56 protein-coding genes and 1 tRNA gene (1 of these 57 running past the window's edge) are annotated in these 56,726 nt (G+C 68.7%); 30 read left to right on the forward strand and 27 right to left on the reverse strand.

All coding sequences use genetic code 11. From position 1 onward, the window contains the following. Window positions 1–565: 565 nt before the first annotated feature. A complete protein-coding gene (locus ABZ463_RS32430; RefSeq protein ID WP_362781894.1) occupies window positions 566–1,009 on the forward strand; it encodes a hypothetical protein in 444 nt (147 codons plus the stop codon). A 509-nt stretch (window positions 1,010–1,518) separates the two neighbouring features. Here the strand turns inward: ABZ463_RS32430 and ABZ463_RS32435 are convergent. Further along, the gene (locus ABZ463_RS32435; RefSeq protein WP_362781897.1) at window positions 1,519–2,358 is read right to left on the reverse strand and encodes an integrase; all 840 of its coding nucleotides are present in this window, start codon (window positions 2,356–2,358) and stop codon (window positions 1,519–1,521) included. Beyond that, on the reverse strand, window positions 2,358–3,191 hold the full coding sequence (locus tag ABZ463_RS32440) for a sigma factor-like helix-turn-helix DNA-binding protein (protein WP_362781900.1): 834 nt from the start codon (window positions 3,189–3,191) through the stop codon (window positions 2,358–2,360). The genes ABZ463_RS32435 and ABZ463_RS32440 overlap by 1 nt, the downstream gene beginning before the upstream one ends. Before the next feature lie 228 nt (window positions 3,192–3,419). On the opposite strand from ABZ463_RS32440, the gene ABZ463_RS32445 reads away from it, so the two are divergent. The 9 genes from ABZ463_RS32445 (at window position 3,420) to ABZ463_RS32485 (ending at window position 9,033) form a co-directional block, all read left to right on the forward strand. Continuing rightward, window positions 3,420–3,797 (forward strand): hypothetical protein, encoded by a 378-nt coding sequence (locus tag ABZ463_RS32445; protein ID WP_362781903.1) that lies wholly within the window; start codon window positions 3,420–3,422, stop codon window positions 3,795–3,797. Then, a complete protein-coding gene (locus ABZ463_RS32450) occupies window positions 3,794–4,117 on the forward strand; it encodes a hypothetical protein (protein ID WP_362781906.1) in 324 nt (107 codons plus the stop codon). Before ABZ463_RS32445 ends, ABZ463_RS32450 begins: the two co-directional genes overlap by 4 nt. 32 nt (window positions 4,118–4,149) lie before the next feature. Further along, window positions 4,150–4,674, forward strand: a complete 525-nt coding sequence (locus ABZ463_RS32455; protein WP_362781909.1) for a hypothetical protein — start codon at window positions 4,150–4,152, stop codon at window positions 4,672–4,674. Between the two features lie 268 nt (window positions 4,675–4,942). Next, window positions 4,943–6,187, forward strand: coding sequence for an AAA family ATPase (locus ABZ463_RS32460; RefSeq protein WP_362781912.1), 1,245 nt, complete (start codon window positions 4,943–4,945; stop codon window positions 6,185–6,187). Between the two features lie 152 nt (window positions 6,188–6,339). Next, the gene (locus ABZ463_RS32465) at window positions 6,340–6,792 is read left to right on the forward strand and encodes a hypothetical protein (protein WP_362781915.1); all 453 of its coding nucleotides are present in this window, start codon (window positions 6,340–6,342) and stop codon (window positions 6,790–6,792) included. A gap of 4 nt (window positions 6,793–6,796) precedes the next feature. Beyond that, entirely contained in the window at window positions 6,797–7,147 is a 351-nt protein-coding gene (locus ABZ463_RS32470) for a hypothetical protein (RefSeq protein WP_362781918.1), read from the forward strand. A gap of 85 nt (window positions 7,148–7,232) precedes the next feature. Next, a complete protein-coding gene (locus ABZ463_RS32475; protein ID WP_362779483.1) occupies window positions 7,233–7,448 on the forward strand; it encodes a helix-turn-helix domain-containing protein in 216 nt (71 codons plus the stop codon). After that, window positions 7,448–7,885 (forward strand): hypothetical protein, encoded by a 438-nt coding sequence (locus ABZ463_RS32480; protein ID WP_362781921.1) that lies wholly within the window; start codon window positions 7,448–7,450, stop codon window positions 7,883–7,885. Before ABZ463_RS32475 ends, ABZ463_RS32480 begins: the two co-directional genes overlap by 1 nt. Then, the gene (locus tag ABZ463_RS32485; protein WP_362781924.1) at window positions 7,882–9,033 is read left to right on the forward strand and encodes a tyrosine-type recombinase/integrase; all 1,152 of its coding nucleotides are present in this window, start codon (window positions 7,882–7,884) and stop codon (window positions 9,031–9,033) included. The genes ABZ463_RS32480 and ABZ463_RS32485 overlap by 4 nt, the downstream gene beginning before the upstream one ends. A gap of 91 nt (window positions 9,034–9,124) precedes the next feature. On the opposite strand, the gene ABZ463_RS32490 is transcribed toward ABZ463_RS32485, so the two are convergent. The 10 genes from ABZ463_RS32490 to dnaA all read right to left on the reverse strand — a co-directional run bounded on the left by ABZ463_RS32490 (window position 9,125) and on the right by dnaA (window position 21,889). Next, window positions 9,125–9,198 (reverse strand) — tRNA-Ile (locus tag ABZ463_RS32490). Window positions 9,199–9,345: 147 nt separating this feature from the next. Beyond that, window positions 9,346–10,017 carry a DUF3566 domain-containing protein gene (locus ABZ463_RS32495; protein ID WP_362781927.1) on the reverse strand — a complete coding sequence of 224 codons (672 nt, stop codon included), beginning with the start codon at window positions 10,015–10,017 and terminating at the stop codon, window positions 9,346–9,348. A 72-nt stretch (window positions 10,018–10,089) separates the two neighbouring features. Then, window positions 10,090–12,582 (reverse strand): DNA gyrase subunit A, encoded by a 2,493-nt coding sequence (gene gyrA, locus ABZ463_RS32500; protein ID WP_362781931.1) that lies wholly within the window; start codon window positions 12,580–12,582, stop codon window positions 10,090–10,092. 42 nt (window positions 12,583–12,624) lie between these two features. Further along, a complete protein-coding gene (gene gyrB / locus ABZ463_RS32505; RefSeq protein WP_362781934.1) occupies window positions 12,625–14,571 on the reverse strand; it encodes a DNA topoisomerase (ATP-hydrolyzing) subunit B in 1,947 nt (648 codons plus the stop codon). Window positions 14,572–14,872: 301 nt separating this feature from the next. Further along, window positions 14,873–15,478: a DciA family protein gene (locus tag ABZ463_RS32510; RefSeq protein ID WP_362781937.1), complete on the reverse strand. Its 606-nt coding sequence runs from the start codon at window positions 15,476–15,478 to the stop codon at window positions 14,873–14,875. Then, on the reverse strand, window positions 15,468–16,643 hold the full coding sequence (gene recF, locus ABZ463_RS32515) for a DNA replication/repair protein RecF (RefSeq protein ID WP_352013625.1): 1,176 nt from the start codon (window positions 16,641–16,643) through the stop codon (window positions 15,468–15,470). The genes ABZ463_RS32510 and recF overlap by 11 nt, the downstream gene beginning before the upstream one ends. A 45-nt stretch (window positions 16,644–16,688) precedes the next feature. Continuing rightward, on the reverse strand, window positions 16,689–17,630 hold the full coding sequence (gene gnd, locus ABZ463_RS32520; protein ID WP_362781941.1) for a phosphogluconate dehydrogenase (NAD(+)-dependent, decarboxylating): 942 nt from the start codon (window positions 17,628–17,630) through the stop codon (window positions 16,689–16,691). A 13-nt stretch (window positions 17,631–17,643) separates the two neighbouring features. Continuing rightward, on the reverse strand, window positions 17,644–18,402 hold the full coding sequence (locus ABZ463_RS32525; RefSeq protein ID WP_362781945.1) for a 3-keto-5-aminohexanoate cleavage protein: 759 nt from the start codon (window positions 18,400–18,402) through the stop codon (window positions 17,644–17,646). Between the two features lie 10 nt (window positions 18,403–18,412). Then, on the reverse strand, window positions 18,413–19,552 hold the full coding sequence (gene dnaN / locus ABZ463_RS32530; protein WP_362781948.1) for a DNA polymerase III subunit beta: 1,140 nt from the start codon (window positions 19,550–19,552) through the stop codon (window positions 18,413–18,415). Window positions 19,553–20,125: 573 nt separating this feature from the next. Further along, window positions 20,126–21,889 carry a chromosomal replication initiator protein DnaA gene (gene dnaA, locus ABZ463_RS32535; RefSeq protein WP_362781950.1) on the reverse strand — a complete coding sequence of 588 codons (1,764 nt, stop codon included), beginning with the start codon at window positions 21,887–21,889 and terminating at the stop codon, window positions 20,126–20,128. Window positions 21,890–22,423: 534 nt separating this feature from the next. On the opposite strand from dnaA, the gene rpmH reads away from it, so the two are divergent. From rpmH to ABZ463_RS32575, 8 genes are all read left to right on the forward strand, one after another. Then, entirely contained in the window at window positions 22,424–22,561 is a 138-nt protein-coding gene (gene rpmH / locus ABZ463_RS32540) for a 50S ribosomal protein L34 (protein ID WP_171200567.1), read from the forward strand. A gap of 126 nt (window positions 22,562–22,687) precedes the next feature. Beyond that, a complete protein-coding gene (gene rnpA / locus ABZ463_RS32545) occupies window positions 22,688–23,050 on the forward strand; it encodes a ribonuclease P protein component (RefSeq protein ID WP_352013724.1) in 363 nt (120 codons plus the stop codon). Continuing rightward, window positions 23,050–23,328: a membrane protein insertion efficiency factor YidD gene (gene yidD / locus ABZ463_RS32550; RefSeq protein ID WP_352013725.1), complete on the forward strand. Its 279-nt coding sequence runs from the start codon at window positions 23,050–23,052 to the stop codon at window positions 23,326–23,328. Before rnpA ends, yidD begins: the two co-directional genes overlap by 1 nt. Window positions 23,329–23,332: 4 nt before the next feature. Next, on the forward strand, window positions 23,333–24,277 hold the full coding sequence (gene yidC / locus ABZ463_RS32555) for a membrane protein insertase YidC (protein WP_352013630.1): 945 nt from the start codon (window positions 23,333–23,335) through the stop codon (window positions 24,275–24,277). 34 nt (window positions 24,278–24,311) lie between these two features. Next, window positions 24,312–24,815 (forward strand): R3H domain-containing nucleic acid-binding protein, encoded by a 504-nt coding sequence (locus ABZ463_RS32560; protein ID WP_352013631.1) that lies wholly within the window; start codon window positions 24,312–24,314, stop codon window positions 24,813–24,815. A 158-nt stretch (window positions 24,816–24,973) separates the two neighbouring features. After that, window positions 24,974–25,684 (forward strand): 16S rRNA (guanine(527)-N(7))-methyltransferase RsmG, encoded by a 711-nt coding sequence (rsmG, locus tag ABZ463_RS32565; protein WP_362781954.1) that lies wholly within the window; start codon window positions 24,974–24,976, stop codon window positions 25,682–25,684. Window positions 25,685–25,927: 243 nt separating this feature from the next. Continuing rightward, entirely contained in the window at window positions 25,928–26,782 is an 855-nt protein-coding gene (locus tag ABZ463_RS32570) for a ParA family protein (protein WP_352013633.1), read from the forward strand. A gap of 37 nt (window positions 26,783–26,819) precedes the next feature. Then, entirely contained in the window at window positions 26,820–27,791 is a 972-nt protein-coding gene (locus tag ABZ463_RS32575) for a ParB/RepB/Spo0J family partition protein (protein WP_362781958.1), read from the forward strand. 57 nt (window positions 27,792–27,848) lie between these two features. Here the strand turns inward: ABZ463_RS32575 and ABZ463_RS32580 are convergent, their stop codons facing one another. The 3 genes from ABZ463_RS32580 to ABZ463_RS32590 form a co-directional block, all read right to left on the reverse strand. Beyond that, window positions 27,849–28,886 carry an aminotransferase class I/II-fold pyridoxal phosphate-dependent enzyme gene (locus ABZ463_RS32580; protein WP_352013635.1) on the reverse strand — a complete coding sequence of 346 codons (1,038 nt, stop codon included), beginning with the start codon at window positions 28,884–28,886 and terminating at the stop codon, window positions 27,849–27,851. A gap of 58 nt (window positions 28,887–28,944) precedes the next feature. Beyond that, complete coding sequence (locus tag ABZ463_RS32585; protein WP_352013636.1) at window positions 28,945–29,901, reverse strand: D-alanine--D-alanine ligase; 957 nt, start codon at window positions 29,899–29,901, stop codon at window positions 28,945–28,947. 283 nt (window positions 29,902–30,184) lie between these two features. Further along, the gene (locus ABZ463_RS32590) at window positions 30,185–31,417 is read right to left on the reverse strand and encodes a PLP-dependent aminotransferase family protein (RefSeq protein WP_362782134.1); all 1,233 of its coding nucleotides are present in this window, start codon (window positions 31,415–31,417) and stop codon (window positions 30,185–30,187) included. Window positions 31,418–31,712: 295 nt separating this feature from the next. Here ABZ463_RS32590 and ABZ463_RS32595 point away from each other — a divergent pair, with 295 nt between their 5' ends. Then, complete coding sequence (locus tag ABZ463_RS32595; protein ID WP_184716989.1) at window positions 31,713–32,333, forward strand: GNAT family N-acetyltransferase; 621 nt, start codon at window positions 31,713–31,715, stop codon at window positions 32,331–32,333. A 186-nt stretch (window positions 32,334–32,519) separates the two neighbouring features. Here the strand turns inward: ABZ463_RS32595 and trxA are convergent, their stop codons facing one another. From trxA to ABZ463_RS32635, 8 genes are all read right to left on the reverse strand, one after another. Continuing rightward, window positions 32,520–32,843 (reverse strand): thioredoxin, encoded by a 324-nt coding sequence (trxA, locus tag ABZ463_RS32600; RefSeq protein WP_352013637.1) that lies wholly within the window; start codon window positions 32,841–32,843, stop codon window positions 32,520–32,522. Between the two features lie 36 nt (window positions 32,844–32,879). Beyond that, window positions 32,880–33,812, reverse strand: coding sequence for a thioredoxin-disulfide reductase (gene trxB / locus ABZ463_RS32605; protein WP_352013638.1), 933 nt, complete (start codon window positions 33,810–33,812; stop codon window positions 32,880–32,882). A 143-nt stretch (window positions 33,813–33,955) separates the two neighbouring features. Beyond that, window positions 33,956–34,861: a hypothetical protein gene (locus tag ABZ463_RS32610; protein ID WP_362781964.1), complete on the reverse strand. Its 906-nt coding sequence runs from the start codon at window positions 34,859–34,861 to the stop codon at window positions 33,956–33,958. Then, window positions 34,851–35,456, reverse strand: coding sequence for an RNA polymerase sigma factor SigM (gene sigM, locus ABZ463_RS32615; RefSeq protein WP_184716997.1), 606 nt, complete (start codon window positions 35,454–35,456; stop codon window positions 34,851–34,853). Before sigM ends, ABZ463_RS32610 begins: the two co-directional genes overlap by 11 nt. 155 nt (window positions 35,457–35,611) lie before the next feature. Beyond that, on the reverse strand, window positions 35,612–37,123 hold the full coding sequence (locus ABZ463_RS32620) for a protein kinase family protein (protein WP_352013640.1): 1,512 nt from the start codon (window positions 37,121–37,123) through the stop codon (window positions 35,612–35,614). Between the two features lie 195 nt (window positions 37,124–37,318). Then, window positions 37,319–38,923 carry a murein biosynthesis integral membrane protein MurJ gene (gene murJ, locus ABZ463_RS32625; RefSeq protein WP_352013641.1) on the reverse strand — a complete coding sequence of 535 codons (1,605 nt, stop codon included), beginning with the start codon at window positions 38,921–38,923 and terminating at the stop codon, window positions 37,319–37,321. Window positions 38,924–38,981: 58 nt separating this feature from the next. After that, a complete protein-coding gene (locus tag ABZ463_RS32630) occupies window positions 38,982–41,114 on the reverse strand; it encodes a DUF6049 family protein (RefSeq protein WP_352013642.1) in 2,133 nt (710 codons plus the stop codon). A 46-nt stretch (window positions 41,115–41,160) separates the two neighbouring features. Further along, the gene (locus ABZ463_RS32635; RefSeq protein WP_362781969.1) at window positions 41,161–41,682 is read right to left on the reverse strand and encodes a YbaK/EbsC family protein; all 522 of its coding nucleotides are present in this window, start codon (window positions 41,680–41,682) and stop codon (window positions 41,161–41,163) included. A 169-nt stretch (window positions 41,683–41,851) separates the two neighbouring features. Here ABZ463_RS32635 and ABZ463_RS32640 point away from each other — a divergent pair, with 169 nt between their 5' ends. Both ABZ463_RS32640 and ABZ463_RS32645 read left to right on the forward strand, forming a co-directional pair. Continuing rightward, on the forward strand, window positions 41,852–43,249 hold the full coding sequence (locus ABZ463_RS32640; RefSeq protein WP_352013644.1) for a CCA tRNA nucleotidyltransferase: 1,398 nt from the start codon (window positions 41,852–41,854) through the stop codon (window positions 43,247–43,249). After that, window positions 43,219–44,481, forward strand: a complete 1,263-nt coding sequence (locus ABZ463_RS32645) for an adenosylmethionine--8-amino-7-oxononanoate transaminase (protein WP_362781972.1) — start codon at window positions 43,219–43,221, stop codon at window positions 44,479–44,481. The genes ABZ463_RS32640 and ABZ463_RS32645 overlap by 31 nt, the downstream gene beginning before the upstream one ends. Here the strand turns inward: ABZ463_RS32645 and ABZ463_RS32650 are convergent. Continuing rightward, a complete protein-coding gene (locus tag ABZ463_RS32650; RefSeq protein WP_362781975.1) occupies window positions 44,432–45,733 on the reverse strand; it encodes an MFS transporter in 1,302 nt (433 codons plus the stop codon). The genes ABZ463_RS32645 and ABZ463_RS32650 overlap by 50 nt on opposite strands. A 131-nt stretch (window positions 45,734–45,864) precedes the next feature. Here ABZ463_RS32650 and idi point away from each other — a divergent pair, with 131 nt between their 5' ends. Beyond that, entirely contained in the window at window positions 45,865–46,452 is a 588-nt protein-coding gene (idi, locus tag ABZ463_RS32655) for an isopentenyl-diphosphate Delta-isomerase (RefSeq protein ID WP_362781978.1), read from the forward strand. An 82-nt stretch (window positions 46,453–46,534) separates the two neighbouring features. On the opposite strand, the gene ABZ463_RS32660 is transcribed toward idi, so the two are convergent. Beyond that, on the reverse strand, window positions 46,535–47,614 hold the full coding sequence (locus tag ABZ463_RS32660; protein ID WP_352013648.1) for an inositol-3-phosphate synthase: 1,080 nt from the start codon (window positions 47,612–47,614) through the stop codon (window positions 46,535–46,537). Between the two features lie 27 nt (window positions 47,615–47,641). Continuing rightward, entirely contained in the window at window positions 47,642–48,310 is a 669-nt protein-coding gene (locus tag ABZ463_RS32665) for a PadR family transcriptional regulator (RefSeq protein WP_352013649.1), read from the reverse strand. Between the two features lie 685 nt (window positions 48,311–48,995). Here ABZ463_RS32665 and ABZ463_RS32670 point away from each other — a divergent pair. The 4 genes from ABZ463_RS32670 to ABZ463_RS32685 all read left to right on the forward strand — a co-directional run bounded on the left by ABZ463_RS32670 (window position 48,996) and on the right by ABZ463_RS32685 (window position 54,666). Further along, a complete protein-coding gene (locus tag ABZ463_RS32670; protein ID WP_362781982.1) occupies window positions 48,996–51,593 on the forward strand; it encodes a transglycosylase domain-containing protein in 2,598 nt (865 codons plus the stop codon). Window positions 51,594–51,610: 17 nt separating this feature from the next. Next, window positions 51,611–52,900 (forward strand): glycosyltransferase 87 family protein, encoded by a 1,290-nt coding sequence (locus tag ABZ463_RS32675; protein WP_362781985.1) that lies wholly within the window; start codon window positions 51,611–51,613, stop codon window positions 52,898–52,900. A 10-nt stretch (window positions 52,901–52,910) separates the two neighbouring features. Then, window positions 52,911–53,777, forward strand: coding sequence for a hypothetical protein (locus ABZ463_RS32680; RefSeq protein WP_362781987.1), 867 nt, complete (start codon window positions 52,911–52,913; stop codon window positions 53,775–53,777). A 121-nt stretch (window positions 53,778–53,898) separates the two neighbouring features. Then, the gene (locus ABZ463_RS32685) at window positions 53,899–54,666 is read left to right on the forward strand and encodes a deoxyribonuclease IV (RefSeq protein WP_362781990.1); all 768 of its coding nucleotides are present in this window, start codon (window positions 53,899–53,901) and stop codon (window positions 54,664–54,666) included. Here the strand turns inward: ABZ463_RS32685 and ABZ463_RS32690 are convergent. Further along, window positions 54,657–54,965 carry a hypothetical protein gene (locus ABZ463_RS32690; RefSeq protein ID WP_362781993.1) on the reverse strand — a complete coding sequence of 103 codons (309 nt, stop codon included), beginning with the start codon at window positions 54,963–54,965 and terminating at the stop codon, window positions 54,657–54,659. The two genes, ABZ463_RS32685 and ABZ463_RS32690, sit on opposite strands and share 10 nt — an antisense overlap. Window positions 54,966–55,182: 217 nt before the next feature. Here ABZ463_RS32690 and rpsF point away from each other — a divergent pair, with 217 nt between their 5' ends. The 4 genes from rpsF to rplI all read left to right on the forward strand — a co-directional run. Then, on the forward strand, window positions 55,183–55,473 hold the full coding sequence (gene rpsF / locus ABZ463_RS32695) for a 30S ribosomal protein S6 (protein WP_068928239.1): 291 nt from the start codon (window positions 55,183–55,185) through the stop codon (window positions 55,471–55,473). A gap of 76 nt (window positions 55,474–55,549) precedes the next feature. Then, entirely contained in the window at window positions 55,550–56,134 is a 585-nt protein-coding gene (locus ABZ463_RS32700) for a single-stranded DNA-binding protein (protein WP_352013655.1), read from the forward strand. A 109-nt stretch (window positions 56,135–56,243) separates the two neighbouring features. Next, complete coding sequence (rpsR, locus tag ABZ463_RS32705) at window positions 56,244–56,480, forward strand: 30S ribosomal protein S18 (protein ID WP_012895699.1); 237 nt, start codon at window positions 56,244–56,246, stop codon at window positions 56,478–56,480. A 14-nt stretch (window positions 56,481–56,494) separates the two neighbouring features. Continuing rightward, window positions 56,495–56,726: the 5' portion of a 50S ribosomal protein L9 gene (gene rplI / locus ABZ463_RS32710; RefSeq protein WP_352013656.1), read on the forward strand. 215 nt of this gene lie beyond the right edge of the window; the window shows 232 of its 447 coding nt (coding positions 1–232); the start codon lies at window positions 56,495–56,497; its stop codon lies beyond the right edge, outside the window.

The raw sequence follows: 56,726 nt of genomic DNA on the forward strand, positions 1-56,726 counted from the left end.
GCCTTTCACCCCCTGTTCCGCCCGGGGGGTCACGGGGGTCACACCCCCGGCCTGGCCGACGAGGGCCGTCAGGCGGGGTGTGGGAGTCCAACAGGCAGCCGAGCAAAGGCCGTGCCGGTCCCGAGGGCCGCGAAAAGAGGGGGCTCCCGGGGGGTCTAACACCCCTCCCACACCCCCGCGTTCGGGCTGTTCAGCAGGGGTGTGGGAGTCCCACGTGGGAGGGCGTTGGGGTGTTGGGGCCCAACGTGGGAGTCCAACACCCTTCTCACGCCCCTGACGCGGAGGTCTCACCGGGCGCAGCTGCCGAACAGCCGGCACCTGGAGAGAGAGTGTCAGGCCGCCGACGTCGCGGGACGAACCGGGAGACGCCTTCTTCCCGGGGCCGGTCGGGCTGGGGGTGTGTGGGCCACACAGGGGCGTCGAAGAGGGGGCCACGGGCTTCCCGGGCGGGGAATCCGGGGGGTTCGACGCCCCCGCACACCCCCACACACCCTGCTGTTTTCCCTGATCAGGCGGGTGTGTGGGCCACACGTGTGGGGGTGTGCGGGGTGTGTGGGCCACACGTGTGGCCCACACACCCCCCGAACACCACCCCGCCAGGCGCCACCGGCCCGCCCTCATAGCGGCGCTGAACCTCGACGACTCCGCGGAGAAGCAGGCAGGATCTGCCGGGGTCGCTGTTCACGCGGTCGCCCGGCTGCTGCTGATCGTGACCGCTGGGGCCGGTCTCGCCTACCGCCAGGCCGACGCCAAGGCTCCCGATCGGATCGGGCGTGAACGGTACGCCGAGCCGAGAGGCAGCGTGTTCACCAGCGCCGCGAACGCCAGGTGCGTGAACACGCCACGAAGCTGGAACAGCGGCGGGACCATGGGGCGAGGACGGCCCGTGAGCAGCAGGAACGGGCTGAACATGAGCGCCGTGAACGCAAACAGCACGAGCGCGCCGAACGTGAACACCAGGCGCACGAACAGCCGGAGCGGCAGGCCCGTGAGCGGGCTGAGGCGCTGACCCGCGAACGCCGTGAACGCCGTGACCTGAACACGGGCAGCAGCAGCATGAACGCTTTGGCGAATACCTGAACGTCCCACCCGATCACCCCAACTCCGTATGGGGATCAGCCTGTATCAGGTGATCGTGAGGATGGTACTGGACTTCGGCGCTGGGAAGACCACGCCTGCCATAGGAATGACGGTAGACAGCGTGAGTCAGGGCAGGCAGGCTATTCGTACGGCGATGAGGGAGAGATTATGAATTTCGGCGTCTCGGGCGTTGGCTTGGTCTTTATGCTGTTTGGCGCTTTCATACAGTTCCTGGTCATCTATTTCGCCGTACGCCTGGCCCTAAAGCATGACCGTGAACGTTCCGGACATGGTTGGCCGCGCGGATAGCCCTCGGAGAGCGGAGCGGCCAACACCAATGCTTAAGCGCCTTAAGCCGTGAGTGGCCGGGGCTGCAACTGCACGGCTTGAGGGAGGGCTCAACTCAGAAGGCCGTGCATGACGCATCACAGATAGCGTTCACCGTCGGATGGGGCGCGCCTGCCCAGTGACCGCGAGGAGTGCTGTGGCGTCGTCGTAGCGCTTCGTCCGGGGAAGCTGCGTTCCGTCTGCGTCGGCGTCTTCTGCCTGCCGTACCAGTGCGATGAGCCCTTCGGGGCCTTGCTTGGTGAGTACCGTCATGAGGTCCGGCCATCCGCCCAGCTCGAAGTCCACGTAGCGGGCGGCGCCGTCGCTGAGCAGGGCCGCCTGTCCTACGTCGCCGATGGGCAGCGAACCGGTAAGCGCCTGGTAGGCCGCTTCCGGCGCCGTGGCCGCGACCCAGTGACCGCCGAGGCGGTTGCGCAGCCTGCGTTGCTCGGTGACGAGCTTGAGCCGTTCGGCCTGGTGCTCCGGTGTGCCGGGGCGGAACCGGTTCATCCGGTCGCGGATCTCCGGCCCGATCTCGTCCACGCGCCGGTCGGCCAGCTGGCGGATGCCGTCCGGGCCGTCGAGCACGAGCACGGTGTCCGAGAGCACGAGGTAGTCAAGGCGCTGCTCATGCTCTCGGAGGACGACGACCGTCGAGGAGGGGCTTCCCGGATTCTGCAGGTCGCAGGTGTCGGTGTGAAGCGCGGTGACCTGGGAGATGCCCTGCGAGAGCGCGTCGGCGAGAGAGATCCCGGGGTGTGTGATGAGGAGGCCCATCACGCGCGTCCCCAGGTTCTCCACGTACCACGGCGTGCCGTGGACGCAGCCTGAGCCGAGCTCGGACGGGCCGCCGGCGCCGTCGAGCACGAGCGCGGCCCGGGTCGAGGCGAGCACGAAGTCCTCGTTGGGGCGGCTCTCACTGCCGGGAGCCGTGGCGAACGTGATGCGCATCAAGCCTCATCGTGACGGTAGAGCGGGGTCAGGAGCCTGCTGGCGGTGACCTGGTGCCCTTCGGGATCGAAGTCACACCCGACGACCGCGGAGAAGCGGCGCGTGCGCACTTCCTCGTAGAGCTTCGGAAGGTTGTTCTCGACGTAGTGGATCACGCCTTGCAGGCCCATCGCGTGGATGCCGCAGGCGTACAGGAACGTCCCGTGCTGGTCGGGCCGTGGGACTCGCGCGAGGTAGCCGATGCAGGAGTTTCCTCCCGTGTCCATCGGTGAGCGGTACACCTCGCCCGCGCGCTGGTCGACCAGGTGCCATCCCTGGTCGTCCTTGCGGAACTTGAGTGACGAGTCGGCTTCCAGCAGCTGCGCGACCAGGGGTGACAGGCGCGGCCCCAGCATCACGACGAGGTTGTCCCGGTTGAGATCGAAGATGCCGGGCGGGGGGACGTACTCCAGGGTCGATTCCAGGTCCATGCCCCGGGCGAACGTCTGGAGGCTGTTGGCGGCCTCCACGGTCTCCTGCGCCACGGCTGGCCTGCCGAACTCGGATTCCTTCTTGAGCGCCACGACGACGGTGAGCGGCCCGATGCCGAGGAATGCGCGCTCCGGTGGTGGCCCCGCCTTCGCGAGCTGGCTCACTCTGGCGCGCGTCAGTCCCAGGGCCTTCGCCACGTCGGCCTGGGTCATGCCGCGCTGGCGTAGCTCGTCGATCACCTCTCGGCGGATGCGAGCCAGCTCGGTTATCGCCGACTGGCACTCCGTCAGCAGCGCCGTAGCGCGCTGGCCACGATCTATCGGGTCTTCTACCTCAAGGAGTCGCTTCAGGTCCTCAAGCATCGAGCACACCACCCAGGGTTGTTAAGAGGGCTAGCACGACTCTAGCGATTCCCCTTGACGGTGGCGAGCAGCCGCCTTACCTTCGTTTGTGCAAGCCCCCTTAACAAGCCCGAGCGCGCCCCCTAAAGCGCCTTCTGGCAAAGGGTGATCTCTGTCCTTGCACGTGAGGACCCCGGCGGGCTGCCACCCACCGAGGTCCGGACCATCGATCAGTTGGGAGACCTCTCGATGTACGTCCACGCTACCCCGAGCGACTTCGCCTCCACACCCGTGCACGGCGCCTACCCCGCCGACGCTCCCCGGGTGCCGGTGACCCTGCGGTTGGAGCTGACGCAGGAGGAGGCCGCATCCGTACTGGCCGCCTTCAGCGTCGGCATGCGGGAGAATGACCCCCACGTCGCCCCGGCGGACGCCCCGAGCATCGCCGGGCAGATCCTCACCGACGTGGTTCTCCAGACGATCCGCGAGGCCACGCTTGTCACCCTCGACCAGGAGCAGGGCTACCCCCAGAGCGCCGGTTTCTACAACTGGTGCCGCCGCATGGTCGCCCCGGCCCCGCGCACCCAGGGCCAGCCCGCGCTGACCGGTACGGCGGTGGCCCGATGACCCCGCGCGTTGAGATGACCTACACCGAACTGGCCGTCGCCCTCTACGCCTCCGGCATGCCGACCGGCGCACACGCCATCCCCATGGAGCGGCTGGCCGCGTGGGTCGAGCAGGGAACCGCCCGCAAGGGCGGACGGGCGTCGGTGAAGTGGTACGCCTTCCAGGACTACAAGCAGAACACCACCCCCGGCGACCACAGCGCCGACCAGGCCGGACTATGGCCCGACCCCCACCGCGAGGACACCGCGCGCCACCTGGCATACACGCTCCTCCGGAGCGCCACGGCCGCCTCCGCGCTGACCGATACGGCGGTGGCCTGATGACCGCCTCTCCCGCGTCTCGCCCGCAAGACGTGAACCTGCGACTGGCCGCCCTGCTGCGGGAGGCCGGATTCTCCCGCAAGTCCTTCGCCCGCGCGTTGCGGCAGACCTCCGAGCGGATCGGCTGGCCGATCGCCTGTGACCACACCTCCGTCAGCCGGTGGATGCACGGCGTGGCCCCGCGCGCCGAGACGGCCGATCTCATCGTCATCACCCTCAGCCAGGCATTGGGCAGGAGCCTGACCGGCAAGGACGCCGGGATCAACGCCCCGGGCACACTGGCCGACGCCCCCGCCGGGCAGCGGGCCGTCTCGGTGGCGGTCGAGCGGGACCTTGAGGTGATGCGCCGCCGCCTGGAATGGCTGGTCAGCGAGACCACCCAGCTTTCCCGCACCCTCGACGCCCTGCGCAACGGCCCAAATCCCCCAGCCGACCAGACCGCACCGGGGCAGACGGCGCCGGTGCGCAGGGAGCCGGGCGCGCTGTACCGGCGGGCCGCGCACCGCCACGCCACCCGCGCCGCCTACCGGACCGGCCAGACGGGAGCGGCGCAGTGAGCACGGGCAGGCCCAATGCACGCCACCGTTCGCCCAGTACGTAGGGCCAGTAGCCCCCCTTACTCGCCCCTACTGGCCCTTACTGTCCGATTCGCCAACACCCGCCGGGGCCGCCTGTTTGCCCTGTACCCCGGCCAGTACGGCCCCGGTACACCCCGGCTCGACCTCAGCCGGTCGGTACCGGCCCCGTGTTCGACCTCCCTTTGTTCGTCCGTACGGACCGCCCGCCCTACCGGGGGTGGTCCGACCGCACAGGAGGACCGTGCTTGTGTCCCATCTGAACGGGTCCGCCAACGGGCACCCGCCCACGCTCACGGCAGGCCACACCTTCACCACCCTGACCCCGCACCCGCCGGAGACGTCTGACGTCCCCTTCCCGACCGGCCCCGACCTCGACCCCGGCGGCTTCGGCCCCGCCGGACCGGTGCCGGGGCGGCGCATCCGCCTCACCCCCGCCTCCTCGGTCCGTATCCGTGCGGTGCACTGGCTGTGGGATGAGCGGGTGCCCGCCGGGGCGCTGACCGTCATCCCGGGACGGGAGGGGATCGGCAAGTCGCTGACCCTGATCTGGCTGACCGCCCGTCTGACCCGGGGCGAGTTGCCCGGCATCCATTACGGCACACCACGGCCGGTCATCTACGCCGCGACCGAGGACTCCTGGGCGCAGACCATCGCGCCGAGGTTGCTGGCCGCCGGGGCCGACATGGAGCGTGTCTTCCAGGTCGAGGTGGAACGGCCCGGCGGGCTGGATCAGCTCACCCTGCCCCGCGACTGCGACGAACTCGCGCAGGTCATCGCGGAGATGGGGGTGGTGCTTCTGGCCGCCGACCCGCTGCTGTCGCTGATCAGCTCGACCATCAACACCCACCAGGACCGCGACCTGCGCACCGCCCTGGAACCCCTCGTCAGATTGGCCGACCAGACCGGATGCGCCGTGGTCGGCCTGGCCCACTTCAACAAGTCCGCCAGCTCGGATGCCCTGAATCTGATCACCGGGTCGCGGGCGTTCTCCGCCGTGGCGCGGGCGGTGCTGGCCATCGCCCGCGACCCCCAGGCCGACGACGGCTCCTGCGTCCTGTCCCAGGCCAAGAACAACCTCGGACGACTGGACGTGCCCTCACTGCGCTACGTCGTGCGTACCGCTGAGGTCCCCACCGACGACGAGAACGCCCCGGCAATGGTGGGGGTGCTGGACTTCACCGGCGAGTCCGACCGCAGCGTGGACGACATCCTCGCGGAGAACGCCAGCGACCCCGGCGACCGGGCCGAACGGGATGAGGCCGCCGCCTGGCTGAGCGCCTACCTGTCCGACCAGCCCAACCAGGAGAGCACCGCGACTGAGGTGTTCAAGGAGGGCAGCGCCGCCGGGTTCTCCAAGGACCAGCTCAAACGCGCCAAGACCAAAGCCCGCGTCGCCTCCCGCAAGTCCGACTTCGGCGGCGGGTGGGTCTGGGCGTTGCACACTCCTGGCCCTGCCAAGGGGGCGAAGGGCGCGAAGGGAGCGCCGTTTTGAGGCTCACGCCCTTCGCTCCCTTCACCCCGCCCGCCCGATGCCCGTACCACGCCGTGCCGTGCCGCCCCCGCCAAGAGAGCGAAGGGCGTAGGCCCCACAAACCCGCTCCCTTCGCGCTCTTCGCGCTCTTCGACCTTCAGGAGATCCCGCTCATGACGACCGCCGCTTACACGGCTCTGGCCGACCAGCTCAACGCCGCCACCACCGACGCCGCCCGCCACCAGGACCGCATCGCCCAGCACACCGGCGTGAAAGTCCGCACCATCAACCACCACCCATGGCTGCACGCCCAGATCATCACCCTGATCACCGCCCTCACCTCCGGCACCGCCCGCCTGTGCCCGCACATCAGCGCCTCACCCCGGGTCATCCACACCGCCGCCTGGGCACCCGGACACCTCACCTGCACCGCCTGCATCAGCGCCCTGCACCCCGGCGACGCCGAGGACAGCACTTGCGACCGATGCCGCCGCCCCTGCTCACCCATCTACCCCGGCATGGCCCAAACCGGGCCGATCCTGCTCGCCTACGGCCTGTGCCAGCGCTGCGCCCGCCGCACCGGCCTGGGCCAGCTCGCCCCCTTTCCTGTTCAGCGGAGGCGGTGACACCATGACCCATCCCTCGCCCGCCGCCTCTCTTGGTGTGCTCGGTGCCCGGCTGGCCGCCCTCGTCGGCGACCTCGACAGCCAGCACCGCCGCGAACAGGACGCCTATGCCCAGGGATACCGCGACGGCCACCGAACCGGCTGGCAGATCGGCTACGGCCACGCCCACCACGAAATGGCCGGCCACTGGGCACGCCTGGCCGCCCACGTCCGCCACCTCGCCCGCACCTCACCGATCGACGAGCTGGAACGGCGCCGGTGGGACGGACGCCGCGAGGACTTCGCCAACCCCCGCCCCACCGACCGCCAGAGCCGTCGCCTGGCCGCCGCCCTGACCCGACGACGAACCGCCTGACCTACGGCCCGTTCCGCCAAGCGGCCCCGGCCTTACCGACCAAAGCAGCGCCCGGGGCCGCACCTCACCAGGAGGCACACCCATCATGACCGTCTCCACGACGGACACCACTCCGAACGACCTGGAGCTGTACCGCATCACCGACGCCATGCGACTGCTCAAACTCAGCCGCACCGTCATCTACGAACAGCTGCGCACCGGACGCCTGAGATCGGTCCGCGAGGGCCGCGCCCGACGCATCCCGCCGTCCGCCATCCGCGACTACATCGCCCTGCTCGAACGAGAGGCACAGGCCGCCTGATGACCACCACCGACAACGGCCGCGACCCGTTCGACTGGCTGACCATCCCCGACATCCTGACCGACCTCGACATCCCGTTGAGCGACTGGCAGGAATGGGAGACCACCGGCCAGGCCCCATCCGGGGTCATCTTCCCCGACGGCCAGATCCGCATCAGCCGCCTGGCCTACCACCGGTGGCTGAACCAGCTCCCCTCCGTCCCGTTCTCCTTCACCGACCCCGCAGCGGTCCAGGAGGTGATCCGGCACGCCGTACGGCTGGCCGGGGACCGGGGCGTCAGCCGCGTCGAGTTGTGCGACCTGTTCGGCGACCACCTGGCCGAAAGCCTCGTGGATGAAGCCCTGAGCGCACTCGTCAAGGCCGGACGCTGCACCCCGACGACCATCACGATCGACGGCCACACCATCACCCGCTACCGCTACTGGGGACCACGATGACCAAACGACGCAGCCGCGGGGACGGCGGCCTGCACTGGGACGAACGGCGTCAGCGCTGGATCGCCACGGCCAGTCTCGGCCACGGCCCCGACGGCAAGCGCATCACCAAGCGGGGAAGCGGCAAGACCAAGACCGAGGCGAAAGCCAAGCTCAAGGAAGTACTCCGCGACTACGAGGACGGCCTGGCCATCGCCCCGGCGGATTACACCGTCGCGCATGCCGTGAACGACTGGCTCGCCTACGGGCTCAACGGTCGCGACAAGGGCACGGTGGACACCTGCACGATCCTGTCCAGGACTCACGTCATCCCGGCCCTGGGCGCGCGGAAGCTCCGCGACCTCAGCGCCGAGGACGTGGACCGCTGGCTCGCCGAGAAGGCGAAGACTCACAGCACGAGCACGCTTCAGCGTCTTCACTCGTGCCTGAACCGGGCCGTCAAGCACGCCATGGCCCGCGACAAGGTGCGGCGAAACGTCGTGGAGCTGTGCAAGGTTCCTCAGGGACGGGAAGGGCGGCCCTCGAAAGCGCTCACCCTGGTAGCGGCCGATGAGGTGCTCAAGGCTGCCGAGGGCAAGCAGTTGCACGCCTACATCGTGGTTTCCCTGCTCACCGGAGCGCGTACCGAGGAGCTTCGAGCACTCACCTGGAACCACGTAGACCTGGAAGGGCAGCCGAACGCCGTACCGGCCACGCCGCCGTATGTCGCGGTGTGGCGCTCGGTTCGCTCTGGGGGAGACACCAAGACCCGGAAGTCCCGGCGCACGCTCGCCCTGCCCAAACGCTGTGTGGACGTGCTGAGAGCCCACCAGCAGACGCAGCAGCGGGAACAGGAGAAGGCAGGGCAGCCGTGGGACGCCAACGGCCTTGTCTTCGCGTCTGCGGTCGGTACTCCGCTCGACTCCGCCAATGTCCGCCGGGCATTCCGAAGAGTCCTCAAGCACACGAGCTTGAACCCCGACGAGTGGACCCCTCGCGAGCTACGGCACAGCTTCGTGTCGCTGCTGTCAGACTCCGGTGTCCCCCTGGAGGAGATCTCTCGCCTGGTGGGCCACAGCAGCACGGCCGTCACGGAACTGGTTTACCGCAAGCAGATTCGCCCGGTTCTCCAGGGCGGCGCGGTGGCCATGGACCGCATCTTTGAGACCTGATCGGAAACGGTAGTCGCGCAGATAGACACGCAGAAAACAGAAGGGCCGCTATCCGGAGATCGGAGAGCGGCCTTTTTACTGGTCAGAAAGGTGGGGCTACCAGGACTTGAACCTGGGACCTCTTCCTTATCAGGGAAGCGCTCTAACCGACTGAGCTATAGCCCCTTGCGACATGAAGAACGGTATCGTATCCCGCTTTGGGAGGCGAATCCGTTCGGTCGAACAGGGAAAAGCTTACCCTGTCCCGACACCAGCTCGCGCCATGTCCCCGGCCCCACTCCTGGGGCGGCACCGGGGACACGACGGCGGTGGTTACTCGGCCTCGCTGAAGGTGACCTCGATGCCGCCGACCAGGTCGGAGGCGATGTTGTAGATCACCGCACCCAGAGTGGACAGAGCCGTGATCAGGACGACGTTCACGGCCCCGATCAGGGCGGTGTATCCGAGGATGCGGACCGGCTCGAACCAGGAGGCGACGTTGAAACCGTTCGCGGACGGCTTGCCGTCGGAGACGGTGAACTGGTTGACCGTCTGGATGATGCTGTCGAACACGCCGAGGCTGTTCAGCACCATGTAGAGCACCGCGACGGCGACGAACAGCACCACGAAGCAGACCAGGGAGACCACGAAGCTGAACTTCATGGCCGACCACGGCTCGACCCTGCGCAACACCAGGTGGGCCTTGCGCGGCGTACGCGGCGAGTTGTCGGAGGCCGGCTTCCTGGAGTCCTGCGACGGGGACGACAGGCCCGCAGGCGGGGGCGGGGGCGGCCCTCCCGAGGGTGACCAGGAGGAGTTTCCCTGCGGAGGGGTCGGACGGACGTGCACCGTGGTGTCGGGCACCTTGCCGTCCCCGGTGGTCGCCGTACCCGGCCTGCCCTTGCCGTCGGCCACCGGCTTGTCAGGCTCCGGGGCGGGCCTGCCACCCCCACCCGCTGACGGCTCACCCGCCTTGGCAGGATCTGCTTCGACGGCTTTATCCATTTTCTCCGACACCTGATCACGTGTTGACGAGGACGCGGGTCGCGATCCTGGCCTTGACTGGGCGCTCACGGGCTACTCACCTTCCCCGTTTTCCTCAGTCTCCAAAGAGTCAGCGTTGCGGGCGAGAGCCACGACGCTGTCTCCATCGACCAGATTCATCAGACGCACCCCCATGGTCTGGCGACCAGACTGCTTGATCTCTCCTGCGCTGGTCCTGATCACCCCACCGACGGACGTGATCGCGAAGACCTCGTCCTCCGGCCTGACCATGACCGCCCCGACCAGCTTGCCACGGGAACTGACGATCTTCGCGGTCAGGACACCCTTACCGCCTCGCCCCTGCACGGGGTACTGGTCAGCGGGTGTGCGCTTTGCATACCCACCCTCGGTGGCGACCAACACATCTTCGCCGTCGGCGATGCGGTTCATCGCCAGCAGCTCGTCACCGTCGAGGAAACGCATGCCGATCACGCCGCTGGTCGCCCGGCCCATCGGCCGCAGGGCCTCGTCGGAGGCGGTGAAGCGGATCGACTGGGCTCCGCGCGAGATCAGCAGGAGGTCGTCCTCCTCGGAGACAAGCCTGGCCGCGATCACTTCGTCATCTTCTCGCAGATTGATGGCGATGAGACCACCGGAACGCGGCGAGTCGTACTCGGAAAGGCGCGTCTTCTTCACCAGACCGCTACGGGTTGCCAGCACGAGGTACGGCGCGACCTCGTAGTCACGCAGGGCGAGCACCTCCATGACGACCTCGTCCGGCTGCATGGCCAGCAGGTTGGCCAGGTGCTGACCGCGGGCGTCCCTGCCCGAGTCGGGCAGCTCGTAGGCCTTGACCCGGTAGACCCGCCCCTTGTTCGTGAAGAACAGCAGCCAGTGGTGGGTCGTGGTGACGAAGAAGTGGTCGACGATGTCGTCCTGGCGCAGCTGCGCGCCCCGCACCCCCTTGCCGCCGCGCTTCTGCGCCCGGTAGAGGTCGGTGTTGGTGCGCTTGGCGTAGCCGCCGCGGGTGATCGTGACGACCATGTCCTCCTCGGCGAGGAGGTCCTCGATCGACATGTCGCCCTCGTAGGCGATGATCTCCGTCTTGCGCTCGTCGCCGTACTTGGCGGTGATCTCGGAGAGCTCGTCGAAGACGATGGTCCGCTGTCGCTCCGGCGAGGCCAGGATCTCCTGGTAGTCGATGATGTGCGCCATCAACGCGTCGTACTCGTCGGTGATCTGCTGGCGCTCCAGGGCGGCCAGCTTGCGCAGCTGCATGTCGAGGATGGCCTGCGCCTGGACCTGGTCGATCTCCAGCAGGGACATCAGGCCGCCCTGGGCGTCGGCCGCAGAGGGCGAACGCCGGATCAGCGCGATGACCTCGTCCATCCGGTCGAGCGCCTTGAGCAGCGCACGCAGGATGTGGGCCCGCTCCTCGGCCTTGCGCAGCAGGTAGCGGGTCCTGCGGACCACGACCTCGATCTGGTGGTCGACGTAGTGGCGGACGAACTGGTCGAGACGCAGGGTCCTGGGCACGCCGTCAACCAGCGCCAGCATGTTGGCGCCGAAGGTGGTCTGCAGCTGGGTGTGCTTGTAGAGGTTGTTCAGCACGACCTTGGCGACCGCGTCGCGCTTGAGCACGATGACCAGGCGCTGGCCGACCCGCGAGGAGCTCTCGTCACGGACGTCGGCGATGCCGCTGATGCGGCCGTCCTTGACCGACTCCGCGATGGCCAGCGCGAGGTTGTCCGGGTTGACGATGTAGGGCAGCTCGGTGACGACCAGGCACTGACGGCCCTTGGCGTCCTCCTCGACCTCGACGATCGCCCGCATGGTGATCGAGCCGCGTCCGGTGCGGTAGGTGTCGTCGATGCCCCTGCGGCCCACGATCAGGGCGCCGGTGGGGAAGTCGGGGCCCTTGACCCGGGCGATCAGCTCCTCAAGGAGTTCGTCGTCGCTCGCGTCGGGGTTCTGCAGGGCCCACTTGACGCCGTCGGCCACCTCGCGCAGGTTGTGCGGCGGGATGTTCGTCGCCATGCCGACCGCGATGCCCGCCGAGCCGTTGACCAGCAGGTTCGGGAACCGCGACGGCAGGACCAGGGGCTCCTGGGAGCGGCCGTCGTAGTTGGGCTGGAAGTCGACGGTCTCCTTGTCGATGTCACGGATCATCTCCATGGCGATCGGCGCGAGCTTGCACTCGGTGTAACGCATGGCGGCCGGCATGTCGTTGCCCGGCGATCCGAAGTTGCCCTGGCCGTCGACCAGGGTGTAGCGCAGCGCCCACGGCTGCGCGAGCCGTACGACCGTTCCGTAGATCGAGGAGTCGCCGTGCGGGTGGTAGGAACCCATCACGTCACCGACGACACGGGAGCACTTGAAGTAGCCGCGGTCGGGGCGGTAGCCGCCGTCGTACATGGCGTAGAGCACACGACGGTGCACCGGCTTGAGGCCGTCACGGACGTCGGGCAGCGCGCGGGACACGATGACGGACATCGCGTAGTCCATGTAGCTGCGCTGCATCTCCGACTGGATGTCGACGGGTTCGATGCGCTGGTGCTCCGTCGGCGGAGTGTTCACATCCGTCACTGGGATGGGTCCTTTACGAAAGAGAGGTCTGTACGGCTACCGCTACACATCGAGGAAACGGACGTCTCGCGCGTTCCTGATGATGAAGGAGCGGCGCGCCTCGACGTCCTCACCCATGAGGACGCTGAACAGCTCGTCGGCCTGGGCGGCGTCGTCGAGGGTGACCTGCAGGAGCACCCGGGTGTCGGGGTTCATCGTCGTGTCCCAGAGCTGGCCGGCGTTCATCTCGCCCAGACCCTTGAACCGCTGGATGCCGTCGTGCAGGCGCGGGTCGCGCTTGCCCCGCTGCATGCCGTCCTCGATGATCGCGTCACGCTCGCGGTCGGAGTAGGCGTAGGAGGCGTCCTCGCCCCTGCGGTCCCACTTGATCTTGTAGAGCGGCGGCTGGGAGAGGTAGACGTGCCCCGCCTCGATCAGCGGGCGCATGAAACGGAACAGCAGTGTCAGCAGCAGCGTGTTGATGTGCTGGCCGTCGACGTCGGCGTCCGCCATCAGGATGAGCTTGTGGTAGCGGAGTTTGGTGATGTCGAACTCGTCGTGGACCCCGGTGCCCATGGCGGTGATCAGCGCCTGGACCTCGGCGTTCTTCAGCACCTTGTCGATGCGGGCCTTCTCCACGTTCAGGATCTTGCCGCGGATGGGCAGGATGGCCTGGAACTTGGAGTCGCGGCCGCCCTTGGCCGAGCCGCCCGCCGAGTCACCCTCGACGATGAACAGCTCGCACTTCTCCGGGTCGCTCCACTGGCAGTCGGCCAGCTTGCCCGGCAGGCCGGAACCTGATTCGAGCAGCGACTTGCGCCGGGTGAGGTCGCGGGCCTGGCGGGCCGCGATGCGGGCGCGCGCGGCCTGCAGGGACTTGTTGATGATGTCCTTGGCCTCGCCGGGGTTGCGCTCGAACCAGTCGCGCAGGTGGTCGTTGCAGGCCTTCTGCACGAACGACTTGGCCTCGGTGTTGCCCAGCTTGGCCTTGGTCTGCCCCTCGAACTGCGGGTCGGCCAGCTTCACCGAGATGATCGCGGTCAGGCCCTCGCGGATGTCCTCACCGCTGAGGTTGTCGTCCTTGCCCTCCTTGAGGAACTTCTGCTCACGCGCGTAGCGGTTGACGATCGACGTCAACGCCGCGCGGAAGCCCTCCTCGTGGGTGCCGCCCTCCGCGGTGTTGATGGTGTTGGCGAAGGTGTAGACCGACTCGGAGTAGGAGTTGTTCCACTGCATGGCGATCTCGACGGAGATGCCCTCGCCGTGCTCCTCGAAGTCGACCACCGAGACGTGCGCGGGTTCCTTCTTGGAGTTCAGGTGCCTGACGAAGTCGGCCAGGCCGCCCTCGTAGTGGTAGACGATCTCGACGGGTTCGTCGTTGACGGCGTGGTCCGGCCGCTCGTCGCGCAGTGAGATGGTCAGGCCCTTGTTCAGGAAGGCCATCTCCTGGAAGCGCCGCGAGAGCGTCTCGAAGTTCCACGTGGTGGTCTCGAAGATGGTGTCGTCGGCCCAGAAGGTGATCGAGGTGCCGGTCTCGTCGGTCGCCTCGCCCTTCGCCAGGGGAGCGGTCGGCTTGGAGTGGGAGTAGTTCTGCCGCCAGTAGTGACCGTCGGTGCGGATCTCCACGTCCAGCGCCGTGGACAGGGCGTTCACCACCGAGACACCGACGCCGTGCAGACCGCCGGAGACGGCGTACGACTTGCTGTCGAACTTGCCTCCCGCGTGCAGCACGGTCAGGACGACCTCGACGGCGGGGCGGCCCTCCGCCTCGACGATGCCGACGGGAATGCCTCGGCCGTTGTCGACGACCCTGACGCCGTTGTCGGCGAGGAGGGTCACCTCGATCCTGTCGGCGTGCCCGGCCAGGGCCTCGTCGACGGAGTTGTCCACGACCTCGTAGACGAGGTGGTGGAGACCACGTTCACCGGTCGAGCCGATGTACATTCCCGGGCGCTTACGGACCGCCTCAAGTCCTTCGAGGACGGTGATTGAGCTAGCGTCGTAGGACAAGTGCGAAATCCTCCTGCCGCGGACACGCGGCGAACGGCCCTGTCGGCCCCGCCGTGCCCGTCACCGTCGTGAATGCCCCGATGCGCTCACCCGGGGGAAGTCGGCGCGGTGGCCGGGGTGACACGCAAGCGGACTGTGTCCGGAATTCGATTTCATTCTAGCGTCTCCGGACGTGTCGTGCGGCATTGACGGGCTCTGGAGGCCTCTGTCGCGCGTCGACCCTCTGCTTACGCATCCCCCTACAGGGAGGGGTGTAGCCGCGCCAGAAAGGCCGCTGATCCGTTTTCCGAGTTGTTGATCATCACCCATAGGTGTCGCCTGAACCACGGCTCCCCGTGACACGCAGGCCACCGCTCGGCCGCGGCCCGTTCTGCGGCCCGCGCACCCGCACGCGCCGTACGGTCCCGTCGCCGAGCTCCTCGTTCAGCCGCCTGACGAGCGTGGCCGCGAGCAGCCTGACCTGGGTCGCCCAGGCCGTGGAGTCCGCGACCACCACGACCTCTCCCTCGGCGAAGGTCTCCGGTCTGGTGTGCGCGGCCAGGTCGACGCCGACGATCTCGTGCCAGCGGCCGAACACCCCGCCGACCGCGACCGGCCGCTCCCAGCCCCGGTCCGCGAGCAGGTCGGCGATGGCGCTGCCGAAAAGCCTCGGGTCGCCGCCGTCCCTGCGCTGGCCGTACGGCTTGCGCCGGGGTTCGCGGCGGGGGAGCTGGCCGCGCTTGGCGGCGTCGGCCTTGGCCTGGGCGAGCTTCTCCCTGGCCATCGCGGCGCCCTTGGCGGCGGTCGCCTTGGCCGCCTCCTGCCCGGCCTGCCGCGCGGGTCCCTTCCCGGTCCCCGCCGTGGAACCCCCCGCGGACCCCTCCGCGGGGCCCTGGGCGCGTCCTGCGGCCGGCTCCTCAGCGGACACGGGCCACGCTTCCCTCGGTCACGTCGAAGCGGGCGCCGATCAGCTCGGCGGGCACGTCGGCGGCGACCGCGGCGGTGATCAGCACCTGCTCGGCGGGCGCCACGATCTCGGCCAGGCGGCGGCGGCGCTGGCTGTCCAGCTCGGCGAAGACGTCGTCGAGGATCAGCACCGGGTCGCCGCCGTCGCTCCTGAGCAGGTCGTAGGCGGCCAGTCTGAGCGCGAGCGCGAACGACCACGACTCGCCGTGGCTGGCGTAGCCGCGCGCGGGCAGCTCGCCGAGGCCGAGGAACAGGTCGTCGCGGTGCGGGCCGACGAGGGTGACACCGCGTTCGAGCTCGGTGGCGCGCACGTCGAGCAGGGCGGCGCGGATGCGCCCCTCAAGGTCCTCCCCGGCCGTTTCCTCCGGTCCGTCCTCGGGCAGGGTGCCGCGGTAGTCGAGGACGGCCGGGGCCGAGGTGGGGGCGAGCGAGGCGTAGGCGGAGGCGACGAGCGGGCGCAGCTCCTCGATCAGCCCGAGGCGGGCGGCGAGCAGCTCGGCGCCGAACTTCGCCAGGTGAGTGTCCCAGACCTCCAGCGTGCTCAGCGGGTCTCCCGCCCCGGCCGCGGCGAAGGCGGCGTCGCTCTCCGCCCGCCTTCCGCTCCTGCCGCGCCGTGACTGCGCGGCCACCCGCAGCAGGGCGCCGCGCTGCTTGAGCACCCGGTCGTAGTCGGCCCTGACCCCGGCGAACCGGGGGGCCCTGGCCACCAGCAGGTCGTCGAGATAGCGGCGGCGCTCACCGGGGTCGCCCTTGACCATGGCGAGGTCCTCGGGGGCGAACAGGACGGTGCGCAACATGCCGACCACGTCGCGCGGGCGGGAGACGGGCGAGCGGTTCAGCCTGGCCCGGTTGGCCCGGCCCGGATTGATCTCCAGCTCGATCAGCGCCCGCCGGTCGTCACGCACGACGACCGAGCGCACGATCGCCCGCGCCGCGCCCTGCCGTACCAGGGGGCCGTCGGTCGCCACCCGGTGGCTGGAGTGGCTCGCCACGTAGCCCAGCGCCTCGACCAGGTTGGTCTTGCCCTGGCCGTTCGGGCCGACGAACGCCGTGACGCCCGGCTCAAGGCCGAGGTCGACGGCGTCGTAGGACCGGAAGTCGGTCAGCGCGAGATGGGCGACGTGCACCTCAGGAAGACTAGCCGCCCCCGTCCTTCACCGGAGCCTCGCCGGTCAACGGTCCGTCTCGGCAGGGGGGACGACGTCGGCGCCGGGGGCGTCGGCGCCCTTGCCGGTCTGGCCCTCCTTCGAGGTGACCGCGTGCCCGCCGAACTGGTTGCGCAGCGCCGCGACGACCTTCATGGCCGGGGAGTCGTCCTGGCGGGAGGCGAACCTGGCGTACAGCGCGGCGGTGATGACCGGCAGCGGGACGGCGTGGTCGACGGCCGCCTGGACCGTCCACCTGCCCTCGCCCGAGTCCTCGGCGTAGCCCCTCAGGTCGGCCAGCTCAGGGTCGTCGTCGAGCGCGCGCACCAGCAGGTCGAGCAGCCAGGAGCGGATGACGGTGCCGTGCCGCCAGCTGGAGAAGGCCCCGGCCACGTCGGTCACGACGTCGGAGGCCTCAAGCAGCTCCCAGCCCTCGGCGAAGGCCTGCATCATGCCGTACTCGATGCCGTTGTGGACCATCTTCGCGAAGTGCCCGGCGCCGACGGCTCCCGCGTGCACGAAGCCGCCGTACTCCGGCTTGAGGGTCTCGAAGACCGGCATCAGGCGCTGAACGTCGTTGTCGGCGCCGCCGACCATGAGGGCGTAGCCGTTCTGCAGGCCCCAGACGCCGCCGCTCACCCCGCAGTCGACGAAGCCGACGCCCCGCTCGCCGAGCTGTGCGGCGTGCTTCTGGTCGTCGAGGTAGTGCGAGTTCCCGCCGTCGATCACGATGTCGCCGTCGGACAGCAGACCGCCAAGCTCCTCGACGGTGGCCTGGGTCGGCGCGCCCGCGGGCACCATGACCCACACCGCGCGCGGCGCCTGGAGCCGTTCGACCAGCTCCTTCAGGCTGGAGACGTCACTGACCGCCGGGTCACGGTCGTAACCGACGACGTCGTGACCCCCGCGGCGCAGCCGCTCGGCCATGTTGCCGCCCATCTTGCCCAGCCCGACCATGCCGATCTGCATACGAGCACCCCCTTCAGGGTTCCATCATCCACCTGTCGCCGAGTCGCGCCAGCGCGAGCCGCACCAGGTGGGCGTTTCCTTCCACAGGGCCGCCGTCGGGGCTGTGGAGGACGTCCTCAAGGCCGATACGCGTGGCCAGACCCAGCTGCCCCGCTTCGTCCACGAGTATCCACGCCGGTCCCTCCTCGCCGTGGAGCAGCCTGGGGCCGGGTACGGCCAGCTCGTCGAGACGCCCGAGCACGGCCCGCGCCCGGGAGACCGCGGTCTCCTCGGCGCCGCCGATGATCTCGACGAGCACCCGTGCGCACCCGAGACCGGTCGCGGCGAGCGCCTCGGCGTCGTCGACGGACCAGACCCCGGCCTCGACGTCCACGCCGAGCCGCCGAAGATCATGCCACAGGCCGGGGAAGCCGGGTTCCGAGAGGTTCACCGAGGCGAAGTCTGGCCGGTCCTGTGGAGAGAGCGCCGCCCACCCCCGTACGGCCTCGCGCCTGGCGCCCTCGTCGCCCCCGGTCATCCACAGGCCCGTGCTCACCCCGACGGGCAGCCCGGGGCAGGCCAGCCGTACGGCCCGCACGGCCGCGCCGATGTGGACGGCGCTGAGAGACTCCCTGCCCGCCTCGTCGCGCGGGTGCATGTGCACAGCCGTCGCACCCGCCCCACGCGCCTCACGGGCCGCCTCAGCGAGCTCCAGAGGGGTCACAGGGACCGCGGGGTGCTCGTCGGGCCGTCTGTCGCCGTTGAGACACGCCTTCAGCGTGATCCGGCTCACAGGCTGTGGATCAGCTCGACAGGCGGATGGGCATGATCAGGTAGCGGTAGTCGGGCACGCCCCCGTCGTCCACAGGCTTGCCGCCGGTGAGGATGGCGGGCTTGGTCGAGGTGGTCATCTGCAGCCTGGCCACGTCGGAGTCGATCGCGCCCAGCCCCTCAAGCAGGAACTGGTGGTTGAAGGCGATGTTGATGTCGTCGCCCTCGAAGTCGACCGGCAGCACCTCGACCGCCTGGGCCTCGTCGCCGCTGCCCGCCTCAAGGACGACCTCGCCGTTGCGGAAGGCCAGGCGCACCGGCGTGTTGCGTTCGGCGACCAGGGCCACGCGCTTGACGGCCTCGACGAAGGCGCCGGTCGCCAGGTCGGCCCTCGCGGAGAACTCGGTCGGCAGCAGCGAGCGGTACTTGGGGAACTCGGGGTCGAGCAGGCGGGTGGTCGTACGGCGGCCCGCGCTGGAGAAGCCGATCATGCCCTCGCCGGTCCCGCCGACGGAGCTCATCGCGATCTCGACCTCGGCGCCGGTGCTGCCCAGGGCCTTGGCCGCGTCGGCGAGGGTCTTGCCGGGGATCATGGCGACGGCGGAGAAGTCGGGCTGGCCCGGCTGCCACTTCAGCTCACGCACGGCCAGGCGGTAGCGGTCGGTCGCGGCGAGGGTGACGGTGTCGCCCTCGATCTCCATGCGCACGCCGGTCAGCATCGGCAGCGTGTCGTCCTTGCCCGCGGCGACGGCGACCTGGCCGACGGCGGAGGCGAACACGTCGCTGCCGACCCGGCCCGCGGCCGGCGGCATGGTCGGCAGGGAGGGGTAGTCCTCCACAGGCATGGTCAGCAGGGTGAACCGGGCACTGCCACAGGTGACGACCGCCTTGGCGCCCTCGACGACGAAGTCCACAGGCTGTGCGGGCAGCGCCCTGGTGATCTCGGCGAGCAGCTTGCCGGAGACCAGCACGACGCCGGCCTCACCGGTCTGGGGTTCGAGGGTCACCTCGGCGGACACCTCGTAGTCGAAGCCGGAGAGCTTCAGCTGCCCGCCGTCCGTCACCTCCAGGCGCATGCCGGCGAGCACCGGCACGGAAGGACGCGCCGGCAGGCTGCGTGCCGTCCAGGCGACGGCCTCGGCGAGCACGTCTCGCTCGATACGGAACATCACGGGGATCTGCCTCCTGTGTGTGAGCGCTGTCCGCTCGGTGCCTTGGGTTCAAGTGTTCACTGTCCCGCACCTGCGCTCCCCCGGAACCCTTCTGTGGGTCTTGAGTTCTCTAGTTAGAGATACAAGGGGTCATCGCATTAGGGGCGGTGGATACTGTGGAAATCCTGTGTTTCCGCAGATCAGACTAGGTTTTTTCATCCACCGGGGGTGTGGGTGGAGGGTGTGGAGAACTCGGCGGCCTGGGGAGAACCTCGCTGTACCCACAGGCCGTCCCCAGATCGAGGGGTCTTCATCCACCGGTTATCCACGAGGTTTCCCCAGGTTATCCACTGGGTAAGAGGTCGTTTTGTCCTTGTGGAAAACGCTCTTCACAGGGCGTCCCCAGGTTGTCCACGAGTTCTCCCCAAGTTGTCCCCAGGTTCTCCCCAGAGTTGTCCCCAGCTTGCTCAAACGTGTTGAAACCATCGAAACCGGCATGTTCACGGTGGAAACTCCTCCTCCATTGGTTGAGGCGGAGTCGTACATTTGATCCACAAGGTTTTCCACAGCCTGTGTATCGCGTCCGGGGAAAACTCATCCATTGCGCGACTGCTGCTTGATCCTGGTGGTCAGCTCGTTGACCTGGTTGTAGATCGAGCGGCGCTCGGCCATGAGGGAACGGATCTTCCGGTCGGCGTGCATGACCGTGGTGTGGTCGCGTCCACCGAACTGCTGGCCGATCTTGGGCAGCGACATGTCGGTCAGCTCCCTGCACAGATACATGGCGATCTGCCGGGCGGTGACCAGGACCCGCGAGCGCGACCCGCCGCACAGGTCGTCGATCGACAGGCCGAAGTAGGCCGCGGTCGAGGCCATGATCGTGGCGATCGTTATCTCGGAGCCCGCGTCCTCGGTGATCAGGTCCTTGAGCACGACCTCGGTGAGCTGCAGGTCGACCGACTGCCGGTTGAGGCTGGCGAACGCGGTGACCCTGATCAGCGCGCCCTCCAACTCGCGGATGTTGGTGGAGATCCGGCTCGCGATGTACTCCAGGACCTCGGGCGGCGCGGCCAGGCCCTCCTGGATGGCCTTCTTGCGCAGGATCGCGATGCGGGTCTCAAGCTCGGGCGGTTGCACGTCGGTGATCAGTCCCCACTCGAACCGGTTGCGCAGCCGGTCCTCCAGGGTGACCAGCTGCTTGGGGGCGCGGTCGCTGGAGATGACGATCTGCTTGTTGGCGTTGTGCAGGGTGTTGAAGGTGTGGAAGAACTCCTCCTGCGTCTGTTCCTTGCCCTCGAGGAACTGGATGTCGTCCACCAGCAGGATGTCCACAGCCCGGTAGCGTCCGCGGAAGTTGTCGGCCTTGTGGTCGCGGATGGAGTTGATGAAGTCGTTGGTGAACTCCTCCGAGCTGACGTATCTCACCCGGGCGCCGTCGTAGAGGCTCTGCGCGTAGTGGCCGATCGCGTGCAGCAGGTGCGTCTTGCCCAGTCCTGAGTCGCCGTAGATGAACAACGGGTTGTAGGCCTTGGCCGGGGCCTCGGCGACGGCGACCGCCGCGGCGTGGGCGAAGCGGTTGCTCGATCCGATGACGAAGGTCTCGAAGGTGTACTTCGGGTTGAGCCTGGCGGGTTCCCCCTGCTGCTGGGTACGGCCTCCCCGGCCGTCCCATCTGTTCTGCACGGGGCCCGCGGCCTGCGGGGGCGAGGGGCGGTCGAAGTTGTTCTGCCCGTGCCGTTCGAACCCGTCGGACTCCTGGTGCGGGGGCGTGGGCTGCGGGGTGTAGCCGCCGCGGCCGTACCCGCCCCCCTGTTCCTGCGGGGCCGGCGCCGAGGGCTCCCCCGGGAGGAACGGCTGCTGCGCTCCGTCCTCACCCTGTTGATAACCGTAGTGACCCTGTGGGCCGTGCTGTGGATATTCGGTGGACGGCGTCGGCGCAGGTCCCTGCCCCTGGAAGGGGTTCTGCAGGCCGGAAGCGTTGTGGAGCTGGGGTGTCACGGGCTGTGCATAACCCTGCTGGGGACCCCCAGGCTGGGGATAACCGTGCGCGGGCGGCTGGGGATAACCGTCTCCTCTGGAGACCCCGGGGTCGGAACCGGCCGCGCTGGGGTCGACCATGACCGCGACCCGCATGGGGCGGCCGAACTCCTGGGAGAGCGCGTGGCTGATCAGGGGGCGGAGCTTGTTCTCCAGGACGTCCCTGGCGAAGTCCGTCGGGGCGGCGAGGACCACGGTGTCGTTCATGAGGCCGAACGGGCGGGTCATGCCGAGCCAGACCCGTTGCTGGGAGGGGACGCTCGCGTTGAGGGAGTTCTCCAACGCCCGTTCCCACACCTCGCTGAGGTCCAAGTTGTCCATGCCCGGCCATCCTCCTGTCGACGCGGTCACCGCACCTGCTCACCGCGATCTGTTATCCACACCGATGGCCGCCGGGCACATCGGATTCCCCTGTTTTCCACATGTCGGAGCCCCTGCTGCCCGTCCGGGGTCGCCGCTCGGAATCCACATCGAATCCACACCGCATCCACATGCTGTGCACAGCCCCACGGCCGCCGCCAGACACGCCCGGGCAATGGTGACAAGGGGTTGGAGGGGCCGACAGTAGCCCTGTCCACAGCCTGTGTTCAAGACGTTGTCCACAGCCTAGTGGCACTGTGGGGGAGGCTGAGTGCACATCCTGTGGACGGCGAGGCGTCGGTGGAAAACGGGGCTGTGGATTCGTGGATAACCTATCGTCAGGTGTTCGCCGGTTTGACCTGGGCCTCGCCTTACCCGTAACGTACGACGGTCGGCTTGTCACGCGGAGGCTTTCGCATGCCCCGCTTCCGGCAGGCCAGCCACTGTCGAGCGTCCCCATGTGCTGGGGGCGCGTCCTGAGCCTGGAGCCCACTCGTGAGCAAGCGTACTTTCCAGCCGAACAACCGCCGTCGCGCGAAGACCCACGGTTTCCGGCTGCGCATGCGCACCCGCGCCGGTCGCGCCATCCTGGCCGCCCGTCGTCGCAAGGGCCGCGCAGCGCTCTCCGCCTGACGCGTCCGCCGTGCCCGGTTCGCCGGGCCGGGGCAGTAAGCGAACCGTCGCCCGTCGGCCGTGACGCCGGCGGGCGATAGCCGTACCTGCCCAGGGTCAAACCAAGGTCCTCTCGTGTTGCCGTCCGTGTCCCGCATGCGCCGGGGCGAGGAGTTCGCCGGCGCGGTCAGGAAGGGAAGCCGTGCAGGCCGCCCCACACTGGTCGCGCATTTCGGCATGCGCGCAGAAACGGATGAACCCCCCTTGGTGGGATTCGTCGTGAGCCGTGCGGTTGGTGGGGCGGTCACGAGGAATCGGGTCAAACGTCAGCTGAGACACCTCATGCGAGACCGTCTCGACCGTCTTCCGCGAGGTAGCCTGCTGGTTGTACGCGCCAATCCACCGGCCGCGTCCGCGCGAAGCGAGCGCCTAGCCGCCGAACTCGACGTCGCGCTGGATCGTTTACTCAGGCGGCGTGAGCCCTCCGCGGCTCACAGGGATGGGCGATGATGACGGCGCAGCACACCGCCGGGGTTTCCCCGGCCGCCAGGACCCTGATGGCTCCCATCCGGTTCTACCGGAGCTATGTGAGCCCTCTGCTGGGTCCACGCTGCCGATTCCACCCCTCGTGCAGTGCCTACGGGCTTGAGGCGGTGGCCGTCCACGGGGCCCTGCGCGGCACATGGTTGACGATCCGGAGAATCGGGCGTTGCCACCCATTCCATCCCGGAGGCTTTGACCCGGTGCCCCCACGCCGGGGCCAGTCCGACGAAACGCAAGGGAGCTAGCTCGGTGGAGCTGTCCTGGCTGAACTGGCTGTACACGGCCGTCGCCCAAGTAATCACCTGGATACACCAGGCGTATAGCAGCTTCCTCGACCCGAACAGCGGGCTGACCTGGGCGCTGACCATCATCACCCTGACGGTGCTGATGAGGCTGCTGATCTTCCCTCTCTTCCTGAAGCAGATGCGCTCCTCGAAGAAGATGCAGGAACTCGCGCCCAAGGTTCAGGAGATCCGTAAGCGCTACAAGAACGACAAGCAGCGCATGAACCAGGAGGTCATGGCGCTGTACCAGGGGCAGGGGGCCAACCCGCTCGGCGGCTGTCTGCCGGTCGTGGCCCAGTTCCCCATCTTCATCTCGATGTTCACCGTGCTGAACGCGATGGCTCACGGCGAGCTGAAGTTCGGCATGACCCAGCAGCTGGTCGACAGCGCCAGGGCCGCGCACATCTTCGGCGCGCCGCTGCCGGCGACCTTCTGGAGCAGCGACGCCCAGCTTCAGGCGTTCGGCGCCAACCCGATCCAGACGAAGATCGTCCTCGCGATCTTCGTGGCGGTCAGCTCGCTGACCACCTTCCTGACCGTCCGGCAGAGCGTGACCCGCTCGATGGCCCAGATGCCGGACAACCCGATGGCGCAGCAGCAGAAGATCCTGATGTACATCTCGCCGCTGTTCGCCATCTTCTCGCTGAACTTCCCCCTCGGTCTGATCCTCTACTGGGTCACCACCAACCTGTGGACCCTGGGCCAGCAGCACTGGTTCTACAGCCGCAACCCCGCTCCGGTGGCCGACGCCAAGGGCAACATGGTGACGCCCGAGCCCAAGCCGGGCCTGCTGGGTAAGGCCAAGAAGGCCCCCGAGCCCGAGGCGCCGCCCGCGCCCGCACCCAAGATGGTCCGCCAACAGCCCACCCGCCAGCCCCGCAGCAAGCGGACGGGCAGCAAGAAGTCCTGACGATCATCCCGACAGCACAAAGGAGTGGCCGGACGTGACCGAGGCCGAAGCCGAGAAGGAGACCGTGAAAGCGGCTCCGGATCTCGCTGCGCTGGAGCAGGAGGGCGAGATCGCGGCGGACTACGTCGAGGGTCTGCTCGACATCGCCGACATCGACGGTGACATCGACATGGACGTCGAGGGTGATCGTGCCGTGGTGTCTGTCGTGGATGTCAAGGGTGGCGATCTCGTCGGCCCGCACGGCGAGGTGCTTGAGGCGATCCAGGAGCTGACCCGTCTCGCGGTCCACCGTCAGACGGGCGAGCGCTCTCGGCTCATGCTGGACATCGCCGGCTACCGTGAGCGCCGCCGTACCGAGCTGACCGAGCTGGGCACCAAGATCGCCGCGGACGTCAAGCGCAACGGCGAGCCCAAGCCCCTGCAGCCGATGACCCCGTTCGAGCGCAAGATCGTGCACGACGCGGTGGCGGCGGCGGGCCTGCGCAGCGAGTCCGAGGGCGAGGAGCCCCGGCGCTTCGTGGTGGTCCTGCCCGCGTAACGACACGACGGAGAAAAGGGCCGCCGTCCCCGGTCACCAGGGGCGGCGGCCCTTTCTTGTGATCCGTTCCCGGCCCGTCCTTGTACGGCTCCGCGAAGCGGGCCGTTAGCCTTAGAACACCCTGCAGAAAGCCCGTCCCGAGGAAGAGTGAGCCCCGAGTGAGTGACCAGATCCCCGAGCCGCCCGAGGTCGCGCGCGAGGTGTTCACCGGCGATGCCTGGTCCATGGCGGAGACGTTCGCCGGTCTGCTGGCCGGCCCCGGGGTGGTGCGCGGACTGCTCGGTCCTCGCGAGGTGCCCCGCATCTGGGACCGGCACCTGCTCAACTGCGCCGTGGTCGCCGAGGCGGTGCCCGCGGACGTGCGCCTGGTGGACATCGGCTCCGGTGCCGGGCTGCCCGGCCTGGTGCTGGCGATCGTGCGTTCCGACATCCATGTCACCCTCCTTGAGCCTCTCCTGCGCCGGACGGTCTTCCTCCAGGAGTGCGTGGACACGCTGAAACTCGGCAACGTCGAGGTGCTGCGTGGCCGGGCCGAGGAGTTCGTCGGCAAGCGCGTGTTCGACGTGGCCTCCGCCCGGGCGGTGGCGCCGCTCGACCGGCTGCTGAAGTGGTCGCTCCCCCTGCTGCGCGAGGGCGGGGAGCTGCTCGCCCTCAAGGGCGAACGGGCAGCGGAGGAGCTGGCGGACGCCGAGGCACAATTGAGGACCAGCGGGGTGCGAACCGCCGAGCTTGTTTCGGTCGGGCACGGTAAGGTCGAGCCGCCCGCAACTCTCATCCGGGTGGTCGCCGGTCGGGCCCCCGAAGGAGTACGGCAGGGCGCTCGCCGTAAGGAGCGTGTCTCGCGGGCCAAGCGGGCGCGAGGCCAGTAGAACAGACCGAGCGAAGCGAGTGCGAGGCCAGTGAATGACCATGGAAGTGCGATTGTGAGCGCGGAAGGTGGTCTCGGCTGGCCCACGGGTCCTGTCGTCCCGCCTCGTGAACGCCTTTCCGGTCTTGGTTGGCCCGCATCGGGTTCCACCGCTGCAGTCAGGCCGGTTGAAAGGACGACGACCGTGACCCAGTCCCCCCTTAATCCCGGCGAATCGCCGTTGGTACGAGAGGCACTCAGCTCAGTGGTTTCACGTGAAACATCTACGGCCGCCCCCGGAGACACCATCGGCGCCCGGGACGGTGACTGGCCCCGGCCGCCCAAGACCCGCATCTTCACCGTCGCCAACCAGAAGGGCGGCGTCGGCAAGACCACGACATCGGTGAACCTGGCGGCGGCGCTGTCCATCCACGGCCTGCGGGTGCTCGTCGTCGACCTCGACCCGCAGGGCAACGCCTCGACCGCCCTGTCCATCGAGCACCGTGGCGACGTCCCCGACATGTACAAGGTCCTGGTCGAGGACGTGCCGCTGGCGGAGGTCGTGAAGGAGGTCCCGGAGATGCCGGGTCTCTACTGCGCCCCCGCCACGATCGACCTGGCGGGTGCCGAGATCGAGCTGGTCTCCATGGTCGCCCGTGAGGCCCGGCTGCAGCGCGCGCTCGCGGCCTACACCCAGGTCGAGTTCGACTACATCCTCATCGACTGTCCGCCCTCGCTCGGCCTGCTGACCGTCAACGCGTTGATGGCCGCCAACGAGCTGCTGATCCCCATCCAGTGCGAGTACTACGCGCTTGAGGGGCTCGGCCAGCTGCTGCGGAACGTTGACCTGGTCCGCGCCCACCTGAATCCCACGCTCGACCTTTCCACCATCCTGCTGACGATGTACGACGGCAGGACCAGGCTCGCCTCCCAGGTCGCCGACGAGGTCCGCTCCCACTTCGGGGACACGGTGCTGAAGAACGTGATCCCGAGGAGTGTCCGTGTCTCCGAGGCGCCGAGCTACGGCCAGTCGGTCATGACCTACGACCCGGGCTCCAGCGGCGCGATGGCCTACATGGACGCCGCCCGTGAGATCGCCTACCGTGGCGCCGCCGTGTGAACGCGCCGAGATCCGCAGAAACAGCAGGGGAGGGACCGTGGTAGCTAAGACGCCCAGGGGACTGGGCAAGGGGCTGGGCGCGCTCATCCCGACGGGCCCCACCGTGCTGGAGACGACGCCACCGGCCGTCACCTCGACCCTGGTCGTGGACGAGCCCACGGTCCAGCAGCCGAAGCCGGTCGCGGGCGCCTACTTCCTTGAGATCCCCGTCGAGGACATCACGCCCAACCCGCGTCAGCCCCGGGACATCTTCGACGACCAGGCGCTGGACGAGCTGGCCATCTCCATCCGGGAGGTGGGGCTGCTCCAGCCCGTCGTGGTTCGCCCGGCCGGCGAGGGACGCTACGAACTGATCATGGGGGAGCGCCGCTGGCGTGCCTCGAAGATCGCCGAACTCTCCAAGATCCCCGCGATCGTACGGAGCACCGAGGAGGACAAGCTCCTGCTGGACGCTCTCATCGAGAACCTCCAGCGCGAGCAGCTCAACCCCCTTGAGGAGGCGGCGGCCTACCGGCAGCTGCTCGACGACTTCGGCGCCACCCACGAGCAGCTGGCCACCCGTGTCGGGCGGTCCCGCTCCCACGTGTCGAACACCCTGCGGCTGCTCAACCTGCCCGCCAAGGTCCAGCTCCGGGTCTCCGCCGGGACGGTCAGCGCCGGGCACGCCCGCGCGCTGCTCTCCCTGAACGACCCCGTGGCACAGGAACGGCTCGCCGACCGGATCGTGGCGGAGCTGCTGTCGGTGCGCGAGGTCGAGGAGATCGTGGCGGTCGGCGACGTCAAGGCGGCGCCCGCCCCCACCACCCGGAAGGTGCCGAGGGCACGTCAGTCGGAGGAGCCGACGCTCCGACATCTGGCCGACCGGCTCTCCGACCGCTTCGAGACCCGGGTGAAGGTGGACTTCGGCCGTCGCAAGGGGCGCATCGTCGTGGAGTTCGCGACCATCGACGACCTTGAGCGCATCATCGCCACGATGGCTCCGGGAACCATGCAGCAGACCGAAGACTGAAACACCCGGGCGCCTGTTTCACGTGAAACAGGCGCCCGGGTGTTTCACGTGAAACCCTCAGCCCTCCAGTACGGTCTGCCGTACATCGGCCACGAAGGTGTCCACGTCCTCGGTCGAGGTGTCGAAGGCCGTCACCCAGCGCACCACGTGGGCCGCCTCCTCCCACACGTGGAAGAGATGGCGCTGCTGGAGTTCGGTGATCACCTTCTCCGGCAGGGAGGGGAAGACCGCGTTCGACTGGACCGGATAGCGGAGCGCGACACCGGGAAGGCCGGCGACGCCGTCCGCCAGCCGATGGGCCATGGCGTTGGCGTGGGAGGCGTTCCTGCGCCAGAGGTCGTCGGTGAGGAGTGCGGTCAGCTGGGCCGACACGAAGCGCATCTTCGAGGCGAGCTGCATGCCCTGCTTGCGGAGGAACAGCGCGGGAGCATCCAGCTCGGGCCTGAGGATGACGAGCGCCTCCGCCCCCATGGCGCCGTTCTTTGTGCCGCCGAAGCTGAGCAGGTCCACTCCGACGTCACCGGTGAGCGCACGCAGGGAGCAGCCGAGCTCCGCGGCGGCGTTAGACAGGCGGGCACCGTCCATGTGGAGGAAGAGTCCGTGGGCGTGGGCGAAGTCGGCCAGTTCGGCGATCTCGTCGGGGGTGTAGCAGGTGCCACACTCGGTCACCTGGGAGATGGAGATGACCCTCGGCTGGGAGTGGTGCTCGTTCCCCAGGATGGAGAGCTGGTCGCGGACGGCCTCGACGGTGAGTTTGCCGTCGTCCGTCGGGATCGGAACGAGCTTGGCGCCGAGTACCCGCTCCGCGGCGCCGCACTCGTTGGTGTTGATGTGGGCGCTGCTCGGGCACAGGACGGCGTCGTAGGAGCGCAGGACGAGCCCCAGCCCCACGACGTTGGCACCGGTGCCGTTGAACATGGCGTAGGCGCTCACCTGGGGACCGAACTCGGCGCGGAAGGCCTCCTCCATCGCCCGAGTCCAGGGATCGCCGCCGTAGGCGGGAGTGTCCGAGACGTTGGCCTCAACGATGGCGGCGATCACGTCCGGGTGCACTCCGGCGTGGTTGTCACTGGCGAAACTCTTGGGAAGACGCACGGCGTCCACCATAAGTGGAACAATCCGGCGCCGGTCCCCCGGCGCCGGACAAATCAGTTCAAGCAGAGTGCCGAGCGGCAGCCTGTTCCAGCAGGGCCTGGCAGAGGGTGCCGAGATCGTCGCCCGCCGCCTCGATCGCCATGGGCAGCAGCGAGGTCTCGGTCATGCCGGGGGCGACGTTGACCTCAAGGAAGTACGGCAGACCCGCCTCGTCGACGATGAGGTCGGTGCGGGAGACATCACGCAGGCCCAGCGCGGTGTGGGCCGTGACGGCCATCTCGGCGCAGGCCTGCGAGACCTCGGGGGACAGCCGGGCCGGGGCGAAGAACTCGGTGTGCCCGGCAGTGTAGCGGGAGGCGTAGTCGTACAGGCCCGCGTCGGGCACGATCTCCACCGGAGGCAGGGCGACCGGGCCCTCGCCGAGGTCGACCACGGAGACGGAGACCTCGACCCCTTCGATGTAGCGCTCGATCAGCGCCGTGTCGCCGTAGGCGAAGCAGCCGACCATCGCCGAGGGAAGCTCCTGCGCGGTGCGGACCATCGACGCGCCGAGCGCCGAACCACCCCGGGACGGCTTGACGAACAACGGCAGGCCGAGCCGTTCGACGATCCGGTCGAGCACCGCCGAGGCGCCCAGATCATGGAAGGTCTCCTTGGGCAACGTCACCGACTCGGGGGTGCGCAGGCCGAAGGAACGGACGACGGCCTTGGCGGTCGGCTTGTCGAAGGCCACCCGGCACGCGTCGGGATCGGCGCCCACATAGGGCACCGAGAGCAGTTCGAGCACCGAGCGGATCGCGCCGTCCTCACCCGCCCCACCGTGCAGGGTGACGAAGACCGCGTCCGGCGGATCGGCGAGTACGGCGGGCACGAGGGAGGCGTCGGTGTCACGTGTCTCCACCGGGATCCCCACCGCGCGCAGCGCCTCACTCACCCGGCGGCCCGACCGGAGGGACACCTCCCGCTCGTAGGACAGACCACCCGCGAGAACGAGCACGTGGCCCAGATCACTCATCCGAAAAAACCTCTCTTCACGGCCCACGCCGAGCCTTTGGGGTCGCTCTCATCACGCCGGGGACGATCGCCACAACGGCGCCGGAAGTCACCGTACGGCACGGCACCCGAAGTGACGTCACCCACCGGTTCTCGGATGGCGCGTGGCGGGCGTCCGGAAGCGGCCGTCGAACCAGCCCCTTCACGGAGCACCGCGCCGAGAGCCTCCACAGGCTCCACACGGCAGAAGGCGGTGTGGCGAGCGGAAGCGCCCGTCACACCGCCCAGGGAAGCCCGCTCGGACCTCAGGCCAGGTCAGGCCCCGGGGTGTCCACTCCGCCGCGTTCGATGGGCGCGTCCGGCCCGAACGTCTCGCGCGTCTGCATCTCCTGCTCGATCACCCCGGCCAGGCGGCGCACGCCCTCACGGATGCGCTCCGGCTCGGGATAGCAGTAGGACAGGCGCATGTGGCGTGTGCCGCCGCCGTCGGCGTAGAAGCCGGCGCCGGGGACGAACGCCACCCGCTCCGCCACCGCGCGGGGCAGCAGCACCTTGGAGTCCAGCCCCTCGGGAAGCGTGGCCCAGACGAAGAAGCCGCCCGCCGGGCGTGTCCAGGAGCAGCCCGCGGGCATCAGCGCCTCCAGGGCGCCGAGCATGGCGTCACGGCGCTCGCAGTACAGCTCCCTGAAGGTCTTGATCTGCTGGCGCCACGGCTGGGTCGCGAGGTACTGCCCGACGGCGAGCTGGGTGAAGGTCGAGTGCGACAGGACGGCCGACTCCATCGCCAGCACCAGCTTGTCGCGGATGGCGTGCGGCGCCAGGGCCCAGCCGACACGGAAACCGGGTGCCAGGGTCTTGGAGAAGGAACCGAGGTAGACCACCCCGTCGGGGCAGTCGGCCCGCAGCGCCCGCATGGTCGTGCCCTCGAAGCCGAGCAGGCCGTACGGGTTGTCCTCCACGATCAGCACGTCGGCCCGCTGGCAGATGTCCAGGATCTGCTGCCTGCGCGCGGTGCTGAGCGTGACCCCGGCGGGGTTGTGGAAGTTGGGGATGGTGTACAGGAACTTGATCCTGGTGCCCGCGGTCTTCAGCGCGTAGATCGTCTGGGCCAGCGACTCAGGGATGATCCCCTCGTCGTCCATGGCGATGTGGATGACCTTGGCCTGGTAGGCGGAGAAGGTGCCCAGCGCGCCCACGTAGGAGGGCCCCTCGGCCAGGATGACGTCGCCCGGGTCGATGAAGACGCGGGTGATCAGGTCGAGGGCCTGCTGCGAGCCGACGGTCACCACGACGTCGTTGGCGTTGCCCTCGATCCCCTCAAGGCGCATGACCTCGCAGATCTGCTCGCGCAGGTGCGGGTCTCCCTGGCCTGAGCCGTACTGGAGCGCGACCGGGCCCCTGCGGGCCACCAGGTCGGCGACGAGCTCGCCCACGACGTCCAGCGGAAGAGCGGTGACGTACGGCATGCCCCCCGCGAGCGAGACCACCTCGGGCCTCGACGCGACGGCGAAAAGAGCTCGAACCTCGGAGGCGACCATCCCGGTGGCTCGTGCGGCGTACCGGTCGACGTAGGCGTCGATCCGCGACCCCTGGGGCGCGATGGTCTGACCGTGATCTGACTCTTGGGGCACGGTCCACCTCCTTGGTTACGGGGAGCAACGAGTGCTCAAGTTAGAGAAACCAGCGTACGACAGTGATGGTTGTCGTCTGCGTGTGGGGACGGGAGACCCTGAAACGAAGGGCCTCACTGAGCTACGATGCCAGCTGGAGACGCCGTTTTCGCGCGTTTTCCGCCACGGCTTGCGCTCGTCTCGCCAGGATTGGGGCCAACAGGTGTCGCGTCGGCTGGCAAACGTCACTCTCGACAATCTTGACGACCTGCCGTACCGGTGCCGCCGGTGCGTGTTCTGGGAGCTTGACCCGGTGAACGGCAACCGTGCGATCGAGGCGGGTGACCCGGGGCTGGAGAAGGAGGCCTGGATCTCCTCGACCCTGCTGGAGTGGGGAAGCTGCGGGAAGATCGTCTACGTGGACGGCGTCGCGGCCGGCTTCGTGCTCTACGCGCCCCCGCACCACGTGCCCCGCTCCATCGCCTTCCCCACCTCACCGGTCAGCGCCGACGCCGTGCTGCTGATGACGGCCCACATCATCCCGGAGTTCTCCGGAGGTGGCCTGGGCCGGATGCTGGTGCAGGGAGTGGCCAAGGACCTCACCCGGCGCGGGGTGCGGGCGATCGAGGCGTTCGGCGACCTGAAGTGGGAGCAACCCGGCGCGTGCGTGATGCCCGCGGACTATCTGCTCTCGGTCGGCTTCAAGACGGTCAGGCCGCACCTGCGCTTCCCCCGGCTGCGCCTCGAACTCAAGTCCGCCGTCTCGTGGCGTGAGGACGTCGAGGTCGCCCTGGAGAGGCTGCTCGGCTCCATGTCCCCGGAAAGGGCGCTCAGGCCCGTCTGAGATGGTTTGGGCCCCTTCCAGGGCCCTCCTGGGAGACCTCACCGACCTCAAGAGTCACGAAAGCCCCCCGCGTCGCGTCGCGGGGGGCTTTCGCCGGGTGGGTGTGCCGCTCGGAAGCGGTGGTACGGCTCCGCTGTGGGGAGCGCAGCCGCAGGGGGCGTCAGTCACAGACCCTTTCGACAGGGTCTAGATGATGCCCTCAAGCTCGCGAAGCAGCATCGACTTGGGCTTCGCGCCGATGATCTGCTTCACGACCTCTCCACCCTTGTAGACGTTCAGGGTCGGAATCTGGAGTACACCGTACTGTCCGGCGATCGTCGGGTTCGCGTCCACATCGATCTTGACGATGGTCAGCTTGTCCGCGTGCTCGTTGGCGATCTCCTCCAGAATCGGGGCGACCTGGCGGCACGGGGCGCACCACTCCGCCCAGAAGTCGACGATGACGGGCTTGTCGCTCTTGAGGACCTCAGCGTCGAAGCTGGCTTCGGTCACGTTCTTGATGGCGCCCAAGGTTCCGGTACTCCCTCTTCGTGGTGGTGATCTGGATCAGCTCTCGTGCTCGGCGAGCCACCGCTCGGCGTCGAGCGCGGCGGAGGTGCCCGTGCCGGCGGCGGTGATCGCCTGGCGGTAGATGTGGTCGACGACGTCGCCGGCTGCGAAGACGCCGTCCAGGTTGGTGCGGGTGTAGGGGGAGTCGACCTTGATGTAGCCCTCGTCGTCCAGCTCGACCTGGCCCTTGACCAGCTCGGTGCGCGGGTCGTGACCGATGGCGATGAACAGGCCGGTGGCCGCCAGCTCGCTCTCCTCGCCGGTCTTGAGGTTGCGCAGGCGCACGGCGGAGACCTTGTTCTCGCCGAGGACCTCGACGACCTCGCTGTCCCAGACGAAGCGGATCTTCTCGTTGGAGAAGGCCCGGTCCTGCATGATCTTGCTGGCGCGCAGCTCGTCACGGCGGTGCACGATGGTCACCGAGTTGGCGAACCGGGTGAGGAAGGTGGCCTCCTCCATGGCGGTGTCGCCGCCGCCGACGACCACGATGTCCTGGCCGCGGAAGAAGAAGCCGTCACAGGTGGCACACCAGGAGACGCCGCGTCCGGAGAGGCGCTTCTCGTTGGGCACGCCGAGCTCACGGTAGCCGGAGCCGGTGGCCAGGATCACGGCCTTGGCGAGGTGGGTCTCGGTGGCGGTCTTGACGACCTTCGGGGTGACGGTCAGGTCGACCTCGACCACGTCGTCGGCGACCAGCTCGGCACCGAACCGCTCGGCCTGCTTGCGCAGGTTGTCCATGAGGTCGGGACCCATGATGCCGTCGGGGAAGCCCGGGAAGTTCTCCACCTCGGTCGTGTTCATCAACGCGCCGCCCGCGGTGACCGAACCTTCGAAGACCAACGGCTTGAGATCGGCCCGGGCGGAGTAAACAGCCGCGGTGTAACCGGCGGGACCCGACCCAATGATGATCACATTCCGGACTTCACTCACTGCTGCGCCTCTCCTCCGTCGTTGCCAGTGGCGTCAACAGATCCTAGGCGCCGGTGATTCCCGTATGTCACGACGGAGCCCGGCATGGACGAATCCATACCGGGCTCCATGATCGTTCGAGAGGACTTCGAGAGGTCGAGGCCCTACTTCCAGCGTGCCAGGGCGGGCTTGCGCACGTTGTCACACTGCGGGCCCGTGACGTAGACGCGCACCGTGTTCCTGGCCTTGTTGCTCCAGAAGAGCATGACGTTGGCCTCCTGGCCGTTGTAGAAGCCCTGGTCGACGGCGAACGGTGCCCTGCCGACCTTCGCGGAGACCTGCTTGACACACTCGTCGAGCTTGATGCCCTCCGACTGCTCCTGGGCCAGCACGATCTGCGCCGGGCCGATGTAGTCGAGCAGCGGCCCGCGCAGCTGCTCCTCGGTGTAGTTCCAGTTGCTGTCGGTCAGCTGGTACCCGTCGCCCTTCGGCACCACAGGCATGGCGTACGGACTGGGCTGGCTGCTTGAAGAGGGGCTCGCGGTGAGCGCGCCACTCGTCATCACGGCCGTGCCCGCGATCGCCGCCGCCACACCCGCCGCCGCGGCCGACAGCGCCCACCGGCGCCGCGGGTTCCCGCGCCGCCGTACGGGCCTGACGGTGCCGTCGTCGCCGACGACCCCCAGCCGTGGCACCAACTCGGGCACGGGCTCGGGCTCCGGTTCCGGCAGGACCGGCTCGGGCTCGGGCAGGGACGCCGCCGTCTCCCACGGCGCGTCGCGCATGATGTCGTCCCAGGCCGGTGCCTCCACCAGGCCTATTCCACCTCCACGGAAGCTCTGGGCCTCTGCGGCCAGCGCGCGGTCGATCCGGAGCGCGACTCCCATCGGCATCGCCGGAGTGGGCGTCGCCGCGAGCACCTCACGGACCGCTGCGAGGTCGGCGAGGCTTTCGCCACAGGGGTCGCAGATCGCGAGATGTTCGCGTACCTGCAGGGCCGTGGCGGCGTCGAGGAGACCCTCTGCCAACTCGGCGAGAGTCTCCAGGTCGTAGTGCGTATCACCCGTCACGAAGTTCTGCTCCCTTCGCGGATGAGACGCGAGTCAGGTCGGATCGGTTCCGCAGGTGGGAAAGAATCGGGGCAAGTTTCGCGCGTCCTCGCGCGCACCTGCTCTTCACGGTGCCGCTCGGCACCTCAAGGACCTGGGCCGCGTCCTCCACGGAGTACCCCATCATGTCCACGAGTACGAGCGCCGCCCGCTGGTCGGACGGCAGCAGCTTGAGCGCGGCGGAGACCTCCATGGAGACCTCACGCTCGGCCGTCTGGTCGAGCACCGGCGTGTCCCGCTCGGCGGCCTCGACGAGTTCGTCGTCCGCGACGGGCCGTACGGACTTCCTGCGCATCCGGTCGAGGCAGGCGTTGACCACGATGCGGTGCAGCCACGTGGTGACGGCCGCCTCGCCACGGAAGCTCTCGGCCTTCCGGTAGGCCGAGACGAAGGCGTCCTGTACGGCGTCGGCCGCCTCGTCGGGGTCACCCAGCGTGCGCAGGGCGACCGCCCACATGCGGTCCCGGTGTCGCTTGACGAGTTCACTGAAGGCGTGTGGATCCCCGGCGATGTGACGGGTCAGCAGGTCGGCGTCGGACACGGCCGGTCGCGCCATCTGCTGTCCCGCCGCTGGCGGGGGCTCTGGTGGGGAATTCACGGGAAGAGTCCTGCTTGCCGATCCGGGGATAACACCATTACGTGATAGATGGTGCCACGAAATCTCACATGATCGGCAAGAACTCGACTAAAAGCGATCAAATCACTCTGGCGCTACTTGACGGCGGTCACCTTCACGTCGAAGACGCTTCCGCGGAACATGCCCTGGTAGGGGGGCAGCTTGGTGAACCAGATCAGGACGTAGCGTCCCTTCTCCGTGGAGTCGGCGCTGTAGGTCTTCTTGCCGGTCAGTCCGGAGAACTTGTGGACCGTCTTCAGGCCGCCCAGGTCGGCCGAGTCACCGATCCGCAGCTCGACGGTGCCGCTCGGGCTCAGGTTGCCGAAGTCGACCGTCACCTGCTTGACCGGCACGCTCTGCCCCAGGTCGAGCAGGAGGCCGACCCCCTTCTTCAGGTTGCCGAAGTCGGCCGAGGTGTAGGACTCCGAGTGCCAGTCGGTCGAGGACTTGCTGTCCACCGCGTTGAGCGCGAGCTCGGGCCGCTCCTCGCCGTCCGCGCCGAACGGGTCGAAGCCGGTGACCGACTTCGGCTTGACCTCCCGGGTCTCGACGGGAACCGGCTGCGTCGGGGTGACGGTCACCCCCGCCGTCGGGGTGCCCGCGTTGCCGATGCTGCGGCCGATCGTCCAGGCGCCGACCCCGACGGCCGCCATCACCAGCAGCACGATCGCGGTCATGGCCACCTTGCCGAGCATCCCGCCGCCCTGGGCGGGCGGCGGGCGGTGCTGGACGTGCTGGATCTGCGGGGCGGGGCGCTGGGGCGAGGCGGTGTCCACACCGTCGGAGCGCGAGGCCGTGACCGGCGGCGGCGCCACCGGCATCGGCGTGGGCACCGGGACGGGCCGGGGAACGGCGCTGAGGGCCTCGGCCAGCTCGGCGGGCGTGGCGAAGGGGGGCATCCCCCGCTTGACCTCGGACAGTAACGCCCGGCAGGCGATGGCGTCGAGATAGCCGGGAACCCCCGCCGTGACCTGCCGGGGCGTGCAGAGCTGCCCGTCGTTCAGCGGCGCGGGCGGCAGCCCGAAGTCCTCCTCGCCCGCCCAGTGCCCGGTCAGTCCGGCGTACAGCAGGCGGCCGAGCCCCTCGGTGTCGGCACGGGCCGCGTCCTCGCTCGTGACGTCCATCAGCGCGGCGTCGGTGCCGAGGCCGAGCACCTTGACCGTGCTGCCCGCGGCCGTCCACACCAGGTGCTCGGGGGTGAGGCACAGATGGGCCAGACCGGCCTCGTGGGCGTGCGCCAGTGCCTCCGCCGCCTCGGCGACCAGCGCGGCGGCCCGCTCGGGCTCCAGCGGGCCCGCGGCGACCATGTCGGTGAGGGTCTCGCCGCTGACCCACTCGCTGACGACGTAGGAGCGGCCGTCGTCCTCGGTGGTCGCGTCGAAGACCTGGGTCAGCCGGGGGTCGGTCAGTCTGCTGGCGACCCGGGCGGCGGAGATGACCTGCTCCAGCCGGGGGAAGCCAGGATCGAAGGTGTACACCGCGACGGGCCTGGCGAGCACCTCGTCGATGGCCTTCCAGAGTGTCGCGCCGTCCGACTCGTGGACACGGTCCTCAAGCCGGAAGCGCTCAGCCAGCTTGGTGCCGGGTTCGACGACGGAGGAACTCATGGGCTCTCCACAAGTGAGAACACGACAGCGCCCCACCAGATTGACACATCAGGACACATCACGCGATGCCGGGTGGATACGCCCACGCCCTCCTGCTTCCATTAGCCGCATGTCGTCACACGCGTTGCACCATGTTAGTCGCGCGCAGGTTCCGCCCGTGTTCTCCTTGTCAGACGCCGGGACCAGGTTCTCGGATTACCGGCGTACCCGGCTCGCGACCATTTCAACGACCGAACTGACCTCGGGGATGCGCATCCGGTGCGCGATGGCCAAGTAGAGAACCATACCGAGGCCGCCACCGGCGGACAGCATCACGGCCGCGCTGAGCGCGTTCAGGCCGGTCAGCTCCTGGGAGACCCACAGCACACCGAGCGCCAGCAGCGCCGCGGGCAGGGCCGCGACGTACATCCGTGACAGGCCCGCGGCGACCGCGCGTCCCCCGAGACCGCCGACCCGGCGGCTGGCCAGGGTCCAGGCGACCGCGGTGCCCAGCACGTAGGTGACGGTGAAGGAGAAGCCGAGCCCCATCACGATGTACTGCGCGGGCAGGGTCAGGTAGGCCAGCAGGCTCAGCAGGCCGTTCACCGCCACGTTGCCGACGGCGACGAAGACCGGCGTCCTGGTGTCGCCGAAGGAGTAGAAGACGCGCAGCAGGAGCTGGAAGAGCGAGAACGGCACCAGCGCCAGCCCGAAGACCTGGAGCACGTTGCCGATGTAGACCGCCGAGTCGACGGTCATGTTGCCCCAGGAGAAGATCAGCACGGTCACCGCGGGGCCCAGCACCATCAGCAGCAGCCCGGCGGGCACCAGCAGCGCCGAGATCAGGCGCACACCGGAGGAGAACTCCTGCGTGACCGCGCCGTACTGCTCGTCGGCGACCGCCCTGCTCATCCTCGGCAGCATCGCCGTGATCACCGAGACCGCGATGATCCCGTAGGGGAGCTGGAAGAACTGGTAGGCGTAGGCGTAGGCGGAGTTGCCCGCGCCGGGGGCCCGCTCACCGGCGCCGGAGGCGAGCTTGGTGGTGATCAGGAAGCCGAGCTGGCTGATCCCGACGTAGGCGAACGTCCACACCGCGGTGCGGCCCATCTCGCCGAGGCCCGCCTCACGCAGGTCGAGCCTGGGCACGAACCGGAAGCCCGCCCGGTGCAGCGAGACGACCAGCACCGCGCACTGGGCCACGATGCCCGCGGTCGTGCCGAGACCGAGCAGGGCCAGGTTGGCGTCGCTGACGGTCCCGATGTTCGTGCCCGCCGTACCCAGCGTGAGGTAGTAGGTCAGGGCGACGCCGATCATCACGATGTTGTTCAGCACCGGCGCCCACATCGGGGCGCCGAACCTGTCGCGGGTGTTGAGGATCGCGCCCGCGATCGCGCCGACGCCGAAGAAGGCGATCTGCGGAAGGATGAACTGCGCGAGCCTGACCGCGACCTCGGTCTTCCTGGGGTTCCAGTCGGCGCTGTAGAGGCTGATCAGCGGCCCGGCCAGCAGCACGCCCGCCACGGCGACCAGCGTCAGCACGATGATCCCGAGCGTCATCAGCCGCTGCTCGTAGGCCCGGCCCCCGTCGGGGTCGTTGCGCTGCCGCTTGACGATCATCGGCACCACGACGCTGCTCAGGACGCCGCCGATGAGGAAGTCGAACAGGATGAGCGGGATCGTGTAGGCGACGTTGTAGGCGTCGCCGAGGGCGAGGGTGCCGATGGCCGCGGCGAGCACCGCCGTACGGACGAATCCCGTGACGCGGGAGACCATCGTGCCCGCCGCCATGACCGCGCTCGCGCGCAGCACCCTGCTCATCGTTCTTCCTCCGCCAGATCGCTCGAATCGCTCGCCAGATCGCCGGGCCGCCGGGCCGTCACGACTCGGTGCCCGCCGGAGCGCTCGCGCGCCTCGGTGGTACGGCCGCCGCCGCCCGGCGGCCTCCCCTGCGCCGCAGGACGCGCAGGACGACCGCGGCCAGCAGGACCATGAGGGCCGCCCCGACGATCACCAGGGCGATCCCGGTGTAGCCGGTCGTGCGGACCGTGATCTCGACGGGCGCGCCGTACCTGCGTCCGTCGTCCGTCATCAGCTGGACCTTGACCGTCGTCTGGCCACTGGCCAGCACCGTCATGGGGACCCTGACGGTGTCGCTCTGACCGCCCAGGATGGTCCGGTGGTCCTCGTAGGTCTCGATCTTCAGCAGTTTGGGCTGCTCCGAGGTCACCCTGAGGCGGACCGAGACCTCGCTGCCCGCCCCGGTCAGGCCGTTGCGGACGCTGATCGGCACCTCGCCGTTGGTGCCCGCGAGCGTGCGTAACGGGGACTGCTCGTTGCCGGTGATGGAGACCTGCTTGATGCGGTCGTCGACCGCCGTGTCCACCTGCTCGACGTACGGCGTCGCGGCGTCCCCCCGCTCCCGCCAGGCGGAGGAGGAGAGCCGCAGCAGCGCCAGGTCGAACACGTCGAAGTCCTGCGCCTTGGTGATCGCCGAGGTCAGGTCGGCGCGGCGGCCGACCCGCCTGACGCTCTTCATGTACGGCTTGGCCAGCTCGGCGCGCCGGTCCTGCTCGGTGTAGGTGAGGTCGGCCCGCTGCGGCGCGAGGCCCTTGCCCGGCCTGATCGAGTCGAGCCTGGCCGGAGCCAGCCACGGCAGCGAGGCGGCCGTCTTGACCAGGTCCGTCACATAGGCGGGGTCGGGGGACCAGCGCCGCTGGGGGGCGGCGATCACGGTCCGCCGGGTGGTCACCGGCTCGGCGGCGAGCATCGCGGTCTCGGCGATGAAGCGCCTGCGGCTCAGCACGGCGGCGCCGGGCACCGTGACGTCCGCGCCGAGGGCCTCGCTCAGCGTCCTGTCGGTGAGCAGGGCGGTGACCGGGCCGTTGACGGTGTTCAGGGTCGCCGAGGCGTCCGGCGTGGTCGCCGGAGGCGTCGTCGGCGGCAGGGCGGCCTCGTCGAGCAGCACGGTCTTGACGCCCTGGGCGGCGAGCAGGTCGAGGCCGTCGTAGTCGATCTTCCCGTTGGCCGGCCAGTTCAGGGTGGTGATGAGGTCACGGCCGAAGGCCCTGCTGCCGACCAGCCTGGCCGCCTCTACCGCGGTCTTCGCCGAGTCGTCGACGCCGCCGTGGGCCAGCGCCGCCACGTCGGGGTCGGCGTACGGCGTCGCCACGACCGGCTCGTTGACCAGGGCGGTGCGCAGGTCGCCGAGCCAGGCCGCCGCCGCGGTGTCGCCGGAACGGCTCTCCACCTTGTCCTTGACCTTCACCGAGTACGGCTCGCCCAGGGTCTGGGCGTCGTCGATGAGGGAGGGGTCAAGGACCCAGGTGAGGTTCTTGGCCGAGGCGGTGCTCTGGGCGAGCTTGAGCAGGTTGCCCAGGCGCTTGCCCGGAGCCATGGAGGCCGACAGGGTGTCGTCGAGGAAGACGCCGTCGACGGCCCTGCGGGGCTGGTCGACGATCGGCAGCACCATGGCCAGCCGGGTGCGGGCCACCTGGGTGCCGACGGGCATGTGGACCAGGAAGGTGCGCTGGACGGCGATCGGCTGCCCGTAGACGTCGCGCACCTCGACCATGAGCGGGTAAACCCCGAAACGGGTCAGGCTCAGTTGCTGCGGGGTGAAGGTGAAGTCCCAGGAGGCCTTGGCCCCCGGCGCGAGGCTCTCCGGCTGCAGGACGAGTTCGTCGCGCCAGGAGGTCGGCTGGGCGCCCACTCCGCCGACGTAGGCCTCCATGTCGGAACGCCGCAGGAACGGCTGGGAGGAGTAGTACATCCTGCGCCGCATGCCGGTGACCGTCTGGGTCCCGGTGTTGACGAAGGTGCCGGAGAACTTGATCTCGGTAGTCGGCTCACGGGTCACGTCCGGCGTCAGCGCGCCGATCACCAGCTGGGGCGCCTGCCGCCCGGCGGCGGTCTCAGTCGTCTGGGCACTCGCCGTACCAGGAACGGCCACGGCCGCGGGGGAGAGCAGCGTGGCGGTCAGTACGGCGAGCAGCGTGGCCTTGCGGATCACGCGCTGGCCCGGGGTCGAGTACGGCGCACGCCCGTAATGCTATGGCCTATCCGGCGAGCGGGAAGGTCACCTGCTCCCTCCGTGACCGGGATTGGGCCAGGTCGATGGTCTTCCCTGAAACAAGCGACAGAAGGTGTTCCGTTCTGATGAGCAGCGCCGTACGGCGTTCACCCGTGGGGGTGTGGACGAGGTCGCCGGCGCGGGCGAGTCGTTCGTCGACCAGCGTGGTCAGTCCGTCGGGCAGCAGCAGCGGGCAGACCAGCCCGGCCGCGTAGTCGGTCGCGGAGTTCACCGTGAAGGCGGAGGCGGGCCTGACCTTGCGGGCGCCGAGCGCGCCGCCGACGGCGCCGAGTTTGGGCGGGGAGGCGGCGGAGGCGACGACGGCGACGGGTTCTCGCCCCACGGAGGTCGTGGCCTCGAAGACGGTCACCACGACGCAGGTCGCCGGGCTCACGGCCAGCAGTTCCGGCAGCTCCTCGGCGCACGTCATCACACGGGGAAGGCGTACGATCTCATGATGAACCTGGTGTGCGAGGAGCCAGCGGTGGATCGCGAGGGCGTCCTTCATGTGTGTGCTCCTTGCCTCGACTAGCCTCGACGCACGCCCCCGACGGTCTCTTGACCGACCGTAATCTGGTGATCGCTTGAGGTGTATCCCCAGTGGGGAACATGTTCCGTAACCGAAGGACCTACCCGGCTTGTCCCTTTCAAACCTGACTGAGAAGCAGCGGCACGGTATGAGCGAACTGTTTAGAAAGATCGCCCCCGTAGCCGACGAACTCGGCGAGCTGTTCGCCGCGAAGGGATACCAGATCGCCCTCGTCGGCGGATCGGTTCGTGACGTCTTCCTCAGGAGGATAGGCAACGATCTCGACCTGACCACCGACGCGCGCCCCGAGGCCGTCCTCGACCTCGTGCGCGGCTGGGCCGACTCGGTCTGGACGGTCGGCATCGACTACGGCACGGTCGGCGCCCGCAAGGACGGCTGGCAGCTGGAGATCACCACCTACCGCAGCGAGTCCTACGACCCCGCCTCGCGCAAGCCGGAGGTGGCCTACGGTGACACGCTCGAAGGCGACCTGGCCAGGCGTGACTTCGCGGTCAACGCGATGGCGCTGCGCCTGCCCTCACGCGAGTTCGTCGACCCCCACGGCGGTCTGGACGACCTGCACGCCAAGGTGCTGCGCACGCCCGGCCCCCCGGAGCGCTCCTTCGACGACGACCCGCTGCGGATGCTCAGGGCCGCGAGGTTCGCCGCCCAGCTCGGCTTCACGGTCGATCCGGCGGCGCTGGCCGCGATGACCGCGATGGCCGAGCGCATCGAGATCGTCTCGGCCGAGCGCATCCGCGACGAGCTGGACAAGCTCATCCGCGGTGCCCACCCCCGCGAGGGGCTGACGATCCTGGTCGAGACGGGCCTGGCCGCCCACGTCCTGCCCGAGCTGCCCAAGCTCCGCCTGGAGATCGACGAGCACCACCGGCACAAGGACGTCTACGAGCACACGCTGATCGTGCTTGAGCAGGCGATCGGCCTTGAGGAGAACGGCGCGGACGGCATCCTGCGCTGGGCCGCGCTGCTGCACGACGTCGGCAAGCCGAAGACCCGCCGCCACGAGGCCGGGGGTCGGGTCTCCTTCCACCACCACGAGGTGGTCGGCGCCCAGCTCGCCAAGAAGCGCCTGACGGAGCTGAAGTTCCCCAAGGACGTGGTCTCCGACGTCTCCAAGCTGGTCGAGCTGCACCTGCGCTTCCACGGGTACGGCACCGGCGAGTGGACCGACTCGGCCGTGCGCCGCTACGTCCGCGACGCCGGGCACCTGCTCGACCGCCTGCACAAGCTGACCCGCGCCGACTGCACGACCCGCAACAGGCGCAAGGCCCAGACGCTGTCGCAGACCTACGACCAGCTTGAGGAGCGCATCGCCAGGCTGGCCGAGGAGGAGGAGCTCGGCAAGATCCGTCCCGAGCTCGACGGCAACGAGATCCAGGAGATCCTGGGCGTGCCCCCGGGGCCCGTCGTGGGACGCGCCTACAAGTTCCTGCTGGAGATGCGCCTGGACAGGGGGGTCGTCGGCAAGGAGACCGCCGCGCTCGCCCTGCGCGAGTGGGCCGAGGAGAACGGGATCTCGTCCTGAACCTCTCCTGGGAGGCCCTCGACCGTGAGCACGTGTGGCACCCCTACGCCTCGGTGCCTCCGGCCGTGCCCGTGTACACGGTCTCCAGGGCCGACGGGGTACGGCTGACGCTCGCCGACGGCAGGCGCCTGGTCGACGGCATGTCGTCCTGGTGGGCGGCCGTCCACGGCTACAACCACCCCAGGCTCAACCAGGCGCTGACCGACCAGCTCGGGGACATGGCGCACGTCATGTTCGGCGGCCTCACGCACGAGCCCGCCGTACGGCTGGCGAGCACCCTGGCGGACATGACCGGGCTGCCCCGGGTCTTCCTGGCCGACTCGGGCTCGGTCGCGGTCGAGGTCGCGATCAAGATGGCCTTCCAGTTCACCGGGAGGAGCCGCCTGCTCACGGTCAGGGGCGGCTACCACGGCGACACCTTCGGCGCGATGGCCGTCTGCGACCCGGTCAACGGCATGCACCACCTGTTCTCCGGCGCCCTGCCCGAGCACGTGTTCGCCGACCGGCCGCCCGCCGCGCTCGACGAGGACTACCTGGCCCACCTGGAGAAGACGGTCGCCGCGCACGCGGACGAGCTGGCGGCGATCATCGTGGAGCCGGTCGTGCAGGGCGCGGGCGGCATGCACTTCTACCACCCCGCCTACCTGCGCAGGCTTCGCGAGCTGGCCGACGAGTACGGCCTGCTGCTGATCGCCGACGAGATCGCCACCGGCTTCGGCAGGACGGGAGAGCTGTTCGGCTGCGACCACGCCGGGATCCGCCCCGACATCATGTGCCTGGGCAAGGCGCTGACGGGCGGCTACATGTCCCTGGCCGCGACGCTGTGCACGGAGCGGGTCGCCGAGGGCATCGGGACGCTCATGCACGGCCCGACCTTCATGGGCAACCCGCTGGCCTGCGCCGTCGCGGGCGCCAGTCTCGGCCTGCTGGCCGAACGCCCCTGGCGGCGGGAGGTCGCCCTGATCGAGGAAGGTCTGACCCGGGGACTGGCCGAAGCCGCCGGGGCACCCGGCGTCAGGCAGGTGCGGGTGCTCGGCGCGATCGGCGTCATCGAGACCCACGAGCCGATCGACGTCCGGCGCGTCCAGGACGTGGTGATGGATCACGGGGTCTGGCTGCGGCCGTTCGGGCGGTTGCTCTACACGATGCCGCCCTACTCGATCGGCGACGACCTCGGCCTGGTCACGACCGCGATGACGGCAGCGGCGTTCTCGATCGATCCGCCGAGGTGACCGCCCGGTAGACCACGGCGCCGCCGAGGTATCCGGCGGTGATGAGCCCGAGCACCAGCATGGACCTGCCGTCGGCGGGCAGCAGCGCGGCGGCGATCGCGGCGGCGATCACGTAGGTGCCGTTGAAGAGCATGTCGTAGAGGGAGAAGGCCCGGCCGAGGTAGACGTCCTCGATGTCGCTCTGCACCCGGGTGTCGGTGCAGATCTTGATGCTCTGTCCCGCCAGGCCGAGCACGAAACCGCCGACCGCGAAGCCCCACTGCTGGAACGGCGCGCACAGCGCGAACGACAGCACCCCCGCGCCGGCCAGCATGGTCGGGATCCAGGTGTCGATCTCGAAGCGCTCGGTCGCCCACGGCGTCAGCACGACGGCCAGGGCGTAGCCGACCCCCGAGGTGGCCAGCACCAGGGAGGCCACGTCCAGCGCGTTCTCCGCGCTGTGGGCGAAGTGGTTGCGCGAGAGCATCACGATCATCGCCGTGCACATGCCGTACACGAAGCGATGGGTGGCCATCGCGCCGAGCGCGGCCGCGGCGGCCCGGTGACCCGCGATGTGACGCGCGCCGTCGACCAGGCCGCCGACCACGTTGCGCAGCGCCTGGCCGGCCTGCGGCCTGTCCGCGTCGTGGACCGGGCCGAGGAGCCGCCTGTCCATGGTCCTGGCGATCAGCGCGCTCGAACCGAAGGTGACGCCGGAGATGATCAGCAGTGCCGCCGTGCTGCGGTGGTCGCCGCCGAGGAGCCGGTTCAGCAGGTAGCCGAGCCCCGCGCCGACGAAGGTCACGACGGTGCCCGAGGTGGGGGTGACCGCGTTGGCCGCCAGCAGCCGGTCGCCGGGGACGACGTGCGGCAACGAGGCGCCGAGGGCGGCCAGGAAGAAACGGTTGACGCCGAGCACGGCGAGCGCTGCGGCGTAGAAGACCCCGTCGGGGACGCCGACGAGCAGCAGCGCGGCGGCCAGGAACAGCAGTGTCGCGCGCACCATCGGCGCGACCACCAGGATCTGGCGCCGGGACCACCGGTCGATGAACACGCCGACGAAGGGACCGAGGATCGAGTACGGCAGGAACAGCACGGCCAGCCCGACGGCGACCTCCGCCGCGCTGGTGTTCTTCTCCGGGCTGAAGAAGGCGAATCCGGTCACCGCGAACTGGAAGACACCGTCGGAGAACTGGGAGGCGAGACGGGTACCGAACAGCCGCCTGAAGTCCTGGCCCCTCAGCAGTACGCGTAGGTCGGATGCGAATGACACGGGCTCAGCCTACGCGTGGCGAATCGACCACGACGTCAGGAGGAACCCGCCTTGCCGGACACTTCATCACCTTTCATGACGTAACGCTGATCAGGAAGAACGAGCTGACATGGTCACGTACCCTCGGTCGGGTGACAGCTGATGAACACGTCGTGCTCGTCGACCCTGAGGGAAACGCGATCGGCACGGCGCCCAAGGCGACGGTGCACGGTTCCGACACGCCTCTGCACCTCGCCTTCTCCAGCTACGTGTTCGACGGCCTGAGACGGGTGCTGCTCACCCGCAGGGCGTCGCACAAGATCACCTGGCCGGGGGTGTGGACGAACAGCTGCTGCGGGCACCCGCTGCCCGGCGAACCGCTGTCCGGCGCGGTGCTGCGCAGGCTCTCCCACGAGCTCGGTCTGTCCGTCACCGGTGTCGACCTGGTGGTGCCGGACTTCTCCTACCGCGCGGTCATGGACAGCGGGATCGTCGAGCGGGAGCTGTGCCCGGTCTACCGGGCCGTGGTCGACGCCGAGGCCGTCCCCAACCCCGAGGAGGTCGGGGAGACGCGCTGGATGCCGTGGCGGGAGTTCGCAGCCGGGGTGCTCAACGGTGACCTCGCGGTCTCCCCCTGGTGCCGCGAGCAGGTGCCCCACCTGGTGAAGCTCGGCGACGACCCGCTCGGCTGGCCGGTCGCCGACCCGGCGGAGCTGCCGCCCGCCGCCCGTCCCGCCTGACGGCTCGACCCGCTCGCCCGGCCGTACGGCGAGGCCCTCCGCCCGGACCGGGTGGAGGGCCTTGTCATCGGCGGGATGGGCTTCAGCGCTCGACCTCGCCACGGATGAACTTCTCCACGTACTCCCTGGCCTCGTCGTCGGAGTACTGCTCCGGCGGGGACTTCATGAAGTAGGAGGAGGCCGACAGGATGGGCCCGGCGATGCCCCGGTCAAGAGCGATCTTGGCCGCGCGGACCGCGTCGATGATGATGCCGGCGGAGTTGGGGGAGTCCCAGACCTCCAGCTTGTACTCCAGGTTCAGCGGGGTGTCGCCGAAGGACCTGCCCTCAAGGCGGACGTAGGCCCACTTGCGGTCGTCGAGCCACGGCACGTGGTCGGACGGGCCGATGTGCACGTCGGCCTTGCCCATCTCGTGCGGGATCTGCGAGGTGACCGACTGGGTCTTGGAGATCTTCTTGGACTGCAGGCGCTTGCGCTCCAGCATGTTCATGAAGTCCATGTTCCCGCCGAAGTTCAGCTGGTAGGTGCGCAGCAGCTCGACGCCGCGGTCCTCGAACAGCTTGGCCATCACCCGGTGCGTGATGGTGGCGCCGACCTGCGACTTGATGTCGTCGCCGACGATCGGCACACCGGCCTCGGTGAACTTCTCCGCCCACACGGGGTCGGAGGCGATGAAGACGGGGAGCGCGTTGACGAAGGCGACCTTGGCGTCGATGGCGCACTGGGCGTAGAAACGGTCGGCCTCCTCGGAACCGACCGGCAGGTAGGAGACGAGGACGTCGACCTTGTTGTCCTTCAGGACCTGCACGACGTCCACCGGGGCCTCGTCGGACTCCTCGATCATGTCGCGGTAGAACTCGCCGAGACCGTCGAAGGTGTGACCGCGCAGCACGGTGACGCCGAGCGGCGGCACGTCGCAGATCTTGATGGTGTTGTTCTCCGAGGCGACGATCGCCTCGGAGAGGTCGCGCCCGACCTTCTTCGCGTCCACGTCGAAGGCGGCGACGAACTCGACGTCGCCGACGTGGTAGTCACCGAACTTGACGTGCATCAGGCCCGGCACCCGGCTACCCGGGTCGGCGTCCCTGTAGTAATGCACGCCCTGCACGAGCGACGAGGCGCAGTTGCCTACACCGACAATGGCTACGCGCACCGAACCCATGGCACTCGCTCCCCTTGTTCTTAATGGTCAATTGTCTTCCGAGGCGGGGTGCCGCCCCCTGTTATCCGTGCCGGGCGCGGGCGCCCGGGAGGTCCCTTCCTGTGTGGAGCGTCGCTCCTGTTCGGACGCGGAACTCCGTCGCTCCGTGGCGATCAGCTCATTCAACCAGCGCACTTCGCGTTCGACCGACTCCAGACCGTGACGCTGGAGCTCTAGCGTGTAGCTGTCCAGCCGCTCCCGGGTCCTGGCCAGAGCCGTACGGACACCGTCGAGCCGCTCTTCGAGCCTGCTGCGGCGGCCTTCGAGAATCCGCAGCCGCACCTCTGTCTCGGTGTGCCTGAAGAAGGCGAAGTGGACGCCGAAGCTCTCGTCCTCCCAGGCGGAGGGACCGGCCTGGGTGAGCAGCTCCTGGAGGCGCTCCTTCCCCTCCGTCGTCAGCTTGTAGACGATCTTGGAGCGTCTGCCGGTGAGCGTGATGGGGCTCTCGGCGGTGGGCACGTCCGAGTCGTCGTCCTCGACGATGAGCCCGTCGGTCAGGAGCTGACGAAGGCAGGGATAGAGCGAGCCGTAGGAGAACGCGCGAAACATCCCGAGGAGAGAGTTGAGCCGTTTGCGCAGCTCATAACCGTGGAGCGGGGTCTCGTGCAGCGACCCGAGCACGGCGAGCTCTAGCACGCCGCCACGTCCGCCGGCCACGGGAAACCACCACCTCTCGCGTCGATGTATCGAGCCGATACATCCTGAGGATACGTCGGGCCAACATATCTCTGCAATTAACGACTTTCCCAAGAGGTTGGGCGCAAACAGTAAAAAGCCGTAGTCTGGCGCTTATGTGGTCACAGCGAGCGGCAGCGGGCTTGCCCCCCGGCATGGCCAAGACCACTTCCCAATGTGGGAAATTCCACGCTCGGATGGGGGTGGTCTGCCATCGTGGTCCGTGGAACCAGCTGACGGCCTCACCCGTCCTCGGGAACGGAGATCCGCCCCAAAGGGGCGGCTACCAGTGAGCCAAGGCGCTGAGAAAGATCGCGTTCACGCGGTAATCTCACCCGCCTGCACGCCGTCGTAGACCCCGATGACCGAACGAGGACGCGTGAGTTACAGCAACAGCCATGACCCGGAGCCGTACGGGCGCTCTCAAGCCCCTGACGCGTCTCGCCAGGGACGGCGCCGTCGCTCAGGCACGGGAGCCGCTTCCTCCGCGGTTCCCCCGCCACCGCTTCCCCAAACCGGAGACGCCGGTCAGGCGACCCAGGTTTACCCCCAGCCGAACTTCCAGGGACGGCCGCCTTACGGTGCCCCTGGTCCTGGGCAGGGCGGGCAGGAAGCGCCCCCGCTCGGTGGGCGCAGGGCGGAGGCCGCCTTCGAGGACACCCAGGCCATGCTGGCCGCCCAGGCCGGAGGCTCGTCGCCCACGGCCCACACGGCCGTGCACCAGTCCCCCATGCCGCAGGCCGCCCCGCAGGCGGGACCCGGCGCGCGGGCGGCCATGGACGACCAGGCCACCCAGATCGGCTCGCCCATGCAGGCGGCGGGACCGGCCACACAGATGAGCACGGGCGCCTCAGGAGGCCCGGTGGCCCCCGGCGGACGCAGGCGCGCGCGCCGCGGCTCCGCGGCGCGGGCCGACTTCCAGGGACAGGGCCGCGCCGAGCAGCTCGACGGTCCTGGCGGCGGTGGCCCCATGGGTCCCGGCGGAGGTGGTGGTCCCGGCGGCCCCGGCGGCCCCGGCGGCCCTGACGACGAGGACGGTCGCAAGCCGCGGCGCACGGGCTGGAAGCGCTTCGTGCCGAGCTGGAAGATCGTGGTCGCTGGCTTCACCATCTTCGCCGCGGGCATCTTCGGCATGATCGCCGTCGCCTACGCCAACACGCCGGTGCCCAAGACCACACAGGCGGAGGCGGACGACGAGGGCAGCGTCATCTACTACAGCGACAAGACCGTGCTCGCCCGTCTCGGCGTCAAGCGGACGATCGTCTCGATCGACAAGGTGCCCGAGCACGTCAAGGACGCGGTGATCGCCGCGGAGAACCGCAGCTTCCGCGAGGACAGCGGCATCGACCTCAGGGGCATGGCCCGGTCGGTGTGGAGCACGCTCAGCGGCACCCAGGTCCAGGGCGCCTCGACGATCACCCAGCAGATGGCCCGTAACTACTACGACGGGCTCAGCCAGGAGGTCTCGATCCAGCGGAAGATCAAGGAGATCTTCGTCGCGATCAAGATCAACAAAGAGCTGCCAAAGGACAAGATCCTTGAGCAGTACCTCAACACCATCTACTTCGGCCGCGGAGCCAAGGGCATCCAGGCCGCGGCCAAGGCGTTCTTCAACAAGAACGTCGACGAGCTGACCCCGGAGATGGGCGCCTACCTCGCGGGCCGCATCCAGAACCCCGACGCCTTCGACCGCGCGGAGATAGCCAAGAACCTGGCACCGACCCAGGAGCGCTACACCTACGTGATCAAGGGCATGGCCGAGATGTTCCCCGACAAGTACGGCTCGCTGCCCACCAAGACCCCCACGGCTCCCAAGCGGGTCACCTACGCGAACAAGGACTACTACAAGGGCATCAACGGTTACATGATCACCGAGGTGCTCAAGGAGCTCAACCGCCGGGGGATCAGCGAGGAGGACGTCAAGCGGGAGGGCTACAAGATCTACTCGACGTTCGACAAGAAGCTGATGCTCGCGGCGAAGAAGGCCGTCCAGGAGAACACCTCGGGCCTGTCCCCCGAGATCCACACCGGTCTGGCGGCCGTCGATCCCCGCAACGGGCGGGTGCTCGCCTTCTACGGCGGACCCAGCTTCACCAAGACCGAGTGGAACGACGCGTTCATGTCGCAGAAGCAGGCGGCCTCGGCGTTCAAGCCCTACGTGCTGGCCGCCTGGCTTGAGGCGGGCAACAGCCTCAACAGCTACCTGTCGGGCAAGAGTCCGATCAAGGCGCCGGGCACCAACCCGATCAAGAACTCCCACGACATCCCCGGCGGCTCGGTGAACGTCACCAGGGCCACCGCCGAGTCCGTCAACACCGCCTTCGTGCAGATGGGCGAGGAGGTCGGCCTCGACAAGGTCATCGCCATCGCCTCCGGCGCGGGCATCAACGAGGAGCGGCTCAAGGAGGCGGAACAGCGTCACGCCTTCGCCATCACGATCGGTTCGGGCCAGGTCACCCCGGTCGAGCAGGCCGGTGGCTACTCGATCTTCGCCAACGCCGGCAAGCACTACGACAACCACGTCGTGATCAAGGTTCTCGACCGTGACAAGGTGACGGTGCTCAAGGAGAACGACCAGCCGACCCAGGTCATCAGCCCCGACAGCGCCGCCGACGCCGTCGCCGCGCTCCAGCAGGTGATCAAGGATCCCAGGGGTACCGGCCGCGCCGCCGCCCTGTCCGACCGGCCGGTCGCGGGCAAGACCGGAACCAACGACGAGAACAAGGAAGCCTGGTTCGTCGGGTTCACCCCGCAGCTGTCCACCGCGGTCGGCATGTACCGCCAGCAGAAGAAGACCAACGCCGAGATCTCGCTGGGCGACATCCAGGGCGCGACCTACCCCACCCGCGTGTGGCACGCCTTCATGCAGGAGGCCATGCGCGGCAAGGAGGTCATGCAGTTCCCGCCGCCCGCCAACGTCGGTACGGACAAGAACCTCGCGCCCAAGCCCGAACCCTCGCCGACGCCGACCGCGACCGAGAACCCCGACGACGGCGACGGTGGTTACGGCGACTACGACGGTGACGGGAACGGCGACCAGGGCGGTGACCAGTGTCAGCCCGGGGACATCTCCTGCGACTCGTCGCTGGACGACAACGGCACCGGGACCGGTCAGCGCGAAGACCCTGACGGCACCGGCGACGGCACCGGCGACGGGATAGGCGACGGCACGGGAGACGGAACCGGCGACGGCATCGGGCTCGACTCGGGAGCCGCGCCGGGTGCGGCCGTACCTGATCCAAAACCGACAGGACAACACCATTGATGAAGAGCGCCCAGACAATGCCTGTCGCGCTGCCCTCCTTAGGCGCGCGAGTCACCCCCTACATCCCCCTGGCCCTCTTCGGGGCCCTGGGGGCGGTGCTCTCCTTCCTGTGGAAGTGGCCCTGCCGGTTCGGCGGGGCCTGGAACGACGGAACCCTGCAGTTCACGAACTTCTGTTACACCGACATCTATCCGCTGTGGTGGAACGAGAAGCTCAGCGAGGGCAAGATCCCCTACTTCGACTACCCGGTCGAGTACCCCGTCGGCATCGGCGGGATCATGGAGATCTTCCGTAGGATCGCCTCCTCCATGGCTGATCCCGCGGTCGCCTTCTACGACCTGACCGTGATCCTCATGGCCCTGTGCCTGATCGTCGGCGTGGTGCTCATGGCCGCGCTCGCCGGTCCCACCCGGCGCTGGGACGCGCTCTGGTACGCCCTGGCCCCCTCGCTGATCCTCACCGCCTACATCAACTGGGACCTGGCGGCCGGCGCCCTCGCCCTGGCCGCGATGCTCGCCTGGTCGAAGCAGCGGCAGTGGCTCGCGGGCGTCATGCTCGGGCTGGCCATCGCCACGAAGTTCTACCCGGTGATGTTCCTCGGCCCGCTGTTCCTGCTGACGGCGCGCACCGGGAAGTGGAAGCCGTTCCTGCAGACCGTCGGCGGCGTCGCGGCCTCCTGGCTCGTGGTCAACGTCCCGGTCATGCTCGCCGCCTTCCCCGGCTGGAGCAAGTTCTACGTCTTCAGCCAGGAGCGGCGCGCCGACTGGGGCTCCATCTGGTACTTCTTCGGCAACAAGCAGTGGCCGTTCCTGGGCGATCCGGAACGGCTCGACATGCTGGGCATCGTCTCGCTCGGCGCCTGCTGCCTGGCGATCGCCGTGCTCGCGGTGACGGCCAAGACGCGGCCCCGGCTGATGCAGCTGTGCTTCCTCACCCTGGCCGCCTTCATGATCACCAACAAGGTGTGGTCGCCGCAGTACGTCCTGTGGCTGATCCCCTTCGCCGTCCTGGCCAGGCCGAACTGGAAGCCGATCGCCCTGTGGCAGATCGCCGAGTGCTGGTACTTCTTCGCGATCTGGCTCTACCTCCTGACCCAGAGGCCGGAGAGCGCGGCCCTCGGCATCACCGACGACACCTACTTCACCGCCGTGTGGGGCCGGGTGATCACCATCCTGATCATGATGGGCTTCGTGGTGCGCGACATCCTCAGGCCGGACAAGGACGTGCTCAGGCAGGACGGGATCGACGACCGGTCGGGCGGGGTCTTCGACGGAGCCCCCGACAAGTTCAGGCTCGCCCTCTCCTGAGACACAACCGTTGACCCTGTTCGCCGCGCCCCTGTTCACGACCGACTGGTCGCTGACGGGGGCGCTCGTCTCGGTGGCGGCCTGCGCGGTGGCCGTGGTGGCGCTGGCCAAGCTGGCAGACACCGAGACGGCCGAGCCTGAGGGGCGGCGCCCCGGTGGCCGGCGGGCGGCCGTGGCGCTGCTGCTCTGGCCGACGTCGGTGTTCCTGGTGGCGGGCTACGACGAGTCGTTGTTCCTGGCCCTGGCGATCCCCGCCTGGCTGGCCGCGCGCCGGGGCCGCTGGCCACTGGCCGCCGCCCTGGCCGCGGGCGCGTCATGCGTACGGATCACCGGGCTGTTCCTCGCCCTCGCCCTGATCGTCGAGTTCTTCGGCTCCGGCACCCCGGTACGGCGGGCGGGATGGCTGGCGCTGCCGTTCGCGCCGTTGCTGCTGCGCTCCGGCTGGCAGCGGCTCAACGGCGGAGACTGGCTGACCTGGGGGCAGGCGCAGGAGGCGGGCTGGGGCCGGTGGTTCGTGTGGCCCTGGGAGTCGCTGGCCTCGATCTGGCGCTCCGCCCTCGCCGAGGAACGCTCCGCGTTGCTGTTCCAGATGGAACTCGCCGGGGCGGTCTTCGCGGTCGGGCTGGTGCTGCTGTTGCTGTTCCTGCGGCGCTGGAGCGAACTCGTCTACATGGGGCTCCAGGCGGGAGTTCTGATCTGTTCGGCCTCCTACCTGGCGATTCCGCGCGCCGTACTGCTGTGGTGGCCCGTCTTCGTGCTCGTGGCCAGGGCCGGCGCCCGGGGACGCTGGTGGGTGCTCGTCGTCTACGCGCTGCTGACGACCCCCCTGATGCTGCTCAACGCGCTGACCTATCTGGAGAGTGTCAGGGCGGGGTGATCATCCCTACCCACTTCCGGCGAAAAGTAATCCAGAAAAGTTATCCACAGGCTGGGGATTACCATCCCTTGTCGTGGACGGAGCCCCCGTACGGCTTGCCGAAACGGCTACGCTCGAACACATGCCGCTAATCGGAGCTCATGTCGACCAGGACGATCCACTGACCCACGCCAGGGCGCGCGGCGCGGAGGTGGCGCAGTTCTTCCTCGGAGACCCGCAGGGCTGGAAGGCCCCCGTCATCGGGGACAAGACACGGGACATCAAGGACTCCGACGTCGCCGCCTACGTCCACGCCCCCTACGTCATCAACGTGGCCACCTCGAACAACCGGATCCGCATCCCCAGCAGGAAGCTGCTCAGCTCCCATCTGGCGGCGGCGGCCGAGGTCGGTGCCAAGGGCCTCATCGTGCACGGCGGCCACGTCAACGCGGGCGACGACCCCCAGAAGGGCTTCGACAACTGGCGCAAGGTGTTCGAACGCCTTGAGGAGCACGAGGTCCCGGTGCTCATCGAGAACACCGCGGGCGGCGGCAACGCCATGGCGCGGAAACTGGAGAGCATCGCCCGGCTGTGGGAGGCCCTCGACGGCTTCGACGTCGGATTCTGCCTGGACACCTGCCATGCCTGGGCCGGAGGCATCGACCTGGAGCAGGCGGTCGAGCAGATCATGGCCATCACCGGCCGGATCGACCTGATCCACTGCAACGACTCCCGCGACGCCGCGGGCTCGGGCGCGGACCGGCACGCCAACCTCGGCGCGGGCCAGATCGACACCGACCTCATCCTCGCCGCCTGCCGGAAGGCCAACGCCCCCATCGTGGTCGAAACCCCCGGCGACGGCCAGGCGGAGGACATCGCCCTGCTGAGAAAAGAGCTGGCTCAGGGGTAGAAGCCGCCGTGGTAGATGCCGAAGGCGACGCCTACGAAGGAGGCCACGATGCCCACGATGTTGAGGGCGCGTTCCGGGGTCGTCGCCGAGACGTACTGGGAGTAGAGGCCGCCGACGAACCCAACCACGCCAAGCCAGCAGGCGACCGCGTGCGCGGCGGGGAAGAACCCGGCGACGAAGGCGATCAGACCGCAGGCGATGGTGACGACGCTCAGGACGTTCTGCACGGGATGCCGCTGACCGTCGTTGTCCAGTATTCGGGAGATCGGGTTTCCAGATAGACGAGGCGCGTCGGGCATGGTTCCACCTCCCCTTTCCTCTGCTAGAGGAGTGCCCGCGTCCTGACGGCCCAACCATTGACAGCCTGGTAGGCTGGCACGGCTACGTCGCATGGGTGTGTCATCGCCACCCTCCGCCATGGGCGCCGAAATGGGCGTCCGCGGTGAAGACGTCAGCGTCCTCCTGTCACGACACGGTGTCGTGACCGCAAAAGTCCAGAGGAGGTTGGAAGCCAGCATGCGTCGTTACGAAGTGATGGTCATCCTCGACCCTTCGCTCGATGAGCGCACCGTGGCCCCTTCCCTCGACCAGTTCCTCAGTGTCGTCCGCAACGACGGCGGCACCGTGGAGAAGGTCGACGTGTGGGGTCGTCGCAGGCTCTCCTACGACATCGCCAAGAAGCCCGAGGGCATCTACGCCGTCATCGACCTGACCGCCGAGCCCGCGACGGTCAAGGAGCTCGACCGGCAGATGAACCTCAACGAGGGCATCCTCCGCACCAAGGTCCTGCGTCCGGACGTGCACTAACCCCGACTTTTGTCGGGAGGCAGCCGTACTCTGAGCCGATAGACCGCGAAAGGCCGCAGGAAGGGCAACGCTAGCCATGGCAGCAGGCGACACCACGATCACCATCGTCGGCAACCTCGTCGACGACCCCGAGCTGCGTTTCACCCCTACGGGGCAAGCCGTGGCCCGGTTCCGCATCGCGTCCACTCCGAGGTTCCTGGACAAGCAGACCAACGAGTGGAAGGACGGCGAAGGCCTGTTCCTGACCTGCAACGTGTGGCGGCAGGCGGCGGAGAACGTCGCCGAGAGCCTGCAGCGCGGCATGCGGGTCATCGTTCAGGGACGGCTGCGCCAGCGGTCCTATGAGACCAAGGAAGGCGAGAAGCGCACGGTCTACGAGGTCGAGGTCGACGAGGTCGGCCCGTCCTTGAGGAACGCGACCGCCAAGGTCAACAAGACCGCCCGTCAGGGCGGTGGCGGTGGCTTCGGCGGCGGTCCCGCCAACGACCCGTGGGCCTCGGCCGCGCCCGCTCCCCAGGGGGGCGGCAACTACGGCGGCGGCGGCAACTACGGCGGCCAGCAGTCGGGTGGCGGCTTCGGCGGCGGTCAGCCGTCGGGCGGCAACTACGGCGGCGGCAACAACTTCGGTGGCGGCGACTTCAGCGACGAACCGCCCTTCTAGGTCCATCCACGGCCGTCCTCCGGGACGGCCGGGACCGCACTGAGAAAACCAGTCCATATCCGCAGCGACCATTCCCGCCGCACGGCGGGGCTCTGAAAGGAGCACCACGATGGCCAAGCCGGCACTGCGCAAGCCTAAGAAGAAGGTTTGCCTGTTCTGCCACGACAAGATCTCCTACGTCGACTACAAGGACACGGCGCTGCTTCGGAAGTTCATCTCCGACCGCGGCAAGATCCGTGCCCGCCGGGTGACGGGCAACTGCACCCAGCACCAGCGTGACGTGGCGACCGCTATCAAGAACGCTCGTGAGATGGCGCTCCTGCCGTACATGAGCACCGCGCGCTAAGGAGGTCCGGACAGATGAAGCTCATTCTCACCAGTGAGGTCACCGGCCTCGGCGCCCCCGGCGACATCGTCGAGGTCAAGAACGGCTACGGCCGTAACTACCTGCTCCCCCGTGGCTTCGCGATCCTGTGGACCCGCGGTGGCGAGAAGCAGATCGCCTCGATCAAGAAGGCGCGCGACGCCCGCGAGATCCGCGACCTGGGCACCGCCCAGGAGGTCGCCGGTCAGCTCAAGTCCCTCAAGGTGG

The organism is Streptosporangium sp. NPDC020145 (assembly GCF_040631275.1).
GTDB lineage: Bacteria > Actinomycetota > Actinomycetes > Streptosporangiales > Streptosporangiaceae > Streptosporangium.

What these genes read in the sequence shown, in the direction of transcription:
- ABZ463_RS32485 (WP_362781924.1), top strand. Translation starts at nt 7,882, where the DNA reads ATGACCAAACGACGCAGCCGCGGGGACGGCGGCCTGCACTGGGACGAA.
- ABZ463_RS32635 (WP_362781969.1), bottom strand. Translation starts at nt 41,682, where the DNA reads ATGAAGGACGCCCTCGCGATCCACCGCTGGCTCCTCGCACACCAGGTT.
- ABZ463_RS32445 (WP_362781903.1), top strand. Translation starts at nt 3,420, where the DNA reads ATGTACGTCCACGCTACCCCGAGCGACTTCGCCTCCACACCCGTGCAC.
- murJ (WP_352013641.1), bottom strand. Translation starts at nt 38,923, where the DNA reads ATGAGCAGGGTGCTGCGCGCGAGCGCGGTCATGGCGGCGGGCACGATG.
- ABZ463_RS32480 (WP_362781921.1), top strand. Translation starts at nt 7,448, where the DNA reads ATGACCACCACCGACAACGGCCGCGACCCGTTCGACTGGCTGACCATC.
- ABZ463_RS32495 (WP_362781927.1), bottom strand. Translation starts at nt 10,017, where the DNA reads ATGGATAAAGCCGTCGAAGCAGATCCTGCCAAGGCGGGTGAGCCGTCA.
- ABZ463_RS32660 (WP_352013648.1), bottom strand. Translation starts at nt 47,614, where the DNA reads ATGGGTTCGGTGCGCGTAGCCATTGTCGGTGTAGGCAACTGCGCCTCG.
- rpsF (WP_068928239.1), top strand. Translation starts at nt 55,183, where the DNA reads ATGCGTCGTTACGAAGTGATGGTCATCCTCGACCCTTCGCTCGATGAG.
- ABZ463_RS32470 (WP_362781918.1), top strand. Translation starts at nt 6,797, where the DNA reads ATGACCCATCCCTCGCCCGCCGCCTCTCTTGGTGTGCTCGGTGCCCGG.
- ABZ463_RS32450 (WP_362781906.1), top strand. Translation starts at nt 3,794, where the DNA reads ATGACCCCGCGCGTTGAGATGACCTACACCGAACTGGCCGTCGCCCTC.
- ABZ463_RS32690 (WP_362781993.1), bottom strand. Translation starts at nt 54,965, where the DNA reads ATGCCCGACGCGCCTCGTCTATCTGGAAACCCGATCTCCCGAATACTG.
- sigM (WP_184716997.1), bottom strand. Translation starts at nt 35,456, where the DNA reads ATGGCGCGACCGGCCGTGTCCGACGCCGACCTGCTGACCCGTCACATC.
- ABZ463_RS32670 (WP_362781982.1), top strand. Translation starts at nt 48,996, where the DNA reads ATGCTGGCCGCCCAGGCCGGAGGCTCGTCGCCCACGGCCCACACGGCC.
- ABZ463_RS32585 (WP_352013636.1), bottom strand. Translation starts at nt 29,901, where the DNA reads ATGAGTGATCTGGGCCACGTGCTCGTTCTCGCGGGTGGTCTGTCCTAC.
- ABZ463_RS32465 (WP_362781915.1), top strand. Translation starts at nt 6,340, where the DNA reads ATGACGACCGCCGCTTACACGGCTCTGGCCGACCAGCTCAACGCCGCC.
- rpsR (WP_012895699.1), top strand. Translation starts at nt 56,244, where the DNA reads ATGGCCAAGCCGGCACTGCGCAAGCCTAAGAAGAAGGTTTGCCTGTTC.
- yidD (WP_352013725.1), top strand. Translation starts at nt 23,050, where the DNA reads ATGACGGCGCAGCACACCGCCGGGGTTTCCCCGGCCGCCAGGACCCTG.
- ABZ463_RS32640 (WP_352013644.1), top strand. Translation starts at nt 41,852, where the DNA reads ATGAGCGAACTGTTTAGAAAGATCGCCCCCGTAGCCGACGAACTCGGC.
- ABZ463_RS32700 (WP_352013655.1), top strand. Translation starts at nt 55,550, where the DNA reads ATGGCAGCAGGCGACACCACGATCACCATCGTCGGCAACCTCGTCGAC.
- ABZ463_RS32675 (WP_362781985.1), top strand. Translation starts at nt 51,611, where the DNA reads ATGCCTGTCGCGCTGCCCTCCTTAGGCGCGCGAGTCACCCCCTACATC.
- ABZ463_RS32435 (WP_362781897.1), bottom strand. Translation starts at nt 2,358, where the DNA reads ATGCGCATCACGTTCGCCACGGCTCCCGGCAGTGAGAGCCGCCCCAAC.
- ABZ463_RS32440 (WP_362781900.1), bottom strand. Translation starts at nt 3,191, where the DNA reads ATGCTTGAGGACCTGAAGCGACTCCTTGAGGTAGAAGACCCGATAGAT.
- ABZ463_RS32685 (WP_362781990.1), top strand. Translation starts at nt 53,899, where the DNA reads ATGCCGCTAATCGGAGCTCATGTCGACCAGGACGATCCACTGACCCAC.
- ABZ463_RS32475 (WP_362779483.1), top strand. Translation starts at nt 7,233, where the DNA reads ATGACCGTCTCCACGACGGACACCACTCCGAACGACCTGGAGCTGTAC.
- dnaA (WP_362781950.1), bottom strand. Translation starts at nt 21,889, where the DNA reads ATGGACAACTTGGACCTCAGCGAGGTGTGGGAACGGGCGTTGGAGAAC.
- gnd (WP_362781941.1), bottom strand. Translation starts at nt 17,630, where the DNA reads ATGCAGATCGGCATGGTCGGGCTGGGCAAGATGGGCGGCAACATGGCC.
- ABZ463_RS32590 (WP_362782134.1), bottom strand. Translation starts at nt 31,417, where the DNA reads ATGGTCGCCTCCGAGGTTCGAGCTCTTTTCGCCGTCGCGTCGAGGCCC.
- ABZ463_RS32620 (WP_352013640.1), bottom strand. Translation starts at nt 37,123, where the DNA reads ATGAGTTCCTCCGTCGTCGAACCCGGCACCAAGCTGGCTGAGCGCTTC.